General features: G+C 56.6%; 58 protein-coding genes and 1 tRNA gene (1 of these 59 running past the window's edge). 33 read left to right on the forward strand and 26 right to left on the reverse strand.

Annotated elements, in window-relative coordinates; all coding sequences use genetic code 11:
• Both BUA39_RS00005 and BUA39_RS00010 read left to right on the forward strand, forming a co-directional pair.
• Positions 1-363, forward strand: a 363-nt coding sequence (locus tag BUA39_RS00005) for a GFA family protein (protein ID WP_072789143.1), incomplete at its 5' end; no start/stop codon positions are given.
• A 516-nt stretch (positions 364-879) separates the two neighbouring features.
• Complete coding sequence (locus BUA39_RS00010) at positions 880-1,464, forward strand: HNH endonuclease (RefSeq protein ID WP_072789146.1); 585 nt, start codon at positions 880-882, stop codon at positions 1,462-1,464.
• 99 nt (positions 1,465-1,563) lie between these two features.
• Here the strand turns inward: BUA39_RS00010 and BUA39_RS00015 are convergent, their stop codons facing one another.
• Genes BUA39_RS00015 through rocF form a run of 3 tightly spaced genes read right to left on the reverse strand, consistent with a single transcriptional unit; the run spans position 1,564 to position 4,471 of the window.
• Positions 1,564-2,616: an ornithine cyclodeaminase gene (locus tag BUA39_RS00015; protein ID WP_072789149.1), complete on the reverse strand. Its 1,053-nt coding sequence runs from the start codon at positions 2,614-2,616 to the stop codon at positions 1,564-1,566.
• A gap of 11 nt (positions 2,617-2,627) precedes the next feature.
• Positions 2,628-3,548 carry a citrulline utilization hydrolase CtlX gene (gene ctlX / locus BUA39_RS00020; protein ID WP_072789152.1) on the reverse strand — a complete coding sequence of 307 codons (921 nt, stop codon included), beginning with the start codon at positions 3,546-3,548 and terminating at the stop codon, positions 2,628-2,630.
• Complete coding sequence (gene rocF / locus BUA39_RS00025) at positions 3,545-4,471, reverse strand: arginase (RefSeq protein ID WP_072789154.1); 927 nt, start codon at positions 4,469-4,471, stop codon at positions 3,545-3,547. Before rocF ends, ctlX begins: the two co-directional genes overlap by 4 nt.
• A 129-nt stretch (positions 4,472-4,600) precedes the next feature.
• Between rocF and BUA39_RS00030 the strand changes: the two genes are divergently transcribed.
• The gene (locus BUA39_RS00030; protein WP_072791601.1) at positions 4,601-5,026 is read left to right on the forward strand and encodes an Lrp/AsnC family transcriptional regulator; all 426 of its coding nucleotides are present in this window, start codon (positions 4,601-4,603) and stop codon (positions 5,024-5,026) included.
• A gap of 11 nt (positions 5,027-5,037) precedes the next feature.
• Here the strand turns inward: BUA39_RS00030 and BUA39_RS00035 are convergent, their stop codons facing one another.
• The gene (locus tag BUA39_RS00035; protein WP_341349509.1) at positions 5,038-5,508 is read right to left on the reverse strand and encodes a disulfide bond formation protein B; all 471 of its coding nucleotides are present in this window, start codon (positions 5,506-5,508) and stop codon (positions 5,038-5,040) included.
• Positions 5,508-6,086 (reverse strand): YqaA family protein, encoded by a 579-nt coding sequence (locus tag BUA39_RS00040; RefSeq protein ID WP_072789157.1) that lies wholly within the window; start codon positions 6,084-6,086, stop codon positions 5,508-5,510. The genes BUA39_RS00035 and BUA39_RS00040 overlap by 1 nt, the downstream gene beginning before the upstream one ends.
• 469 nt (positions 6,087-6,555) lie before the next feature.
• Here BUA39_RS00040 and BUA39_RS00045 point away from each other — a divergent pair.
• Positions 6,556-6,641, forward strand: a tRNA-Leu gene (locus BUA39_RS00045).
• Positions 6,642-6,680: 39 nt separating this feature from the next.
• Here the strand turns inward: BUA39_RS00045 and BUA39_RS00050 are convergent.
• Positions 6,681-9,212, reverse strand: coding sequence for a Hint domain-containing protein (locus tag BUA39_RS00050; protein ID WP_110721795.1), 2,532 nt, complete (start codon positions 9,210-9,212; stop codon positions 6,681-6,683).
• 274 nt (positions 9,213-9,486) lie between these two features.
• Here BUA39_RS00050 and BUA39_RS00055 point away from each other — a divergent pair, with 274 nt between their 5' ends.
• Positions 9,487-10,293, forward strand: a complete 807-nt coding sequence (locus BUA39_RS00055) for a Hint domain-containing protein (protein WP_072789163.1) — start codon at positions 9,487-9,489, stop codon at positions 10,291-10,293.
• Positions 10,294-10,299: 6 nt separating this feature from the next.
• On the opposite strand, the gene BUA39_RS00060 is transcribed toward BUA39_RS00055, so the two are convergent.
• Entirely contained in the window at positions 10,300-11,622 is a 1,323-nt protein-coding gene (locus BUA39_RS00060) for an HlyC/CorC family transporter (RefSeq protein WP_072789166.1), read from the reverse strand.
• A 69-nt stretch (positions 11,623-11,691) separates the two neighbouring features.
• Between BUA39_RS00060 and BUA39_RS00065 the strand changes: the two genes are divergently transcribed.
• Positions 11,692-12,495: a metallophosphoesterase family protein gene (locus BUA39_RS00065; protein ID WP_072789167.1), complete on the forward strand. Its 804-nt coding sequence runs from the start codon at positions 11,692-11,694 to the stop codon at positions 12,493-12,495.
• A 3-nt stretch (positions 12,496-12,498) separates the two neighbouring features.
• On the opposite strand, the gene BUA39_RS00070 is transcribed toward BUA39_RS00065, so the two are convergent.
• From BUA39_RS00070 to BUA39_RS16720, 3 genes are read right to left on the reverse strand one after another with little or no spacing between them, the layout of a single operon-like run.
• Positions 12,499-13,425, reverse strand: coding sequence for a tyrosine recombinase (locus BUA39_RS00070; RefSeq protein ID WP_072789171.1), 927 nt, complete (start codon positions 13,423-13,425; stop codon positions 12,499-12,501).
• Positions 13,425-14,948: a hypothetical protein gene (locus BUA39_RS00075; protein ID WP_072789173.1), complete on the reverse strand. Its 1,524-nt coding sequence runs from the start codon at positions 14,946-14,948 to the stop codon at positions 13,425-13,427. Before BUA39_RS00075 ends, BUA39_RS00070 begins: the two co-directional genes overlap by 1 nt.
• Entirely contained in the window at positions 14,938-15,087 is a 150-nt protein-coding gene (locus BUA39_RS16720; RefSeq protein WP_165610466.1) for a hypothetical protein, read from the reverse strand. The genes BUA39_RS00075 and BUA39_RS16720 overlap by 11 nt, the downstream gene beginning before the upstream one ends.
• A gap of 135 nt (positions 15,088-15,222) precedes the next feature.
• Between BUA39_RS16720 and BUA39_RS00080 the strand changes: the two genes are divergently transcribed.
• The 3 genes from BUA39_RS00080 to BUA39_RS00090 all read left to right on the forward strand — a co-directional run bounded on the left by BUA39_RS00080 (position 15,223) and on the right by BUA39_RS00090 (position 17,909).
• Positions 15,223-15,759, forward strand: a complete 537-nt coding sequence (locus BUA39_RS00080; protein WP_242648514.1) for a shikimate kinase — start codon at positions 15,223-15,225, stop codon at positions 15,757-15,759.
• 2 nt (positions 15,760-15,761) lie between these two features.
• Complete coding sequence (aroB, locus tag BUA39_RS00085; RefSeq protein WP_072789177.1) at positions 15,762-16,865, forward strand: 3-dehydroquinate synthase; 1,104 nt, start codon at positions 15,762-15,764, stop codon at positions 16,863-16,865.
• 102 nt (positions 16,866-16,967) lie between these two features.
• Positions 16,968-17,909 (forward strand): DMT family transporter, encoded by a 942-nt coding sequence (locus BUA39_RS00090; protein ID WP_165610467.1) that lies wholly within the window; start codon positions 16,968-16,970, stop codon positions 17,907-17,909.
• A 39-nt stretch (positions 17,910-17,948) separates the two neighbouring features.
• On the opposite strand, the gene BUA39_RS00095 is transcribed toward BUA39_RS00090, so the two are convergent.
• The 4 genes from BUA39_RS00095 to BUA39_RS00110 form a co-directional block, all read right to left on the reverse strand.
• Positions 17,949-18,938: a LuxR C-terminal-related transcriptional regulator gene (locus BUA39_RS00095; protein ID WP_072789181.1), complete on the reverse strand. Its 990-nt coding sequence runs from the start codon at positions 18,936-18,938 to the stop codon at positions 17,949-17,951.
• A gap of 2 nt (positions 18,939-18,940) precedes the next feature.
• On the reverse strand, positions 18,941-19,180 hold the full coding sequence (locus BUA39_RS16725) for a hypothetical protein (protein ID WP_072789183.1): 240 nt from the start codon (positions 19,178-19,180) through the stop codon (positions 18,941-18,943).
• Positions 19,181-19,358: 178 nt separating this feature from the next.
• The gene (locus tag BUA39_RS00105; RefSeq protein ID WP_072789185.1) at positions 19,359-19,874 is read right to left on the reverse strand and encodes a GNAT family N-acetyltransferase; all 516 of its coding nucleotides are present in this window, start codon (positions 19,872-19,874) and stop codon (positions 19,359-19,361) included.
• 59 nt (positions 19,875-19,933) lie between these two features.
• Positions 19,934-20,452: a single-stranded DNA-binding protein gene (locus BUA39_RS00110; protein WP_072789189.1), complete on the reverse strand. Its 519-nt coding sequence runs from the start codon at positions 20,450-20,452 to the stop codon at positions 19,934-19,936.
• A 165-nt stretch (positions 20,453-20,617) separates the two neighbouring features.
• On the opposite strand from BUA39_RS00110, the gene BUA39_RS00115 reads away from it, so the two are divergent.
• Positions 20,618-21,205 carry a lytic transglycosylase domain-containing protein gene (locus BUA39_RS00115; RefSeq protein WP_072789192.1) on the forward strand — a complete coding sequence of 196 codons (588 nt, stop codon included), beginning with the start codon at positions 20,618-20,620 and terminating at the stop codon, positions 21,203-21,205.
• On the opposite strand, the gene BUA39_RS00120 is transcribed toward BUA39_RS00115, so the two are convergent.
• Together BUA39_RS00120 and miaA are read right to left on the reverse strand one after the other, a co-directional pair.
• Positions 21,189-22,001, reverse strand: a complete 813-nt coding sequence (locus BUA39_RS00120; protein WP_072789194.1) for a helix-turn-helix transcriptional regulator — start codon at positions 21,999-22,001, stop codon at positions 21,189-21,191. The two genes, BUA39_RS00115 and BUA39_RS00120, sit on opposite strands and share 17 nt — an antisense overlap.
• Positions 22,002-22,107: 106 nt before the next feature.
• On the reverse strand, positions 22,108-22,983 hold the full coding sequence (gene miaA / locus BUA39_RS00125; RefSeq protein ID WP_072789197.1) for a tRNA (adenosine(37)-N6)-dimethylallyltransferase MiaA: 876 nt from the start codon (positions 22,981-22,983) through the stop codon (positions 22,108-22,110).
• Positions 22,984-23,103: 120 nt separating this feature from the next.
• Between miaA and pyrH the strand changes: the two genes are divergently transcribed.
• From pyrH to lpxB, 13 genes are all read left to right on the forward strand, one after another.
• Positions 23,104-23,862 carry a UMP kinase gene (gene pyrH / locus BUA39_RS00130; RefSeq protein WP_072791604.1) on the forward strand — a complete coding sequence of 253 codons (759 nt, stop codon included), beginning with the start codon at positions 23,104-23,106 and terminating at the stop codon, positions 23,860-23,862.
• Between the two features lie 73 nt (positions 23,863-23,935).
• Positions 23,936-24,499, forward strand: coding sequence for a ribosome recycling factor (gene frr / locus BUA39_RS00135; protein WP_072789200.1), 564 nt, complete (start codon positions 23,936-23,938; stop codon positions 24,497-24,499).
• Between the two features lie 16 nt (positions 24,500-24,515).
• The gene (locus BUA39_RS00140; protein WP_072789203.1) at positions 24,516-25,238 is read left to right on the forward strand and encodes an isoprenyl transferase; all 723 of its coding nucleotides are present in this window, start codon (positions 24,516-24,518) and stop codon (positions 25,236-25,238) included.
• Positions 25,235-26,011 carry a phosphatidate cytidylyltransferase gene (locus BUA39_RS00145; RefSeq protein WP_072789207.1) on the forward strand — a complete coding sequence of 259 codons (777 nt, stop codon included), beginning with the start codon at positions 25,235-25,237 and terminating at the stop codon, positions 26,009-26,011. Before BUA39_RS00140 ends, BUA39_RS00145 begins: the two co-directional genes overlap by 4 nt.
• Before the next feature lie 39 nt (positions 26,012-26,050).
• A complete protein-coding gene (dxr, locus tag BUA39_RS00150; protein ID WP_072789210.1) occupies positions 26,051-27,223 on the forward strand; it encodes a 1-deoxy-D-xylulose-5-phosphate reductoisomerase in 1,173 nt (390 codons plus the stop codon).
• Between the two features lie 5 nt (positions 27,224-27,228).
• Positions 27,229-28,575, forward strand: coding sequence for an RIP metalloprotease RseP (rseP, locus tag BUA39_RS00155; protein WP_072789212.1), 1,347 nt, complete (start codon positions 27,229-27,231; stop codon positions 28,573-28,575).
• A gap of 164 nt (positions 28,576-28,739) precedes the next feature.
• Positions 28,740-28,880: a hypothetical protein gene (locus BUA39_RS16730; RefSeq protein WP_165610469.1), complete on the forward strand. Its 141-nt coding sequence runs from the start codon at positions 28,740-28,742 to the stop codon at positions 28,878-28,880.
• Positions 28,881-29,018: 138 nt separating this feature from the next.
• Positions 29,019-31,385, forward strand: a complete 2,367-nt coding sequence (gene bamA, locus BUA39_RS00160; protein WP_072789213.1) for an outer membrane protein assembly factor BamA — start codon at positions 29,019-29,021, stop codon at positions 31,383-31,385.
• Position 31,386: 1 nt separating this feature from the next.
• On the forward strand, positions 31,387-31,962 hold the full coding sequence (locus BUA39_RS00165; RefSeq protein ID WP_242648515.1) for an OmpH/Skp family outer membrane protein: 576 nt from the start codon (positions 31,387-31,389) through the stop codon (positions 31,960-31,962).
• A gap of 82 nt (positions 31,963-32,044) precedes the next feature.
• On the forward strand, positions 32,045-32,509 hold the full coding sequence (fabZ, locus tag BUA39_RS00170) for a 3-hydroxyacyl-ACP dehydratase FabZ (RefSeq protein WP_072789216.1): 465 nt from the start codon (positions 32,045-32,047) through the stop codon (positions 32,507-32,509).
• 5 nt (positions 32,510-32,514) lie between these two features.
• On the forward strand, positions 32,515-33,312 hold the full coding sequence (lpxA, locus tag BUA39_RS00175; protein WP_072789218.1) for an acyl-ACP--UDP-N-acetylglucosamine O-acyltransferase: 798 nt from the start codon (positions 32,515-32,517) through the stop codon (positions 33,310-33,312).
• Positions 33,312-34,112 carry an LpxI family protein gene (locus tag BUA39_RS00180; RefSeq protein WP_072789220.1) on the forward strand — a complete coding sequence of 267 codons (801 nt, stop codon included), beginning with the start codon at positions 33,312-33,314 and terminating at the stop codon, positions 34,110-34,112. Before lpxA ends, BUA39_RS00180 begins: the two co-directional genes overlap by 1 nt.
• Positions 34,113-34,127: 15 nt before the next feature.
• Positions 34,128-35,288: a lipid-A-disaccharide synthase gene (gene lpxB / locus BUA39_RS00185; RefSeq protein WP_072789222.1), complete on the forward strand. Its 1,161-nt coding sequence runs from the start codon at positions 34,128-34,130 to the stop codon at positions 35,286-35,288.
• Positions 35,289-35,349: 61 nt separating this feature from the next.
• Here the strand turns inward: lpxB and mnmA are convergent, their stop codons facing one another.
• Positions 35,350-36,492, reverse strand: coding sequence for a tRNA 2-thiouridine(34) synthase MnmA (gene mnmA / locus BUA39_RS00190; RefSeq protein ID WP_072789224.1), 1,143 nt, complete (start codon positions 36,490-36,492; stop codon positions 35,350-35,352).
• Positions 36,493-36,618: 126 nt separating this feature from the next.
• Between mnmA and sciP the strand changes: the two genes are divergently transcribed.
• The 4 genes from sciP (at position 36,619) to recG (ending at position 42,210) form a co-directional block, all read left to right on the forward strand.
• Positions 36,619-36,897 carry a CtrA inhibitor SciP gene (gene sciP, locus BUA39_RS00195; RefSeq protein ID WP_072789226.1) on the forward strand — a complete coding sequence of 93 codons (279 nt, stop codon included), beginning with the start codon at positions 36,619-36,621 and terminating at the stop codon, positions 36,895-36,897.
• Positions 36,898-36,989: 92 nt separating this feature from the next.
• Positions 36,990-37,709 (forward strand): response regulator transcription factor CtrA, encoded by a 720-nt coding sequence (gene ctrA, locus BUA39_RS00200; RefSeq protein ID WP_072789228.1) that lies wholly within the window; start codon positions 36,990-36,992, stop codon positions 37,707-37,709.
• Between the two features lie 118 nt (positions 37,710-37,827).
• Positions 37,828-40,110, forward strand: a complete 2,283-nt coding sequence (gene ligA, locus BUA39_RS00205; protein ID WP_084604621.1) for an NAD-dependent DNA ligase LigA — start codon at positions 37,828-37,830, stop codon at positions 40,108-40,110.
• A gap of 9 nt (positions 40,111-40,119) precedes the next feature.
• On the forward strand, positions 40,120-42,210 hold the full coding sequence (gene recG / locus BUA39_RS00210; protein ID WP_072789229.1) for an ATP-dependent DNA helicase RecG: 2,091 nt from the start codon (positions 40,120-40,122) through the stop codon (positions 42,208-42,210).
• 475 nt (positions 42,211-42,685) lie between these two features.
• Here the strand turns inward: recG and BUA39_RS00215 are convergent, their stop codons facing one another.
• Positions 42,686-43,138 carry an iron-sulfur cluster assembly scaffold protein gene (locus BUA39_RS00215; RefSeq protein ID WP_072789232.1) on the reverse strand — a complete coding sequence of 151 codons (453 nt, stop codon included), beginning with the start codon at positions 43,136-43,138 and terminating at the stop codon, positions 42,686-42,688.
• 65 nt (positions 43,139-43,203) lie between these two features.
• Here BUA39_RS00215 and hisI point away from each other — a divergent pair, with 65 nt between their 5' ends.
• On the forward strand, positions 43,204-43,563 hold the full coding sequence (hisI, locus tag BUA39_RS00220) for a phosphoribosyl-AMP cyclohydrolase (RefSeq protein ID WP_072789235.1): 360 nt from the start codon (positions 43,204-43,206) through the stop codon (positions 43,561-43,563).
• A 67-nt stretch (positions 43,564-43,630) separates the two neighbouring features.
• Here the strand turns inward: hisI and gluQRS are convergent, their stop codons facing one another.
• The 3 genes from gluQRS to BUA39_RS00240 form a co-directional block, all read right to left on the reverse strand.
• Positions 43,631-44,470: a tRNA glutamyl-Q(34) synthetase GluQRS gene (gene gluQRS, locus BUA39_RS00225; RefSeq protein WP_072791607.1), complete on the reverse strand. Its 840-nt coding sequence runs from the start codon at positions 44,468-44,470 to the stop codon at positions 43,631-43,633.
• A 27-nt stretch (positions 44,471-44,497) separates the two neighbouring features.
• Positions 44,498-45,868, reverse strand: a complete 1,371-nt coding sequence (gene trmFO / locus BUA39_RS00230) for a methylenetetrahydrofolate--tRNA-(uracil(54)-C(5))-methyltransferase (FADH(2)-oxidizing) TrmFO (RefSeq protein WP_072789237.1) — start codon at positions 45,866-45,868, stop codon at positions 44,498-44,500.
• A gap of 429 nt (positions 45,869-46,297) precedes the next feature.
• The gene (locus BUA39_RS00240) at positions 46,298-47,098 is read right to left on the reverse strand and encodes an enoyl-CoA hydratase (RefSeq protein ID WP_072789243.1); all 801 of its coding nucleotides are present in this window, start codon (positions 47,096-47,098) and stop codon (positions 46,298-46,300) included.
• Positions 47,099-47,176: 78 nt separating this feature from the next.
• On the opposite strand from BUA39_RS00240, the gene BUA39_RS00245 reads away from it, so the two are divergent.
• From BUA39_RS00245 to rpsI, 5 genes are all read left to right on the forward strand, one after another.
• Positions 47,177-47,593: a PaaI family thioesterase gene (locus BUA39_RS00245; RefSeq protein WP_072789246.1), complete on the forward strand. Its 417-nt coding sequence runs from the start codon at positions 47,177-47,179 to the stop codon at positions 47,591-47,593.
• A gap of 374 nt (positions 47,594-47,967) precedes the next feature.
• The gene (locus BUA39_RS00255; protein WP_072789252.1) at positions 47,968-49,341 is read left to right on the forward strand and encodes an aminotransferase-like domain-containing protein; all 1,374 of its coding nucleotides are present in this window, start codon (positions 47,968-47,970) and stop codon (positions 49,339-49,341) included.
• Positions 49,342-49,443: 102 nt separating this feature from the next.
• The gene (locus BUA39_RS00260; protein WP_084604623.1) at positions 49,444-50,457 is read left to right on the forward strand and encodes an SLAC1 anion channel family protein; all 1,014 of its coding nucleotides are present in this window, start codon (positions 49,444-49,446) and stop codon (positions 50,455-50,457) included.
• A 176-nt stretch (positions 50,458-50,633) separates the two neighbouring features.
• Positions 50,634-51,095: a 50S ribosomal protein L13 gene (gene rplM, locus BUA39_RS00265; protein ID WP_072789255.1), complete on the forward strand. Its 462-nt coding sequence runs from the start codon at positions 50,634-50,636 to the stop codon at positions 51,093-51,095.
• Positions 51,096-51,097: 2 nt separating this feature from the next.
• Entirely contained in the window at positions 51,098-51,586 is a 489-nt protein-coding gene (rpsI, locus tag BUA39_RS00270; protein WP_072789259.1) for a 30S ribosomal protein S9, read from the forward strand.
• Positions 51,587-51,716: 130 nt separating this feature from the next.
• Here rpsI and BUA39_RS00275 read toward each other — a convergent pair whose 3' ends face one another.
• The 5 genes in view from BUA39_RS00275 to metA are tightly spaced (at most 41 nt apart) and all read right to left on the reverse strand, a layout consistent with a single transcriptional unit that may run on beyond the window.
• Entirely contained in the window at positions 51,717-52,103 is a 387-nt protein-coding gene (locus tag BUA39_RS00275) for a hypothetical protein (protein WP_072789262.1), read from the reverse strand.
• Positions 52,100-52,717, reverse strand: a complete 618-nt coding sequence (locus BUA39_RS00280) for a TetR/AcrR family transcriptional regulator (protein WP_072789265.1) — start codon at positions 52,715-52,717, stop codon at positions 52,100-52,102. Before BUA39_RS00280 ends, BUA39_RS00275 begins: the two co-directional genes overlap by 4 nt.
• Complete coding sequence (ppk2, locus tag BUA39_RS00285) at positions 52,710-53,579, reverse strand: polyphosphate kinase 2 (RefSeq protein WP_072789267.1); 870 nt, start codon at positions 53,577-53,579, stop codon at positions 52,710-52,712. The genes BUA39_RS00280 and ppk2 overlap by 8 nt, the downstream gene beginning before the upstream one ends.
• A 41-nt stretch (positions 53,580-53,620) precedes the next feature.
• Positions 53,621-54,574 carry an alpha/beta fold hydrolase gene (locus BUA39_RS00290; RefSeq protein WP_072789270.1) on the reverse strand — a complete coding sequence of 318 codons (954 nt, stop codon included), beginning with the start codon at positions 54,572-54,574 and terminating at the stop codon, positions 53,621-53,623.
• Positions 54,558-55,382 carry the 3' portion of a homoserine O-acetyltransferase MetA gene (metA, locus tag BUA39_RS00295; protein ID WP_072789273.1) on the reverse strand. It continues 99 nt past the right edge of the window, so 825 of the gene's 924 nt are visible here — the last part of the coding sequence; the start codon falls outside the window, past its right edge; its stop codon occupies positions 54,558-54,560. The genes BUA39_RS00290 and metA overlap by 17 nt, the downstream gene beginning before the upstream one ends.

Consider the following 55,382-nt stretch of genomic DNA (forward strand, 5'->3'; position numbering starts at 1 on the left):
GAAGGAATGGGATATTGCCACTGTGAAAGCTGCCGCTCCTGGTCGGCGTCTCCTGTGAACGGCTTTACGCTCTGGGATCCTCAAAACCTAGAGATCACGGAAGGCGAAGGCCATGTTGGCGAGTACCACAAGACTGAAAACAGCCATCGTAAATTCTGCACGAAATGTGGCGGGCACCTCATGACTGATCATCCGGGAATGGGTTTGGTGGACGTCTTTTCGGCAATGCTCCCAGAACTTGAATTCAAGCCCGGATTACATGTCCACTATGGCGAAAAAGCCCTGTCCGTTCCCGATGGTCTGCCGAAATTTGCCGACCTGCCAAAGGAGCTTGGTGGCTCGGGTGCGCAGCTTGCAGAATGAAACCAATCTGTCTTCAGGGCCGAAGGTTACTGGCAGCGCTTAAACCGAACTGCTTACCGCCAAGATCGACCGCTCGTTGTGCTTGCAGCGGGCGGCTGTTTTCCGCGTTCCCCTTCAGAGCAGCGTGAAGTGATGCACATATTGCCGACATCGGAGCGCATGCAACGAATGCTCACTTCGTCCGCATAATCGATATCAGATTCCATTTTATGGAACCCCTAAGTCTCCACAAATCGTTTGCGCACGAAATCAGCTTGCCACTTCCACGGCCAGAAGTTCACGTTATTCATTCATCTTCTCCCCATCCATCCCACCTCTGCCCAAAAAACAACCATCCACAGTGTAATGTGGATAACTGTCACGCTAACGTTACGGAATCAGCCTAGCCGTTTGTCAAATGCATATATCATGGGGCTTGTCAGAAACTTGCCGCGATATATAGTAGAGATAGAGCAGGGCGGGACGTCCCGCCCGAATGCTGGAAAATCAGGCAGTTGGGCGGAGGGTGAGTCCCAAATGGACGGCGATTTCAGGACAGAGTTTGTGCATCAACCCGGCGGGTTGAAACAGCACCCGGCCTTGGTGCTCAATGCGGATTATCGACCTTTGTCGTACTACCCGCTGTCGCTTTGGCCTTGGCAGGATGCGATCAAGGCGGTCTACATGGACCGGGTTGATATCGTCGCGGAATATGACACCTATGTGCACAGTCCGAGTATCGAGATCAAAATCCCCTCTGTTGTTGTCCTCAGAGATTACGTCAAACCAGTAAAGCGCGTGGCCTTCACGCGCTTTAATCTTTTTTTGCGGGACGAATTTTGTTGCCAATACTGCGGGTCGCGCGGCGATCTGACCTTTGACCACGTGGTGCCGCGTGCGGCGGGCGGGGTGACAAGCTGGGAAAATGTGGTGGCGGCCTGTAGCCCGTGCAATTTGAAAAAAGGTTCCAAAAGCTTGCAGCGCGCCAATATGCATCTGCGCAAACCCCCACGTCAGCCACGCGCAGAGGAATTGCGGAACATGGGCCGGAAATTCCCGCCGAATTTCCTGCACGAAAGCTGGGTCGACTTCTTGTATTGGGACGCGGAACTCGACGCTTAAGATTACTCAAAGGGCTGACCCTGACCGCGGGTGGGGGTGAAGCCCCCGCCCATGGGGGCGGTCGGGGGCTGCCCGACCTATTGGTCGGGCAAAAGGCCTTTAAGCCGCTACTTTGGATCTTTGCAGCATCCCAAACAGATCACGCGGATCATCCGGGTCGGCCAGCATGTCCAGCATATCGGCGAACTCGGTGCCTTTCACACGATCCCGCACATAGCGCAGGGCCGAGAAATCCTCGATCGCAAAGCCAACGCCGTCAAACAGTGTGATCTGCTTGTCATCCCGACGCCCGGTTTTGGCACCAGTGATGACCTCCCACAGTTCGGTGACAGGGAAATCCTCCGCCATCTGCTGAATTTCACCTTCGATGCGGGTTTGTTCCGGGAATTCGACAAACACATCCGCGCGTTCGAGAATACCCGCCGCCAATTCGGTTTTGCCGGGGCAATCCCCACCAATCGCGTTGATGTGCACACCTGCGCCAACCATATTGTCCGACAGGATCGTGGCGTTTTTCTTATCCGCCGTGCAGGTCGTCAGGATCTGCGCGCCATGCATTGCTTCTTCGGGGGTTGCGCATTTCACAACCGACACGCCCATGCCCGCAAGGTTGCGCGCGCATTTCTCCGTCGCGGCCTTATCGGTGTCGTAAAGACGCACTTCGGTAATGCCAACAATCGCCTTCATCGCCAAAGTTTGGAATTCCGACTGCGCGCCATTGCCGATCATCGCCATGGTCGTGGCCCCCTTTGGCGCAAGGTATTTCGCCGCCATGGCAGAGGTCGCCGCCGTCCGCAGCGCGGTCAGCAGGGTCATCTCGGTCAGCAGCACCGGATAGCCGGTGTAAACATCCGCCAACAGGCCAAAGGCCGTCACGGTTTGCAGCCCCTCAGAGGTGTTCTTTGGGTGGCCGTTCACATACTTAAACCCGTAGGCCTCACCATCAGAGGTTGGCATCAGTTCAATCACGCCAACGTCAGAGTGGCTCGCCACACGCGGGGTTTTGTCAAACAGCTCCCAGCGTTTGAAATCATCTTCGATGTATCCGGCGATCTCTATCAGCATTTGTTCAATGCCGATGTGATGCACAAGCCGCATCATATTGTCGACGCTCACAAAAGGGACGAGGGCTTTGTCAGAAGGTTGGGTCATAGTGGGCTCCTTCAGGCGGTTCGGCGGGTGAGGTGGATGCCTGCAATCATGCAGCGCACGGACCCGCCGGCAGTTTCAATGGTGGGAACAGAAAGCGGCAGCGGTTCTGCCGATTTTTCGATGATGGCCAGTTGATCCGGGCGCAGAGATTTCAGCGCGCGGGTCGAAAGGGCCAAGCGGCGCTTGTGGCCGGTCAGTTCGATGGCATTGCCCGCGAATTCACCGATTTGGTCATGGGTCAGGTCGACAACTTCACAGCCGGATTCCTCCAAACGATTGGCAACCGTACGGCGGCGTTCGGCATCCACGATCATATCCAGACAGACCAGCGCATAGTCGGTGCCAATGCCCATCAGCACGTTGGTGTGATAGACATCGCGCCCCTGGGCGTCTTTGGCCTCAAAGGCAATCGGTTCAAAGTTGAAATGGGTGCAGAACCGCTCCAATATCACGGGGTCTGCGCGGTTTGATTTCACGGTGTAGGCAATGCGCCCCATGTGATCCAGAACCATCGCGCCAGTGCCTTCCAGCGCCAGATCGTCGGCTTCCAGACCGGAATAATCAATCACATCCTGCACACGGTATTCGGCTTTCAGCATCTCGATCACGTCATACCGGCGTTCCAAGCGGCGGTTCTTGGCAAACATCGGATAGATCGCCACATGGCCGCCGGCATGGGTCGAGAACCAGTTGTTGGGGAAAACGCTGTCGGGTGTTTCAGTCCCCATGTCGTCAAACACATGCACGCGCACGCCTGCCTCGCGCAGATCGGCAACCGCTTGATCAAACTCGGCCAGCGCCGCCTCTGATGTGGCCGCGGCCTCGCGATTGCTCAGCGTCTGAAACGCGTTGTCATCTCGCGTCTCGGGGTTTGAACAGAAATGGTGTGGACGGATCATCACCACAGATTGTGGTGCTTGGATCGACTTCATAGGTGGCTCCGTGTTGGGCGATCAAAGATTTTGCGACCCAGAGAGGAGGCCGCGAGGTCGACCATCAAAGTCGCCGTGCGCCCGCGCTCATCCAGGAAAGGGTTCAACTCGACAAGGTCCAGAGAGGTCATCAACCCGCTGTCATGCAGCATCTCCATAACCAGATGCGCCTCGCGCACCGTGGCACCACCGGGCACCGTTGTGCCTACGGCTGGCGCGACGCTGGGGTCTAGGAAATCGACATCCAGCGACACATGTAGCAGGCCGTTTGCTTCAGCAACACGCTTCAGGAAGGCCGCTAAGGGTTTCGCGATGCCGCTTTCGTCGATTTCCCGCATGTCGTGACGGTGGATTTGGCTGGCCATCAATGCTTCGCGTTCGGCGGTATCGACCGACCGCAGCCCGATGATGCAAACGTTTTCTTGCGGAATTGGCTGTTTGACCTTCGGAAAGCCCTCAAACCCTTCGCGCCCGGTGAAATAGGCCAACGGCGTGCCGTGCAAATTGCCGGAGTCGGTTGAGGTCGGTGTGTGGTAATCACTATGTGCATCCAGCCAAAGCACAAACTGAGGCCGGTTTTGTGCGTTAGCGTAGCGCGCGACTCCGGTCACCGTCCCAGCAGCCAAGCTGTGGTCACCGCCCAGAAAGATTGGCAGGCCCTTTTGCATTGCGGCTTCGGCCGCATCGGCCAGCGCTTCGGTCCAAGCGATGGTTTCGGACCAATAGTGGATTTTCGCATCCGGCGCGGTCAGGGACTTTTCTGCTCGGGTGACATCGCCTTGATCAATGACCCTATGCCCCAGCTCTTCAAGGCTTTCGACAAGTCCAGCGGTGCGGTAGGCATCCGGCCCCATCAGGCAGCCCCGTCGTTGCTTGCCGGAATCCACCGGCGCCCCAATAAGTATGCATGTCTGTTGTGTCATATCCCGCTCCGGCTGTTCCCATGGTCAGAGTGCTAAGACATGTCTACCAGCCAAAATGGGTTGCATTTTAGCCCTCAAATCGCGCATAACGGACCCAATTTGATCAAAACGGAAGTGTTTTATTCCACTATGGATAGTATGGATCGCAAATTGATTTCAGCCCTGCGGCATGACTCGCGCGCATCTTTATCTGACCTTGCAGCGGCGCTTGGTGTCTCGCGCACGACGGTACGCGGCAGACTGGAACGGCTGAAAGAACGCGGCGACATTGTCGGCTTTAGTGTTGTCCTGAAGGAAGACATTCAAACCGACCCAATCCGGGGCCTGATGCTGATTGGCATCGAAGGACATGGCGCAGAACGTATTATCCGTCAGCTGCGCGGCATGCCGAATGTGAAAACCATCCATTCTACAAATGGTCGGTGGGATTTGATTGTGGAACTGGGCACCGACACATTGGCAGAATTTGACGACGTGTTGGGCCAAATCAGGCGTCTACAGGGGGTCGCAACCAGCGAAACCAACCTGCTGCTGGCGACACGAAAGACCGGCTAGGAATTTCCGGGTCAGTCTTTTTTCAGCGCAACCCAAAGCCATCCCGCGGCGAATGCCAGCGAGGCTAGAGCGTTCAGATTGGCCATGGTAAAGCCAAGCATTTGCCAAGGGATCTCATCACAGCGCACCAGCGGAGCATTCATGATCTGGTTAAACAACTCATCCGTATTCAGCCCGCCGATAGAAGAGGACGTGCAGGATGTCGGCCCTTCCCACAGTTTGCGTTCAACGCCGGAATGGAAGATGCCGATACCTGCTGTCGTCAGCATTGCTACCACGCCAAGCCACGCCAAGGCGCGTGCTTTCAGGGCCAGTGCCAGCCCGCCAATCAAAATGGCCGCGAAATGCGGGTAACGTTGCCAGTAGCACATTTTACACGGTGCATAGCCGCCGATGTACTGAAACCCCCATGCGGCCAAGATCATGCCTAGGGAGGCAAGTGTCAGCAGCAGTGTTGCGCGTTGCCGAGTCATTTCAGACATCACAGAAACCTCACAGCCAAAAAGCCGCCAAAGAGGATGGCGAGAAAGAGGGTGAACATCAACCCAAGCCGTTTTTCGATGAAGTTTCGGATCGGGCTGCCGAACTTCCAAAGCAATGCGGCGACGATAAAGAACCGCAGCCCACGGGCCAGAATGGAGGTCGCAACAAAGGTTGCAATCGGCATGCCCGTCCAGCCCGACATGATCGTGATGACTTTATATGGGAACGGTGTAATGCCCGCGCCCAGCACGGCCCAGAATCCGAAGTCATTAAAGCGGGTGTTGAACTCGGCCATGGCGTCGCCTTTACCCAGACTTTCCAAAATGGGCTGACCAAGTTGCTCAAAAGCAAAGGCCCCGATGGCATAGCCCAGCACACCACCTGCAACAGACGATACCATCGCAACCAGCGCGATCAGCCACGCGCGGTGTGGGGCGGCAAGGATCATTGGGATCATCATAATGTCGGGCGGAATGGGAAAGACAGAGCTTTCGACAAAGCTAACAAGCGCCAGCGCCCAAAGCGCCTGCGGGTGATCCGCAAGGCGCATGGTCCAGTCATAAAGTCGTTTCAGCATAGCCACCTCAACATCGCCGGTGTCTGCCTGCGGTAGTTCGAATTGGAGTGCAAGAGAAAACTCGATCTTTTGGCAGAACTGCGCCGATTTGGAGCGCAAAGAGCAGTATTAGATTAAGTAGAGGTCTAAACAATTTAAAAACAATAAGTTGCGAGGTATTTATGGGCAATACTGAGATAAAGTGTACATTATATATTTGCCGTTACAATTTGAAATAATTCAATTTTCTTGTAATGACTCTGTCAATTGCGTGTTACAGTTAAAGTGCGACGTTAGCCGTTGTAAAATATCTTAATATCCAGTTATCCCTAGATCGAATGTGGATAACCTGTGTAAGCGCGTCGTCATGCAGTGGGAATGCAAAGGCACGCCGTCGGTGGGTCTGCGAAAATCTTTTTTCGCAATTTTTCAAATTTTGCTGTTTTGCCTCTGGACGCCAATTCCCGGCTTCGCTATTTCAGCCGAACGTGCCCAAGTGGCGGAATGGTAGACGCAGGGGATTCAAAATCCCCCGTCCTAGCGGACGTGCCGGTTCGAGTCCGGCCTTGGGTACCATCAAAAAGAGCGGCCTTGGCCGCTCTTTTTTGTTTTGGGTCATTTCAGAAAGAGTTTGGCTTCTTGTCGCGTCGCAATCCTGCGGGCCGTGGGGAAGGCTTGGTCCGGGTGGCTGCGTAACTCTGGGAAGAGGGCGAAAATCTCTTCTTGCTGCGCCGTATCCATACCCGCCAATGCCTGCTGTCCTGGCCGGAAGCTTTCAGTCCAAATGCCGTCGGATTGCACAATTTCATGCTGGTCAAACATGATGTGCACATAGCTGACTGTTGTTGCGGCATCCCGAGAAATACCTTCGCGACCAACAAGGTGCTTGGCTGCGACCAAAACCTCTGCTTCACCAAAAAGCAGGTCCGCGCGCGGGTCGGTAATCATCAATCTGTGGTTTGGGCTAAGTCGCATGTCTTGCGCGGGGCAACCTTGACCGAGCGAGCCTTTGCGGATGCAAATCGCGCGCCAATGGGGGGCTTGCTGCAACTCCAAGGACGTCACATCGCGACGGCCGATCCAGCGGATCGGGCGGAGGCCGTGATCGCGGGTTTTGATCTGGTCGCCAACTTTCAGGGCCTCAACCGCGCGCGGGCCGTCTATGGTTTCGATCAGCGTGCCGGGGGTAAAACAGGGTACGATGGTTTCAATGCCACTGAAATGGGCGGTGCCGGTCACATTGCCGCTGCCATCCAGAAACTGGATTTGTCCAGAGGTCGGATCGGCACCATTGTAGGTGACCGAATAGGGGCCGGCACCCTCCATATTGATCGTGTCCGTGCCATCGCCACCGACAACCGTGTCGCCAGCACCGATGTCGTGGAACTGATCATTTCCGGCACCGCCTTCCATGCTGTCACTGCCGGTGCCCGCATAGAAGACGTCATTGCCGTCTTCGCCGTAAAGGACATTGTCCCCCGATCCGGCGATCAGTGTGTCATCTCCGGTCGCTGCAAAGATCGTGTCATTGCCTGAACCTGCTTCGACAATATCATTACCTGCGCCGGAAAAAACGAGGTCATTGCCGCCCATGGCAAGGATATGATCATCGTCGCCGCTTGCACCGGGGAGGGCTGCGTCGTCGTCATCAATCACGTCCCCATCCGCATCCGTATAGCCTGCGGTCATCACATCATCGCTGTCCGTGCCAGTGATATAGCCATCCGGTGCGGCAGGGATGCCGATCGCCTCGAGCACGGCGGGGTCAGACAGGTCGTCGGCGCTGACGCCAACCAAGGTCAGGCTTTCACCGCCGGGGAAGGTCAGGACAGCATTTCCATCGGCGTCTTCGCTGATGGTTACATCTCGTGTTGTGACGGGTGTACTGCCGTAGTCCGAGGTCATGCCAGAAACATCGAGCATGTCTTGGGCCGTGAAGCTGCCGTCGCCATTGTCAATCGGCAGAGCAAAGTCGATCACGCTATCGCTGCCGGATCCATCGGCCAAAAGCAGCGTGTCCTGCCCAGAGGAGAGCACTATGTTTTCGATGGCATCATACGTAAGCGTATCGGTGCCATCCGTGAGGCTGCCAACGCCTTTGGCCCCGCCGGAAAGGTCGATGGCCAGGTCGCTGGTGACTGCGCTGAGGTCCAGCGTGTCGCCGTCGACTTCGTCTTGGTTTTCGGCGGCGATGGTGTCATTGCCAAAGCCGTCTTCGATGATGAAACGGTCATCGCCATAGCCGCCCCAAAGGTAATCATCGCCGTCGCCGTGACCGCCGGAATAAATCGTGTCGTTGCCATAGCTGCCGCGCAGGAAATCGTTGCCGGTGCCGCCATGCAAAACGTCATCACCCAGATCGCCGTTCACGCTGTCATCGCCTTCACCGCCGATGAACGTATCATTGCCTGCGCCGAGTTCGGCAATGTCATTGCCGTCTCCGCCAGACACATGGTCGTCGCCATCGCCCGTATAAATCGAGTCATCGCCCGCGCCAGCCTCGACCACATCGTCGCCGTCGCTGACCATGTCGCCCTCGGGATCATCGGTGTAATATTGATCGATCTTATCCGCAGCTCCGCCGCCTTCCACAATGCCATCGGGCGCCGCGTCAAAGGTGATATCGGAAATGCCAAGTGCGCCGGTTTGCGCGGCGTCTTCTCCGGGTTCAAAGATGATTTCGAGCGAGAGGATCGGACCAGCAATAGTGGCGGTCACGCTGTCCTCTGCACCGCTGGTGTTGGTGCCGGTGTCGCTGATGCCTTCTGCATCAATCGTATTGCCACTTGTGGTGTGCGAAATTGCCAGATCTGAATAAGAGACCGGGAAGACATTGCCCTCGGCATCGGTTGCAAGGATGGTGATCCGTTCGTCCCAATCGGTGCCATTTTGGTCAAGATCGAAGATTTCGAAGCTGACGTTTTGAACCGGTGCGTCAAAAGTCACTTCGGTGACCACCGCGGAGGTCAGATCATTGACCCAAAGGCCTTCTTCGCTGGGGCTGCCTTGATCAGAAACCGCAGCGCTTTGTGCGTCGCCGTTTGTGGTTGTGGAAATCGTGACGCCCATTGCCGCGTCACCTGAACCAACAGTGTAATTGCCGTTCTCGCTGACGGTGGACCAGTCTATTGTGTTGCTACCGGGCATGTGAATTGACCCTTGTTTTCTTTAAATAATGACAGGCTTGTATATCGCGCGCGCCTCTGCTCGGGCCTGTTGTGCCTTTGAATGGTGATGTCACTGTGAAAGCTTTGCGGCATTCTTTGGTAGATGCGGTGCAAAAATGGGGCAGCGGCTAAGCCTTTGTAAAAACGCAATGGTTTTCCTTTTTTGCCCCAATCGCGCCCTGATCCTTGGCTAGCAAATGCACAGACTGAACGCCTGCAGAAGCGGCCTCATAATACGAAGAACAAGGCTGACCATGAAATTTCGTGTGGTGAACCGTCGTATGACGAAAGCATCTGCGCAGGGCAATCAGGCTGCTGGGCAGGACAATATTTTCCATAAGGTGGCTGGGTCAAATGCGCCGGCTGCCACGGCTTCTGACGTGCGGCCAAGCTGTCCGGTAGAGATTGCGCGACCCGCTGTCTTTTTGCGGGGCAAGGCACGGGCAGAGCGGAACCGGGATGTTCGACAAGCTGCTGATACTGGCGCGATTGCTGGCATTGCGGCGCAGGCGCTGGTGATGACGCTCGACGGCCAGAAACCCGCGGGTCAATTGCGCGCGGGTGATCGCCTGCTGACGCGCGACAGCGGGTATCAACCGCTGTTGTGGCAGAAGCTGTGGCAAGGGGATGCGCAGACCCAGTGCTATCGCTTAAAAGCTACGCACAGCCAGCAAGACACGCACATTCTAGTCACAGCCGGGCAGGGTATCTTGCTGAGTGGACGCGAGGTCTTGGCGCGCTATGGCGCGGGTGAGTTCTTGGTGAAGGCCGCTGATCTGTCTGCGATGACGCGCACCGGATTTGCGGTTGACCGCACGGATCCGATGCCTTTTGTGACATTGCTCTTGGCGCAGCATGAGTTGATCAATGTCGACGGGATCTGGGTAAGTTCGTTGCTGCCGAACGCGGAGCTTCGGTCACGGTTAACCCAGCAGGAGCACGCCGCGCTGGCAGAGATTTTGCCGGCTTTTGATGAGAGCCGCCAAAACGACAACGCGCTGACTTATGCCAGCGCGCGTTCGTTTCTATCCCCTGAGGGGCAAAGCATCCGGCCTCACTAAGCGCGGTTAGCCACGCGACAACGGGCTTTCGAGTGGGCGCATTTTCAGCTTGGTGATGCGGTTGTCTTCGCGGGACACGATTTCAAATCGGAAGCCGTGAAAGGCAAAGACCTGACCGACAACCGGAATGGTCTGTGCCTCGTGGATGACCAGACCGGCAACGGTGTTGGCTTCGTCATCGGGCAGGCTCCAATCGCTGGCGCGGTTCAAATCGCGGATTGTCATCGCCCCGTCGATCAGGAATTGCCCATCTTCGCTTTGGCGAATTGGGTGGTCGGCGGCGGGGTCAAATTCATCGGTGATTTCGCCGACGATTTCTTCCAGAATATCCTCAAGCGTGATCAACCCGCGCAGGGCACCGTATTCGTCCACGACAAGCGCAAAATGGCTGCGGCGTTTGAGAAATTGCCGCATTTGGTCATCAAGCGACGTGGTGTCGGGCACAAAATATGGCGTCTTGGCGACAGCCGAGAGGTTGAACATCCCGATCTCATTTGAATCGCTGCCATCCCCAGAAGAGTGCATCTCGCGCAGCAGGTCTTTGGCGTGGATCACACCGATGATGTTTTCAGGATCATCCTTGTAGACAGGTAGGCGGGTGTAGTTGCTTTCCAGACATTGGCGCACGATGTCATCGGGCACGTCGTCGGCGTTGATCATCTCAATCCCAGAGCGGTGCAGCATGATTTCTTCGACGGTCCGGTCGCCCAGATCAAGCGCGCCAAGGATGCGGTCGCGGTCTTCTTTTTCCACGATCCCCTCGGAGTGGCCCAATTGAATGGCGCCAGCGATTTCCTCGCGCACGGCAAGGATGTGGCTATCCGGGTCGGTGCGCACACCAAAGATGCTGAGGACAATGCGCACCAAAAGGCGCACGGCAGAGACCACGGGTGCAAAAAGCGTCACGACAACCTGAATGATGCCCGCCACGCGGGAGGCGGCTGTTTCAGGAGCTGTGATGGCATATGTTTTGGGCAGGACCTCGGCAAAGATCAGAACCAGCAGGGTCATCACCAACGTCGCCAAGGCAACACCGCTTTCGCCGAACAGGCGCGTGAACAGCGCCGTCGCAAGCGAGGTCGCGAGGATGTTCACAAGGTTGTTGCCCAGAAGGACCGAGCCAATAAGGCGTTCGTTATCCTCGGTGATTTTGAGGGCGCGCATTGCGCCCTTATTGCCTTTGTCTGCTTGGCTGCGCAGTTTGCCTCTGCTGGCGGCCGTCAACGCGGTTTCGCTGCCAGAAAAGAAGGCAGAGAGCATCAGAAGGACTGCAATCGCCCCGGCGGTGATCCAGAAGGCTGTGTCCAATACCAGAATTGTGACTTCCATCAGTCAATTTATCCCTTTAACTCATTGGCGTTATGGGGCGCGACGGGCGCGCATTCAAGGAAAAGCGCGATGAAGGTTTGCGATCTGGGCCAGTTAGACACACCGCTTTTGCTGTTTGGCGGGCCGTATTCCAACCTTCACGCCAGCCGCGCCTTGCTGGATTTTGCGAAAAAGGGCGGTTTTGGGCCGGAACACGTGATCTGCACCGGCGATTTGGTGGCCTATTGCGCGGACCCTGTCGAAACCGCCACGCTGTGGCAGGATTTTGGTGGGCCGATCCTTGCAGGGAATTGCGAAAAGCAGTTGGCCGAGAATGCGATGGATTGTGGCTGCGGGTTTGAGGCGGGCACAACCTGCGATCTGCTGTCGGCAGGCTGGTTTGCCCATGCGGATCGTCTGGTCCGGACAAAGATGCGCGCTTGGTTGGGTGCGCTGCCTGATCTGATGGTGTTTCAGCACCACGGGCAACGGTTTGCCGTCGTTCATGGCGGGCTAACAGATATCAGCCGATTTTTGTGGCCGGTGTCTCCCGAGGCGGCGTTTTTGCAAGAGTTTGACGCCATCGCCGACCAGATTGGACGTGTCGACGGCGTGATCGCGGGGCATTGTGGGATTGCCTTTGAAAAGATGCTTTCAAACGGGCAACGTTGGATCAACACCGGCGCGATTGGCATGCCGCCCAATGATGGGACACCGCAAACCGCCTTTGCTGTGATGACCGCAGGGCAGGTGGCGTTTCACCGGTTGGACTATGACGCCGCATCGGCAAGCAAAGCGATGGAGGCCGTTGGCCTAACGCAGGGCTATCACCGCGCCTTGCTGAATGGGCATTGGCCGTCTGAGGATGTCTTGCCGCCCGATATGCGCCGCTAGCGGCTACTTTTTACGGAGCGGGTGGTTCTCCAGAACCAGTTCTTTCAACCGTTCATCCAGCACGTGGGTGTAAATCTCTGTCGTGGCGACATCGGCATGGCCCAGCAAAGTCTGGATCGAACGGAGATCGGCCCCATTCGCCAACAAATGTGTCGCAAAGGCATGTCGCAGAGTGTGGGGCGTGACCTTAGAGGCGTCTACGCCACCGCTGACCGCGAATTCCTTGATCAATGCATAAAAGCGGTGCCGCGTCAGGTGGCCCAGTTTGCCCCGACTTGGAAATAGAAACTTGGACCCCGATTTGCCATTTCGCAGATTGTCCTCTTCGACAGCGTCGCGAATTTTCAGCCAATCAGCAAGCGCTGTACGGGCCGAAGGGCTGAGCGGGACCATGCGTTCTTTGCCGCCCTTGCCAAGGATCAGCAGCATACGCGGATCGCCGCGTGTCGAGGAAACCGGCAGCGTTACCAGTTCCGAAACACGCATGCCTGTCGCGTAAAGCAGCTCCATCAGGCAGATGTTACGTGTGCGTTCTTGTGCGTTGCGGCCAGAGTTTCGCGCGGCATCGATCAGGCGGTCGACTTCGCTGATATCCAGCGTTTTGGGCAGGCGCTTATCAAGCCCTGGTCCCTTGATTTGAATCGCTGGGTTGGTCTCTCGCCAGCCTTCTTCAAAGGCAAAACGGAACAGTTGTTTGATGGCAGAAAGACGCCGCGCGCGGGTGGATTTTGCCAAACCCTGTGCGTCGCAATAGACCATGTAGTCTTCGACGTCTTCGCGGGCGGTTTCCGCAAAGGTTTGTTCCCGTGCATCCGTCCATTCGGCAAATCCCTTAAGGTCGCGCGCGTAGGCCAGTTGTGTGTTGTTTGAAGCGCCGAGTTCAGCAGCCTGAGCTTCGAGAAATGTGGATATCCATTGCAAATTGTTCATCAATAACCGCGATCTAAAAGTAATATTTGAAGCGCTGCCTGACGTGCGAATTCTTCAAGTCCGACGGCGCGAAATGTAGCCAAAGAATTTGTCAAAGCGCGAAGGTCACCTTCGACGCCCTGTTGAAATGATGTCATCGCCAACAAGATTACCTCACCCAATTGACCGCGTGCAAGTCTGTTTGTCCAGACTTGTGGCACGCCCGCGCCGTGAAATGCATCGGCGATGGCTTGTCGGGTCGGGTCGGCCGCGCGGCGCGGCGGGACGCCTTGTGCAAGACCCGCCAAGAAATCCTGCGGGCCTTCTTTTGCGGCGCTTTCGTAGCTGTCTGACAGCAACAGAATATCGCGTGCGGGCGTTGTCTCTCGGTCTTCCGCCGACAACAGGCCGAGCGCAGCACTGTAATAACGTGCAAAAGGAATGTCCAAGTGGGCTGTGACCATCACGTCCCAGGCTTTGGGAAGCGCTGCGGCCAGCTTTGCTGCGTCTTGCTGCGCGATGGCGGCATCGACCTTTTGCACGGCGGCGACACGATCCCAAACTGCGCCAGAGGCGGCAGGTTTGCCATCCAGATACAGCGCAAAGAGTTTGTTTTCAGGCAAGGCCCCGACACGCGCCAACCGTTCTGCGGCATCCAGCTGGCTTTTCCAGCCCATATTCGGGCGCAGGTCTGCATGGGCAAAGGCGCGTGGCAGTAGGCGGGTGGGCTGTGGCTCTCCGATGGCTTCAAACAGACGGAACTGCAGCATATCGGGCGTTGTTGCGGTGATCAGCAGCGGGTCTTCGGCAAAAAGTTCCGGATCAAGAAAGCGCAGGAGGAGTTCATCTTCGCTGGGGGTGATCAATCGGAGCGAGTTGGCCGTGTTCAGGGTGAGAACAGCCGTTTCCCATTCGCCCGCGCGGGCCAAGCAAAAGATACGGGCTGCAAACCCCGGCGAGAGGTGCGGCGCGGCGTTCAGGCGATCACAAGCGGTCTGTTCTTCGCCGATCAAAAGCGAGACATCAAACCACCGCGCAAACAAGTCGGGCCGGTCCGGGACTGCCCGCAGCAACAAAGCATTGGCCTGTTCAATCGCGCCCAGCGCCATCAGTTTGTCGACCCGCGCCAGCAGGAGCGCATCCTGACCTTCGGCGTCGCGCGGCGGGTTCGCTTCGGCCAGCAGCAGCGTGTACATCAAGGCCTGCAGCGCGGGCAGGGGCTCCTCGGGCATGTCGGCAATCAGGGTCACAAGATCACTGGCCCGGCTGTTCTGCCAGAGGGTGTTTGGCAACCCGGTGATGGTGCCCGGCAAAAGCCCAACCGCGTCACGCCCGGATGCATCAAGTTCTGACACATCGATTGCGGGTGTATCGCCGTCTTCGGCAACGGGGGATTCGGGTTCGATGTGAAGCGTGACCGTCGGGGTTTGCCCCAACCAATCAATGGCCGACAAAGGCTCATTGCCCTCGGCTTGGGACAGTGCTGGCCCCAAAAGGGCCAATGCAACACCAGCCAGACCTGTCAGATGACGCTTATTGCACATCCAATGCGACCGGTTCGCGAATCTCTTGCTGTGGGGCAGAGAAATCCACCCCAAAGATTGGCCCCAGATATGCGTAGACCGTCAGCGCAACGGTTGCGAAGATGATCAGGAAAAACAGTGCTCTGATGAGCTTGCCCATGTGCTTCCCCAGTTTTTTGCCTGTTGTTTTCCACTTTATAACTGGCCTTTTGGACAATATCACGTCATTCAATGCCAAATGGCGGATTTTGGCCGGAAAATCGGCCCGACGCCCCGAATATTTGGGCAGTTGGATATGAAACTGAAGAAAACAGTCGTCATGGTTGGGATGATGGGCGCAGGCAAAACCGCGGTTGGCCGGGCGCTGGCGGCTAAGATCGGGGTACCGTTTCTGGATTCTGATGCGGAAATCGTCAAAGCCGCCAACATGGCCATTGCCGAAATTTTTGAACGCGATGGAGAGGCTTTTTTTCGTCAGAAGGAAACGCAGGTGATCGAACGGCTGCTGGACGAGGAACGCGGCATTCTGTCGACCGGCGGCGGGGCGTTTCTGGCCGAAGCCAACCGCGATTTAATTTCCGATAAAGGCGTGGCTGTTTGGCTGGACGCCGATCTGGATCTTTTGTGGCAGCGGGTGCGCCACAAGGACACGCGCCCCTTGCTGCACACGCCCAATCCGCGTCAGACCTTGAAAGAAATCTATGAGGTTCGGGTGCCCGTCTATGCCAAGGCGGAGCTGTCGGTGAAGGCGGATGCGAAGTATTCAATCGAAGATATGGCGGACCGGGTGCTAGAGGCGCTTTTGACCCGCCCGGACGTGTTGGAGGCATGAGCATGGAAACCGTTCACGTTGGCTTGGGCGACCGCGCCTATGACATCCACATCGGTCAAGGGCTATTGGGCCGCGCCGGGGCGTTGATTGGTCAGATCAGCAACCGCAAACGCATGATGATTGTGACCGAAGAAAACGTCGCCGCCTTGCATTTGCAGACCTTGCAGGATGGTCTGGCTGCCGCCGGTATTGAAAGTGAGGCCTTGGTGTTGCCTGCGGGCGAAAGTACCAAAAGCTGGCCTTATTATGAACAGACGGTTGAATGGTTGTTGGCCCAAAAGGTCGAGCGCAAAGACCTTGTGATTGCCTTTGGTGGCGGTGTGATCGGCGACCTAACCGGCTTTGCGGCTGCCACGATGCGGCGCGGGGTGGGGTTTGTGCAAATCCCGACATCGCTGCTGGCGCAGGTCGACAGTTCCGTGGGCGGCAAAACCGGGATCAACGCACCGCAGGGCAAGAACCTGATCGGGGCGTTCCACCAGCCGTCTTTGGTGCTGGCTGATATCGACGTTCTGGGCACCATGACGTCGCGCGATTTCCTGTCTGGTTATGGCGAAGTCGTCAAATACGGGCTGCTGGGGGATGCAGCTTTTTTTGACTGGCTGGAGGAATACGGCCCCAAGCTGGCGGCGGGGGATGTGTCGGCGCGGATCGCGGCGGTGAAACGCTCTTGTGAGATGAAAGCCGATATTGTCGAGCGGGATGAAACCGAACAGGGTGACCGGGCGCTTTTGAACCTTGGTCATACCTTCTGCCATGCCCTTGAAGCGGCAACGGGATATGGCGATCGGCTATTGCATGGCGAGGGCGTGGCCATCGGCTGTGCCTTGGCGTTTGAACTGTCGTCGCGTTTGGGGATTTGCAGCCAAGAAGACCCCAGCCGCGTGCGCGCGCACCTGAAAGCCATGGGCATGAAGGTCGATCTGACGGATATCGACGGCGATCTGCCCTCGGCCGAGGCGCTGGTGGACCTGATGGGGCAGGACAAGAAGGTTGTTGATGGGCAACTGCGGTTTATTCTGGCGCGTGGCATTGGCGAAGCCTTTGTGACGGCGGATGTGCCGCGGGACGCAGTGGTGCAGGTGCTGAAGGATAACGTCGCCTAAGCTTTCTCTCTTGGTCGTGGTTGGAGGGCCGATTGTCGGTTGCATCGATGCATGGCACAGCCGAATGTGACCTTGTTGGTCCTATCCGACCGTGGAGATTGCGTGAACACTGCAGCCCTTCCTCAGAACATCTTGCGTGGTGTTATCCTAATCATCGCCACTGCGCTGTTGATTTCGATCCAGGATTTGATCTTCAAGCTCTTTAGCGGGACGCTGTCGCTTTGGCAGGTTTTTGCGCTGCGGGGGATAATAACGCTGCCGTTGCTGATGTTGATCGCTTGGCCGCGCGGTCAGTTGCGGTCAATGTTGACAGAGTCCTATTCACCTTGGGCACTCATGCGGACGTTGTTTATGACCTGCGCCTTCGTGATTTTTTATGCTGCGTTGCCATTTGTCAGCCTGTCGACCGCTGGTGCGGGGATCTACCTTGCCCCTATCTTTGTCGCGGTTTTGTCGGCGTTCGTGATCGGGGAACGGGTCAGCCCCTTGGGCTGGATCGGGGTGTTTCTTGGGTTCGCCGGGGTGGTCATTTTGCTGCGACCCGGATCGGATGCCTTTACAATCTTTGCATTGCTGCCCATCGCAAGCGCAGTGTTTTATGCTTTGGCGATCATCACAACGCGCACCCGCTGTCATGGTGTATCTGCGCAAGCGCTGGCCCTGTCGTTTAATGCATCATTGATGATCGCTGGATTTGTGGTGAGCGTCGGGTTGACCTTCTGGACGCCTCGCGCAGACCTGGTCGAGAGTTACCCGTTCATCTTTGACACCTGGTCAAGCGTCGCAGGGCGTGACTGGCTGATACTGTTGGTGTTGGCGGCTTTGGCGGGCCTCATTGGCGTGATGTTGGCCATGGCATATCAAGCTGCGCCACCCGCGACGATTGCCACGTTTGAGTACAGCTACATCGTCTTTGTGGCCCTTTGGGACATCGTCTTCTTTGGCATCGCGCCAACCGTGTTTTCGGTGACCGGAATTGTGATGATTATTGGGGCCGGGGTTCTGGTGATGCGGCGGCGGAAGACCAAGCCGAGCGTCGGGTGAGATTTGTTGGTCAGTTGTTTCTAGAGGGCTGCCTGAAACCTATACCGGCGTGTCAAAACTAATGATCAAGCGCAGCAATTCAATTTGACTTCCGACGCCTGTTTTTTCGTACACGCGCCTCAGGTGTGTGCGGGCTGTGTTTTTGGATATCCCGACATGTTCTGCCGCCTCAGACAGGTCAAATCCGCGGGACAACAGCCGGACCACTTCTGTCTGAGCGTCTGACAGTCCATAGATCAGTTGCACGGTGTCAATTTGGTTGCGCAGGCTTCGTTCCCCACCGAACAATACGTAGACACGGCCATCTGCGACCTTAACCCAACAAAAAAGTGTTCCGCCGTCTTCGTATTCGCCCAGAACAACAGGGAATTTTACATCTCCGCCCAAGGTGGCTTTTGCGCGATTGTATTGACCAAATCCGGTTAGTCTGTGCGCATTGGCAATGGCTTGTTTAAGCCCCTTATCCAAAGATGGTTTAGAGGCACGCAGGGTTGCGTGGCTTGTTAAAAGGCCGCGCACGGTTTTCAATTCCGCTTTCGCTTCATCATTGAGCCAAAGCACATTGCCTTTGGGGTCGACTTCGATGGCAGGAACAGTTGTGTCTTTGATCGGTTCTGCCCAACATCCATGGAATACAATGCGCCAGTCAGACTCATCTCTCTCCAGAATGCGTATGTTGTGAGAATGGCTTGGAGTCGCGAGCGCGCCAGCATTGGGCGTGACGATTTCTTCAAATGTGACCCAAGCGGTATCTCCTTTGACGTTCACACGTAGGTTTTTTAGGCTGAAGTCTGCGTCGACTGGGGTTGGGTCGGCATCCATCGCATCGAAAATATTGCGGCGAAACTCATCGAATGAATGGGCAAACTGCTTTAATCCGCATTCCATGATGCTGACAAAGCGATCCTCTTGAACCCAAGTCTTGAGCCATGACTTTCGATCACGCCGTAGAAAGCTTCGAATGTCATTCTCCAGAACTTGGCGGATCGCGTCGATATCTTCCTCGTTGTATTCGGTGCGCTTCAGCATGATCAGTGTTTGCCACTTAGGTTGGGAAACATTACCCGAATGAGGCTTGAAACAAAATGACGCTGCTGAGCATGCTGCCATTGCACCTTTGCTTGTTTGGCGAAGGCCACAAATTTTCCCAAAAGACCGGGTTCTTCCAATCCAGCGAAGAAGTCGAAATAGGCGTCCTGTTCATTCTTGTGGCGTCCGGCAAAATCGCCGTGTGATTTCATATTGTTAAAGATGTTATTCCAATCACTCATCGGTTCGCTCCTGTGCTTTGGTTTCTAAAGTCAGGTTAGCCGTGAGTGAGAGAGTGTGTTGTCATCCTCACGGACGACAAAGGGCTAGTTTTTTGAAGCAATCGTAAAGAGCGGTTGCAATCTATTCAGCGCGACAAGTGATTGCCCACTCAAGGTTGGCCGGCAACCATTACACGTTTCATAGACGTTCCGTTTGGCCTTGGTCATCATCAAAGGCAGGAGCAAACTTCAACTCACCCTCTGGATCAGGCCCTGCAATCGTTAGGAACTGCACGTAGCCGGTTGGCAAGTTTTGGTAGGTCAGCTTTCCGTTGCTTTTGAACCCCATGGGCGCGTAGACGGCTGGGTTGCCAATGAGCGCGATGCCGGAAATGCCATTGTCTTTGCAGTGTTGCACGGCACGACCAACAAGGGCGCTGCCGATGCCTTGTCGTTGTCGATTTGGGGCGACAGAGATTGGGCCAAGCCCCAGCCAGTTTGTGACACCGGAAATGGTCATAGGTGAGAGAGCCAAATGGCCAATGACCTCACCGTTTTCCTCGGCCACCAAAGATAGCGTTAGATCACCATCGCTGCGCAGTTGGTCGATGATCTGAGGTTCAGATCCATCGCTGAACGCCATGGGTGCGAAGGCGCGTGTTGTGAGCGCGTGAATCGCTGCAAAATCGTTTGGGCTTTCAAATCGTATCAACATAATAGTCTCATAAAAACAAAACCCCGCCGAGGCGGGGTTTGGGGTCTTTCCGACTATCCTTAGAACGGGATTTCGTCGTCCAGGTCGCGGCTTCCGCCGCCGCTTTGTTGGCCGCCGCCGTAGCTGCCGCCGCCTTGGCCACCGCTGTCGTAACCGCCGCCATAGCCGCCGCCTTGACCACCGCCAGCGCCGCCACTGAAGCCGCCGCCACCACCGCCGCCTTCGCCGCGGCCATCCAGCATGGTCAGCGTGGAGCCAAAGCCTTGGAGCACAACTTCGGTGCTGTAGCGGTCTTGGCCGGATTGATCCTGCCATTTGCGGGTTTGCAATTGACCTTCGATATAGACTTTAGAGCCTTTGCGGAGGAACTGTTCGGCCACGCGCACCAGACCTTCGTTGAAGATCGCGACAGAGTGCCATTCGGTTTTCTCGCGGCGCTCACCGGTGTTGCGATCTTTCCATGTTTCAGACGTGGCAATGCGCAGGTTGCAGACTTTGCCGCCGTTCTGAAAGCTGCGCACCTCTGGGTCGCGCCCCAAATTACCAATCAACATGACTTTGTTCAATGATCCGGCCATCAACCTACCCTCTGAATCGAATTTGCTTGCGGGCCAGTTTACACCACCCCTTGGGGGGGAAGGCCAGCAGATATTTGCGCACCGTTGTAGCGCAGAAAACGCGGGAGTCTTTAAATCTTTCTGAATTTCGCTATAAATTGCGCGACAAGATGGGGGACAGATGAAATGAGACTGCTGATTGCTGCCACGATGGCAGGTCTTTTGTCCGTGTCGACGGGTGCCTTTGCCGGGGAGATCATCGGCAGCAAATCCCGCACCAATCTTTTCAAAAGCCAGACCCGTATTTTGGATACGCGCGCGAAGGAGCAATACAACACTGCCATTCGTCTTGCGCCTGACCCTGTCTATACGCCGAGCAAATGGGGCGATGGGCCGTATCGCGGTACGTACCGGGGGCCATACCTAGAGATGGCACGCGCTGCAGCGTTAAAGCATGGGGTGCCGGTGGATTTGTTCCTGAAACTTGTGCAGCAAGAAAGCGGTTGGAATGCGAGGGCGCGATCGCATAAAGGCGCGTTGGGGCTAGCACAGTTGATGCCGCAGACAGCGCGCTATCTGCGGGTTGACCCGAGTGACCCGCAGCAGAACTTGGAAGGCGGCGCGCGCTACCTGGCCGAACAATACCGGCTCTTTCGGTCGTGGCGCTTGGCACTGGCTGCTTATAACGCGGGGCCTGATGCGGTGAAGAAATACGGCGGTGTACCGCCCTATAAAGAAACCCAGAATTACGTGCGCATTATCCTCGGCGGCTAAGGGCCGGTTTCGCCGTGTGCTGTGCAGCTTGCCGCAGTTGCCGTGGGGACTGTCCGCAGTGGTGCTGGATGAACCGCGTGAAATAGGCCGCGCTGTTAAAGCCTAGCTGCGCTGCGATGGCCTTGACCGGTGTCTTTGTGTCCACAAGCAGCTTGCGCGCTTCGTGTAACAATGGCTGGGTTTGAATCTCGGATGCGGTCATTCCCGCTGTATCCCGACAAACGCGTGTCAGATGGGCTGGACTGACCTCTAGCTGCGCGGCGATCTCGGCCATGTTGATCCCTGTGCCAAGGCTGCGCGCGACTTCTGTGGCGTAGCGACGGGCCAGACGTTCTGCGGCGCGGGGTTTCGTTTGCGGTGGCAGCGCTTCGATCTGGCGGCGCAGCCAGATGCCAATGAGGGCCGATTGCGCGGCAAGGGCTTCGCCGACGAAGGGGCGGTCCTGCTGTTGCTCGCGTCGCATGTCCTCGATCAGACCGGTGAGTTCGCTTTGCGCTAAGGCATCCTGAACGCGCAAAAGGCGTTCGGTTTTTGGAAAGTGGTCGGAGAGGTCGCGGGGCAGTGCAACGGCGAGGCCCAATGTCTGGCGGCCGAAATCGACGGCCCAAAGATGATCTGGCGGAATGTAGACCGCATTGTTGGTGCCAAAGCCGCGCCTGACGCCGTGCATATGCAGAACACCCTGACCGCGTGTGACCCAAAGCAATAAGCCGCCCCGCTGAACATGCACAAGGCTGTGGCGCCACGGCTCATATTGCCCGAATTGGGCGAAGGTTTGGACGGTGACGGCGCACATTCTTAGCAAAGGGTCCGTTTTGCGGGTTGCGATTGTGCGATTTTGCTAGCGTCAATGTAGCGGTATGTCACCAAAATATGTGCGAATAGTGCTATTTGGAGGTGATTTAGGGCAAAATAACCGGCTGCCAGGCTTTCATCCGGGATCGGAACCATGTGCGCTGCCGCTTTGCATATTGCCGTGTCGAGATCGTGGCCAATGTGCGCGCCTCATCTAATGTGCATTCGCCGCGCAGGTAAGCAATGAGTTCCGGCGCGCCGATGGCCTTGGAGCTGGGCAGGCTCGCGTCCCAGTCAGGCAGGTTGCTTTCGGCTTCCTCAAGCGCACCTTGCTCAAGCATCAGATCAAAGCGGCGGGCGATGCGATCATTCAGCCAGTCTTTGTCCGCTTGCATCACGAAGGCGGTACAATCTTTAAGGGAAAGAAGGGGCGGGGGTGTTTGATCCTGCCAGTACCAGATGGGTTTGCCAGTTGCGGCCATAACCTCCCAAGCGCGCTGAACGCGCATGGGATTGAGTGTATCGATCCGATTGAGGGTTTCGGCGTCCAATTCATCACGCAGGGCGTCAAACCCTTCGGTCGCAACGCGCGCGTTGGCCTTGTCGCGGAGATCGGCAGGCGTCGCAGGAATATCGGCGAGCCCTTCCGTCAGGGCAGTGAAATAGAGCCCGGTGCCGCCCACGATAATGGGACGCTGATCGCCAGAGAGATAGGGCGTCACGTCCTTGAGCCAGTGCCCAACGGAATAGTCCGCCTCGCGCCCGACATGGCCATATAGCGCATGGGGCGCTTGGGCCTCGTCTTCTATGGAAGGGCGCGCTGACAACACGCGCCAGTTTTCATAGACCTGCAACGCGTCGGCGTTCACAATCACACCGCCCTGAGCCGCCGCGATTTGCAGCGCAAGTGCGCTTTTGCCGCTGGCGGTCGGGCCGGCAATCAGTACCGGCTGTTCAGGTGACAAAGCGCTGAGGTCGATCAATTCCTACATTCCACGTTTTTTCGGCGCGTTCTCTCTAAGAAGTTACTTCTCGGATTGAACATGTGCGCAAATTCAGACATCTTGCGCGAAATTTACATGCCAGCGCAGACGGAGAGCAACATGGCCGAGTCAGCCCAAGAGTCCAGCCCTGAAATCGATCCGATGACACAGACCAAATACAAACGTGTCATGCTGAAAATCTCGGGGGAGGCGCTGATGGGGGACCAAGGCTTTGGCCTGCATCCGCCGACCGTTCAACGCATTGCGCAGGAAATCAAATCTGTGCACGACTTGGGCGTGGAAATCTGCCTTGTCATCGGGGGCGGGAACATCTTCCGCGGCCTTTCGGGGTCTGCCCAAGGGATGGAACGCACAACGGCGGACTATATGGGCATGCTGGCTACCGTGATGAATGCGCTGGGCATGCAGTCTGCGTTGGAAGAAATTGGTGTGTTTACACGTGTGATCTCTGCCATCCGTATGGACGAGGTGGCCGAACCCTACATCCGTCGCCGCGCTGTGCGTCACTTGGAAAAGAAACGGGTTTGCATTTTTGCGGCGGGCACCGGGAACCCCTATTTCACCACCGACACCGCCGCGACCCTGCGCGCGAACGAAATGGCCTGCGAAGCGATCTTTATGGGCAAAAACGGGGTGGATGGTGTCTATGACAAAGACCCGAAAGAACACGCGGATGCCGTGCGCTATGATGAAGTCAGCTATGATGACGTCTTAGCCAAGCGCCTGAAGGTTATGGATGCCTCTGCGATTGCACTGGCGCGGGACAACAACCTGCCTTTGATTGTCTTCGGTTTGGATGAGCCCGGCGGCTTCAAAGGCATCCTTGCGGGCAAGGGGACCTATACAAAGGTGCAGTAACCCCTTTAAAGTGATAAGAAACAATCATTGGGTGCCATGCCCGATAAACCGATAAAAAGAAGAGCAAACCGCCATGTCAGACGATTTTGAACTTGATACCGATGACCTGACCCGCCGTATGGACGGCGCAATGTCTAACCTGCGCACCGAATTCGCCTCTTTGCGCACAGGCCGTGCCTCTGCGTCGATGCTTGAGCCGGTTCAGGTTGATGCTTATGGCTCTATGACCCCGATCAACCAGGTGGGCACCGTGAACGTGCCAGAGCCGCGCATGGTCACGATCAACGTTTGGGACAAGGCGCTGGTGGGCAAGGTCGAAAAAGCAATCCGCGAATCCGGTCTGGGCATTAACCCGCAGCTGAACGGCACCATCATCATGCTGCCGATCCCAGAACTAAACGAAGAACGCCGTCGCGAGTTGGGCAAAGTTGCTGGTCAATACGCCGAACATGCCCGCGTCTCGATCCGCAATGTGCGTCGCGATGGGATGGACCAGATCAAAAAGGCCAAAAACGACGGCATGTCCGAAGACGATCAAAAACTTTGGGAAGCTGAGGTTCAAGAGCTGACGGACTCCTACATCAAGAAGGTCGACGACGCGCTTGAGACGAAGCAAGCCGAGATCATGCAGGTCTGAGGCGGAAGGAACGGTTATGGCCACGGTTGAACCCCAAGAGGGGCCGCGTCATGTGGCCATAATCATGGACGGGAACGGGCGCTGGGCGCAGGCCAAGGGGCGCCCGCGGTTGTTTGGGCATCATGCAGGTGCACGCCGTGTCAAAGAGATCGTCCGCGCCTGTAAGCCTTTGGGGGTGAAGTACCTGACGATCTTTGCGTTCTCGACCGAGAATTGGAAACGCACCCAAAGCGAAGTTTCCGGGCTAATGAGCCTGTTTCGCCAGTATATCCGTAAAGAAATGCGTGGGCTGAAAGCCGAAGGTGTTCGGGTTCGGTTTATTGGCGACCGGGTGAAGCTGGATAAAAAACTGATCGCCTTGATGGACGAACTTGAGGCGGCTACCGCTGGCAATGATGAGGTTCATCTGACCATCGCGTTGAATTACGGCGGCCGCGATGAGGTCGCGCGGGCAACGCAACGCCTTGCGCGTGATGTTGCGAGCGGCAAACTCGCTCCTGATGATGTGGATGAAGAAACACTGCCTAAGTATCTGGATACACGCGTTTTACCAGATCCTGATCTGGTGATCCGCACAAGCGGTGAAGCGCGGATTTCCAACTTCCTTCTCTGGCAGTCGGCTTATGCCGAATATGAATTCATCAACACGCTGTGGCCTGATTTTTCCGAAGATGAGTTCCGCAAAGTGGTCGGCGCTTACGGCAAACGCAAACGCCGGTTCGGGTCTGTCCCTGCATGAGTGCTGCCGGCAAATGGGGGGATCTGCCGGCGCGGGTATTGTCTGCAGCGGTGATGCTGATCGTTGGCTTGCTGTGCCTTTGGCAGGGCGGCGTGGTGTTTCATGTTCTGGTGGCCTTCGCCTGTGCTGGGATGATCTGGGAGTTGACCCGGATGATGCCAGCGAAATCTAGCCGATGGCCCATTCAAGTCGCTGCTTTGGTCCTTTTGGCGTTTTTTGCCGTTCTGTTCTTGCCGCCGGTTTTCATGTTCCCATTGCTGATCGCGCCGGCCTTGGTTGGCGCAAGCGGGCTACGATCTGACCGATTTCGCTATGGGCTTTATGCGGTTGGGCTGATCCTTGCTTGTTTTGGGCTGATCGCGCTGCGCGAGTTTCGCGGCATGGAATGGGTGCTGTGGCTGATATTTGTTGTCATTGCGACAGATGTGGCGGGCTATTTCGCGGGGAAGACCTTTGGCGGGCCGAAATTCTGGCCGTCGCTTAGCCCTAAGAAAACGTGGTCTGGCACCTCTGCTGGCTGGATTGCAGCCTTTTTTGTGGGTCTCGCCTTCGGGGGCGTTGGTCTTGGTGTTGTGTCGATGGTGCTGTCGCTGGCCAGCCAGTTGGGCGACATCTCGGAGAGTGCGTTGAAACGCCGGGCGGGCGTGAAAGACAGCAGCGCATTGATTCCCGGACATGGCGGATTACTTGACAGGTTTGACGGGCTGATGGCGGCGGCGCTTGTGACGCTGGTCATTGCATCAGTTATTGGCTTGCCGCACCAGCCGGGTTAAACGCCTAGGCAAACGCTGGCGAAAGCAAACGGGGTATTTATGAAGCGCGTGTCCATCTTTGGCGCAACCGGGTCTATCGGGCAAAGCACGATTGACCTGATTAAGCGTGATGCGGGAGCCTATGACGTTGTTGCCCTAAGCGGCGGCGCGAATGTTGCGCAACTGGCAGAAGACGCGCGGGCGTTGGCGGCAGATGTCGCGGTGACGGCCTATCCTGATAAGCTGGATGAATTGCGCGCGGCTTTGGCAGGCAGCGGTGTGGTCGCTGCGGCTGGGACTGAGGCGCTGATCGAGGCCGCCGAGCGCCCAGCAGATTGGGTCATGTCCGCCATTGTCGGGGCCGCAGGTCTGACACCGGGCATCAAAGCACTTGAACAAGGAGCGACGCTGGCGCTGGCCAACAAGGAGTCGCTGGTGACGGCTGGGGCCTTGATGCTGGGCACCGCCAAGACACATGGCGCGCAGCTGTTGCCGGTTGACAGCGAACATTCCGCGATCTTTCAAGCACTGCGCGGTGAAGACATCGCGTCTGTCGAAAAGATCACCATCACCGCCAGCGGCGGGGCGTTCCGTGATTGGTCGCTGGAAGACATGGCGCGCGCGACGCCTGAACAAGCGGCAAGTCATCCGAACTGGGATATGGGCCAGCGGATCACAATTGACTCGGCATCTATGTTTAACAAAGCTCTAGAGGTTATTGAGACCAAAGAATTTTTCGGCGTTCTTCCAGCGCAGATAGAGGTTCTGGTGCACCCGGAATCCCTGATCCATGCCTTGGTGGGTTTCAAAGATGGCGCGCAGATGGCGCATGTGGGCGCGCCGGACATGCGGCATGCGATTGGCTACGCGCTGCATTATCCAGAGCGCCGCGATTTGCCGGTCGCGCGGTTGGATTTGGCTAAGGTTGGCCAATTGACCTTCAGCGCGCCTGATCCGCAAAAATACCCCGCGCTGCGGCTGGCTTGGGACGTGATGGAGATGGGCGGCCTGTCAGGCTGCGTCTTCAACGCCGCCAAAGAGATCGCGCTGGATGGGTTTATCGATCACAAGATCGGATTCCTTGAAATGGCCATCATTGTCGAGGACACGCTTACAAAAATGTCAGGTGACACTGCGCTTTTGTATGCCGATATGACATTGGACACAGTCAACGCTGTTGATCAAGAAGCCCGCCGCGTGGCGGCTGCGCTGATCAAGAAGCGAGAAGGATAGAGACGTTGGAATTTACTGGTTTTCTCCCAAGTTTTCAAAGTGGTGTGCTGACCATTATCGCCTTTGTGGTGGCTCTTTCGGTGATCGTGGCGATCCACGAATACGGCCATTACATCGTGGGGCGCTGGTCGGGCATCCATGCCGAGGTGTTCTCGCTTGGGTTCGGGCCGGTGTTGTTCTCTCGCGTGGATCGGCGCGGCACAAAATGGCAGCTTGCTGCGATTCCCATGGGCGGTTTTGTGCGCTTCAAAGGGGATGCCAACGCGGCGTCAGGCGAAGATGGCGAGGTCATTTCGACGCTTAGCGAGGCTGAGTTGCGCCAAACTATGCATGGCGCGCCGCTTTGGGCGCGGACTGCGACGGTTGCAGCGGGGCCGCTGTTTAACTTTGCGCTGTCGATCCTGATTTTTGCTGCTGTTGTGCTCTCGCAAGGGGTGGTTGGCGATAAGCTGATCGTGGGTGAGTTGCGCGATCTGCCGACCACAGGCTTTACGATTCAGGAAGGTGATGAGGTGCTAGAGGTCAATGGCGCGGCTTTCCCGGTGGATGTAGAGCCGGACGTGGCCGACGCCTTTGTTGAAGGCCTGCCTTCGCAAGCGACGCTGGATTACCTCGTGCGTCGAGACGGTGACACGCTTTCCGTCACCGGTCCGCACCTCTATCCACCTTATGTTGCCCGTGTCGCGCCGCAAAGCGCAGCCTTTGCTACGGGGCTGCAGGAAGGGGATGTCATTACAGGCATCAACGAGCAGGAAATATTTGCCTTCCGGCAGCTTAAGGATGCGGTCGAAGGCTCTGACGGGGCGACGCTGCAACTGGATGTGTGGCGCGATGGCGCGACGCAGCCCTTTGATCTGACTCCGAAGCGGGTGGATGAACCGCTGCCCGGTGGCGGGTTTCAAACCCAGTGGCGCATTGGTGTTGGCGGTGGCTTTGCCTTTGCTCCGGCGACCGAAACAGCGGGTATTGGCGAGGCGCTTGGCATCGCGGTGCAAAGCACGGGCAATATCATTCAAGGGTCTATTTCGGGCATCTATCACATGGTCACAGGTGCGATCAGCAGCTGTAACCTGTCGGGTCCCATCGGGATCGCGCAGGTGTCTGGTGCAATGGCAAGTCAAGGCTCGATGGATTTTATCCGCTTTATCGCCGTGCTTTCGACCGCCATCGGCTTGCTGAACCTTTTCCCGATCCCTGTTTTGGATGGCGGGCATTTGGTGTTTTACGCCTATGAGGCCGTGTCTGGCCGCAAGCCCAACGACAAGGTCATGCGCATTATGATGAGCATTGGTCTGGCGCTGATCCTGTCCTTGATGTTGTTCGGGATTAGCAACGATTTGTTCTGCCCGTAAGGGGAAGGGCTGATTTCCCAGTGCCTTAACAGGTTCAGATCGCAGGCAACATTTTGATGGGTGCAACCTAATTGTCACAGGCTTGCCCCATTCTTGCCCAATTCCAAAGAGATAGTCTCCGGTGAGGCAATACGCCCGTGACACACGAGTCAACGGAGAGACAGATGCAAGCGATTCACAATGGATACCGTGCGGTTAACGTTCTTTGGGCCGTGAACTGGGAACGGCTGATGTTCCCGGCGGCTATTCTGCTGTGCCTAGGATTGGGTGCGCAGTTGGGCAGCATGGGGGTTTTCTGGCCTTAAATGACTGAATGACCGACCCGCAAAGCGACAGATTTTAGATGCCACGCGATCTTCTGGATCGCGTGGTTTGTGTTTTTGACATTGCGACATTTACCCGGTACTCACAAACCACTGGGATGTCTGACAGGAATTGGGTTTATGAGCGAGCATTTTGGGGGCGCTGCAAGCCGCCGCGACCTGCGTAAAGGATTGCTGCGTAGAACAGCATTTGCATTTTCAACATTGGTTTCCATCGGTTTGATCGCCTCGCCCGATTTCGCGAATGCCCAAAGTTATCGATTTACCAACCTGTCGATCGAAGGCAACAACCGGATCGAAGACAGCACAATCGCCTCCTACACGGGAATCAGTCGGGGTGAAGTCGTGACCTCTGGGCAGTTGAACGACGCCTATCAGAGCATTTTGGCGACTGGTTTGTTTGAAACCGTGGAGCTGGTCCCGGCAGGCAATCAGCTTGTGATCCGCGTAGCCGAATTCCCAACCATCAACGTGGTGCGTTTTGAAGGCAATCGTCGTCTGAAAGACGATGTGCTTGAAGCCGCTGTCGAATCCCAATCCCGCCGCGTTTTGAACCCAGCCACCGCCGAAAGCGACGCCAATGCCATTGCTGAGGCCTATGTGCAGGCCGGTCGCATCGCCGCACGTGTGACACCTCGGATCATTCGCCGTTCTGACAACCGTGTTGATCTGGTGTTTGAGATTTTCGAAGGTGACCTGGCAGAGATTGAACGGCTGAGTTTTGTCGGCAACCGCGCCTATTCTGACCGCCGCCTGCGCCGCGAGTTGGGCACCAAACAGGCAGGTCTTTTGCGCGCGCTCGTCAAGCGCGACACTCTGGTTGAGGACCGGATCGAGTTTGACAAGCAACTGTTGCGCGATTTCTACCAGTCGCGTGGCTACGTTGACTTCCGCATCACCGGCGTGAACGCCGAATTGGCGCGCGAACGGGATGGCTATTTCCTGACATTTAACGTCGAAGAGGGGCAGCAGTTCACCTTTGGCGAGGTCACCGTCGTCAGCGACCTGCCAGAGGTCGACATTGAAACCTTTGAGCAAACCCTGCGCATCCGCACAGGCGCGACCTATTCGCCGTTGCTGGTGGAAAACGCCATTGCGCGGATGGAGCGGAAAGCCTCGCAAGAGGCACTGGATTTCGTGCGGGTTGAACCGCGCATCACACGCAATGATCGTGACCTGTCTTTGGATGTTGAATTCGCGCTGGTGCGCGGGCCGCGTATTTTTGTGGAACGTATCGATATTGAAGGCAACACCACCACGCTGGATCGTGTGGTACGTCGTCAGTTTAAGACTGCCGAAGGCGACCCGTTCAATCCGCGCGAAATTCGCGAAGCCGCCGAACGCATTCGCGCCCTTGGCTTCTTTGCGACTTCCGAGGTGAACGCCCGCGAAGGCTCACGTCCGGATCAGGTGATCGTGGATGTGGATGTCGAAGAACAACCCACGGGTTCACTCAGCTTTGGCGGCACCTATTCGACTGACACTGGCTTTGGTCTTGTGGCGGGCTTCTCTGAGCGTAACTTTTTGGGCCGTGGTCAGACCCTGTCGGTGAATGTATCGACCTCGCCAGATATCAACGACTATCAGTTGCGGTTTGTAGAGCCTGCTTTCTTGGGGCGCGATGTATCGCTGGGTTTTGGCCTGTCCTATCAGGACAGCGCGCCGGGCAATGCGCGGTTTGAAAACACTACAGGGGAGTTCCAGCCGTTCCTTGGTTTTGACCTTGGCGAACGCAGCAATTTGCAACTGCGCTATACCTATCGCGATGTCGATATGGTCGTGCCCGCTGCCGAAGCCGTGGCTGGTTCGATCATTGATGCCGAAGCAGCGCGTGGCCGTTTGACCTCAAGTGAGTTGGGCTACACCTACCGTTTTGACAGCCGGATTGGCGGATTGAACCCCGATGCGGGGGTTCTTTTTGAGGTCGGGCAAGACTTCGCAGGGCCGGGCAGCGATGTGGAATACGTTAAGACCAGCGCGCGCGCCGTCGCGCAGCGCACTGCGTTCAACGGCGACCTGACGTTGCGGGCGACATTGGAAGGTGGCGCGATCTATGCGCCTGACAATAACACCCGCGTGCACCAGCGCTTTGCATTGGGCAGCCGCCAGTTCCGCGGGTTTGAACCCTTTGGCATTGGTCCACGCGAAGTCTCTTTGGGTGACAGCGGTGCCACGGTGAACGACGGGCTTGGCGGCAAATACTATGCTGTCGCGCGGTTCGAAGCTGAATTCCCGCTGGGCCTGCCAGAGGAATATGGTATCTCAGGCGGTCTTTTCTATGACGTTGGCTCCTTGTGGGGGACAGACGGCGCTGCGGGGGCTGGTACACTCCTGTATGATGACTTCACCCTGCGCCAGACCGTTGGTGTCTCGATCTTCTGGACAACGCCGATTGGGCCTTTGCAGTTCAACTGGTCCAAGGCGCTCGACAAGCAAGAATACGACCGCGATCAAACCTTTAACCTGACCATTCGGACCGAGTTCTAAGGTGACACGACTTTTGCGCCTCTTGTGGGTGGTGATGGGACTGGCGTTCCTTGTGGGCGCTCAGGCGGAAGCGCAATCGCGTCCGTTGCCACCGTCAAGCGTGCTGATCATCGACAGCGAGCGGCTTTATGCCGAGTCCGCATTTGGCAAACGTGTTTTGGCCGAACAGCAGGCCGAAGCCGCCGTTTTGGCGGCCGAATACCGTCGGATTGAGGCCGAACTTAGCGAAGAAGAGCAGATGCTGACCGACAAAAGGTCAGAGATGTCGCCAGAAGATTTTCGCATGGTGGCAGATGCCTTTGACACGCGGGTCGAGGGCATTCGCGAAGCGCAGCAGCAGCGAGAGAACGATCTGATCGCTTTGGGCGACAGCGAGCGCCAAAGGTTCTTTGCGCAGCTTGGACCGGTGCTTGAGGCCGTGCTGCGCGAAAGCGGGGCGTTGGTGGTGCTTGAAAAGCGCACGGTGTTTGCCTCAAGCAGCGCCTTGGATGTGACGGATCGCGTTCTGGAACAGGCTGATCTGATCATCGGCGATGGTGCCGCCGAAAATACTGAAAACGGCAACGGCGAAAACTGACGTCTGGGCTGGTCTCTTGCCCTGACTTGCCCCTATTGTTAGGGACAGACAAACCGCGCAGATACAGCAGGAGCAATCAAAAATGAGCGAGTCATTGAAAACCGCCGACATCCATCTGATCCAACGTCTTATCCCACATCGCTACCCCTTCCTGCTGGTGGACAAGGTGATCGACATTGATGGCTATCAGACGGCAACGGGCATCAAGAATGTCACCATGAACGAACCGCATTTTCAGGGCCATTTTCCGGGCAATCCGATCATGCCGGGCGTGACGATTATTGAAGCCATGGCGCAGACCGCTGCCATCATGGTGGGCACAGAGCTTGGCATGGAAGACAAGAACATGCAGGTCTATTTCATGGCCATCGACAAGTGCAAATTCCGCCGCATGGTAGTGCCGGGCGATGTGTTGGAAATGAAATTGACCACGGTGCGCGGCAAGCCCGGTGGCAAGGTTTGGAAATTCTCTGGCGTGGCCGAGGTCGAAGGCGAGATGGCGGCAGAAGCTGAATTCACCGCCATGATGGAACTGCCAAAGGCCTGACCCGGATGGCAATTTCCCCAAAAGCACAGGTCCATACCTCTGCCGTGATCGAAGACGGTGCAGTCATCGGTGAGGACTGCAAGGTTGGTCCATTCTGTGTTGTCGGCCCGAAGGTCGTTTTGCATGACCGGGTGGAGTTGAAATCCCATGTCGTGGTGACAGGCGACACCGAGGTCGGCGATGACACGGTGATTTTCCCGTTTTCGGTGATCGGAGAGATCCCGCAGGATCTGAAATTCAAAGGCGAGGCCAGCAAGCTGGTCATCGGTAAGCGCAACCGCATCCGCGAGAGCGTGACGATGAACTGCGGCACCGAAGGCGGCGGCGGACTGACTCGCGTGGGCGACGATGGGCTCTTTATGCATGGCTGTCACGTTGCCCATGATGCGCAGATCGGGGATCGGGTGATCCTTGTGAATTCTGTGGCTGTGGCCGGGCATTGCATTCTTGAAGACGACGTGATCGTCGGCGGCTTGTCGGGTGTGCATCAGTTCGTGCGCATTGGCAAAGGCGCCATTATCGGTGCGGTTTGCATGGTCACCAACGACGTCATTCCCTATGGCCTCGTGCAGGGGCCACGCGGGCAGTTGGATGGGCTGAACCTTGTAGGACTGAAACGGCGCGGCGTGCCGCGTGAAGACATTTCCGCCCTGCGCAAAGCCTTTCAGGAGTTGGGCGAGGGCGAAGGGTCATTCCTTGAACGCAGCAAACGCATCGGGGACAGCACGCAAAGCGCCTATGTGAAAGAGATCATCGACTTCGTTCTAGGCGAAAGCGACCGGTCGTTCCTGACCCCGCAATAATGTCTCGGCTCGCCATCATCTCTGCCATGGGTCTGCTGCCGGTTGAACTGGCGCGGGCGGTGCCCTCTGCCTTGGTGGTGACCCTGCAAGGGGTTGGGCATGACCACACGGGGCCAGTGCACGAACACCAGTTGGAACGGCTTGGCGCGCTGTTTGACGACCTGAAGGCCGAAGGCGTGACCGAGGTGGTCTTTGCGGGGGCCATGTCGCGACCGAACCTTGATCCTATGCAGTTTGACGCCTTTATGCAGGCCACTGCGCCGCGTCTGACCGAGGCGTTCGGTCAAGGCGACGATGTGCTTTTGCGGCTTGTGGTCTCTTTGTTTGAGGAAAACGGCTTTGCTGTGCGCGGCGCACATGAGCTGTTGCAAGCGACCGCCAATGGCGGGTTGATTGCAGGCCCGGCGCCCGATGAACGCGCCTTGGCAGATGCCGCGCGCGGGGTCGAAATCTTGCACGTCATGTCGGGGCTGGACCTCGGGCAGGGTGTTGTGGTGGCCGGCGGGCTATGCCTTGGCATCGAAACCCTGCAGGGCACAGACGCGATGCTGGGGTTTGTTGCCCAAACCCCCAAACACCTGCGCCGCGCCAAGGGTGTGTTTGTAAAAGCCCCCAAGGCAGGCCAAGACCTGCGCGTCGACATGCCCGCCATAGGCCCGGACACCATACGCAACGTCGCACAGGCGGGCCTCGCAGGAGTCGCACTGGCGGCTGGCCGGGTTCTGGTGCTGGATCGCGCGGTCACCTTGAAACTCGCCGAAGATTTGGGCGTTTTTATCTATGGGCTTGAAGAAATCTAAGCCAAGAGAGGCAATATGAAAATCTATCTGATCGCCGGTGAACTCTCTGGCGATAAATTGGGTGCATCCCTGATGCAGGGGCTGAAAGCGCTCTATCCCGGCGAAATCGACTTCAACGGGGTTGGCGGGCCACTGATGGAAGCTGAGGGGCTGGACAGCCAATTTCCAATGCAAGAGCTGTCCGTCATGGGGATCGCCGAGGTGCTGCCCAAGTATTTCCACCTTAAGCGTCGTATCCGGGAATGTGCCGAGGCGGTTCAAGCGCTGCAACCGGATGTGCTGATCACCATCGACAGTCCGGATTTCTGCCTGCGTGTCGCCAAGCTGGTGAAAGCTGCAACCAATATCAGAACAGTGCACTATGTGGCGCCCTCTGTCTGGGCCTGGCGTCCGGGGCGGGCCTCTAAGATGGCGAAACATATTGATCAGGTTCTCGCCCTGTTGCCGTTTGAGCCGCCCTATATGGAAGCGGCGGGCATGCGCTGTGATTTTGTGGGGCATCCCGTGGTGTCTGAGCCGGTTGCAAGCAATGTCGAGGCAGAGGAATTCCGCGCTGCACAGGGCCTTGGCGATGCGCCCTTGGCTTTGATCTTGCCGGGCAGCCGTGAAAGCGAGGTCACGCGCCTGTTGCCGATCTTCGTTTCCGCGATGAAAGCCCTGCAAGAGGCGCGGCCTGATCTGCGGTTTGTATTGCCAACGACAACGCCTGTCGCCGAGATGGTGCGCAGCGCTGTTGCAGATATGGCGGAGCCGCCGGTGGTCTTGGACCCGACAGGGCAGAACCTTGACGTCTATGCAGCGCAGAAACGCGCCGCGTTCAAAGCCGCTGATGTGGCGCTGGCGGCCTCTGGGACGGTGTCGCTGGAACTGGCAGCCGCCGAGACGCCTATGGTGATTGCCTATGATGTTAGCCCAATCAGCCGGGTGATTTTCAAACGCATGCTCAAAATCGACACGGTAACCTTGGCCAATTTGATCACCGATACCCGGATTGTTCCTGAACATTTGGCCGAAAACTGCACGGTCGAGAATATCGTTCCGAGCGTGCTGGATGTGCTGGAGAAACCCGAAACACAGCTGCAGGTCGTGCGCGATACGATGGCAAAGCTCGGCAAGGGCGGAGAGGATCCGGGTTTGCGGGCGGCGAAGGCTGTTTTGGATGGGTTGGGCATGTAGGCCGGGCTTTAGCCCGGCAACTTCAGCGACCGGAAAGCCGGGCTAAAGCCCGGCCTACGGGTTACCCCTTCCAGATCCAGCCGCCGCCAAAGATACGGCTGCCTTCAGACGCGTAGAACACGCAGGCCTGGCCCGGTGACACACCTTCTTCCGGCGTAAGCAACTCGACCTCAGCCGTCGTTGGCCCGGTCGGGCGCACGATCGCCTCGCGGGGTGGGCGCGTTGAGCGCACTTTCACCGACAGATGCCATTCCTTTTGGCTCTCAAACGGCTCATCCCCCAGCCAGTTGATCTCGCGCACTGGAACGGTGCGTGTCGCAAGCATGGACTTCGGGCCAACAATCACTTGTTTGTTGTTGACGTCCAGTTTGACCACATAAAGCGGTTCAGACAGGCCACCGATGCCCAAGCCACGACGTTGGCCAATGGTGTAATGCAGAACCCCATTGTGTGTGCCGCGCACATTGCCTTCGTGATCGACGATCTCACCCGGTTCAGCAGCACCCGGACGCAATTTTTCGATCACCGAGGCATAATCGCCATTGGGTACAAAACAAATGTCTTGGCTGTCAGGTTTATCTGCCACCGACAGTCCGTATTCAGCGGCTAAGGCCCGCGTGGCCTCTTTGTTGGGCAGGTGCCCCAAGGGGAACCGCAAATAGTCCAGCTGTTCTGGCGTGGTGGAGAACAGGAAATAGCTTTGGTCCTTGCTGGCATTCTCGGCCGAATGCAGTTCTGGCCCGTGGTCGCCGACCTTCCGCTGGATGTAGTGGCCGGTGGCCATGCAATCGGCCTCTAGGTCCTTGGCGGTCTCCAGAAGGTCTTTGAACTTCACCCGCTCGTTACAACGAATGCAAGGAACGGGAGTAGCACCGGCCAGATAGCTGTCAGCGAATTCATCGATCACGGCGTCCTGAAAGATGTTTTCATAGTCCAGAACGTAATGCGGAAAGCCTTTTTCCTCGGCCACGCGGCGTGCATCGTGGATGTCGATCCCGGCACAGCAGGCACCTTTTTTGGCCAATGCCGCCCCGTGGTCATAAAGCTGCAATGTCACGCCAACCACGTCATAGCCTTCGTCCGCGAGTTTCGCGGCCACAACAGAGCTGTCCACGCCGCCCGACATAGCAACCACCACCCGCGTTTCAGACGGGGGTTTCGCAAATCCAAGCGAGTTCAGTGGATGGGTTTCATCAAGGGCCATTGCAGGTTCCAGACATGCCGGGGAGTGAAAGAAAGGAATATAAGAAAATCCTAAACACTCTCAACCCCTCGTTTCATGTCTCGTTAAGGCAATTGCGGCGATATGGGCGCAGGAAAGGGGATGAGCATGTACTTGAAAAAGGTCGATGGGCAGCGCGCAATCACTTTGGGGGATGGCACCGTGCTATCACAGGCAGACCTGCCGCCTCGGACAACCCGTCGCTGGGTGGCGTCGCGCAAGGCGGCGGTGGTGCGCGGGGTGTTGCATGGGTTGATCAGCCAAGAGGAGGCATTGCAGCGCTATGAGCTTTCAGAAGAGGAATTTCAGGAGTGGCTGCGCGCCATCCATCATTTTGGGGAGGATGGGTTAAAGACCACGTGTTTGCAAAAGTATAGACAACTTTAACTTGTATTGGTAATTTCGGATTAATCTTAATCTTTGCTTAAGACTATGGTGTTCAAGGTTAATTCTGCCTGAGCGATACTCGGAGAAATTGAATGCGTATTCTTTTGATCGAAGATGACCCGGCCACCGCCAAAAGCATCGATATGATGCTGACCCACGCAAACCTGAATGTTTATGCGACTGATCAGGGGGAAGAAGGCGTCGATCTGGCCAAACTATATGATTATGATCTGATCCTTCTGGACCTGGGATTGCCCGACATGCCAGGGCACGACGCCTTGAAACAAATCCGTCAGGCGCGCATTGAAACCCCGATCCTGATCTTGTCTGGGGCGGACGATACGGACAGCAAGTTAAAGGGGTTTGGCTTTGGCGCAGATGATTATCTGACCAAACCTTTTCACCGAGAGGAGTTGGTGGCGCGCATTCATGCGATCATCCGTCGTTCTAAGGGGCATTCGCAGTCGATCATTCGCACGGGCCGAGTCGCCGTGAATCTGGATGCCAAAACCGCTGACGTTGGTGGGACACAGGTGCATTTGACCGGCAAAGAATACCAGATGCTGGAACTGCTTTCCTTGCGCAAAGGCACGACTCTGACAAAAGAGATGTTTCTGAACCACCTTTATGGCGGCATGGATGAGCCAGAGTTGAAGATCATTGATGTCTTTATCTGCAAGCTGCGAAAGAAACTGACCGAAGCGACCGGTGGCGAAAACTACATCGAAACCGTTTGGGGCCGGGGCTATGTGCTGCGCGACCCAGAGCCAATAAGCGAGACCGCGGAAGAAGCCATGGCGCTGCGGGCCTGATGACACGTTTTGGCGGGACGGATGCATCTCTGTCGGTCAGGTCAGGCTGACGCGCACTGCTGACTGGACGAATGGCGCACCCCGATTTATCTACGTGGATAAGCAGGGGGCGCGTCGCATGACCAACGAGAACAAAAGCCTAGACAGCAAAGACTTTGCCAAAGACATTGCGCAGCTCAGCGAAAATGACGCTGAGCAGGAGTTGGCGCAGCTTGCGCAGGTTCTGAATAAGGCGAACAAAGCCTATCACACTGACGACGCCCCAGAAATTTCCGATGCCGACTATGATCGTCTGAAACGCCGCAATGCGGCTATTGAAGCTGCATTTCCAGACTTAAAACGCGCTGACAGCCCCAGTGACCAAATCGGTGCGCCGGTTGCGGATGGCTTTCGCAAGGTGGCCCATGCGGTGCCTATGCTCTCGCTTGGAAACGCCTTTGAAGATGCCGATGTCACAGCTTTTGTGGATCGGGTTCGTAGCTTTCTTGGACTTGGACCAAACGCAGATGTGTCCTTCACGGCAGAGCCGAAGATCGATGGGCTGAGCCTGTCGTTGCGCTATGAAAACGGGCGTTTGGTGCAGGCCGCGACGCGGGGCGACGGCGAGACGGGCGAGAATGTAACGGCGAACGCGCTGACCATCTCTGATATTCCGCAAACCCTCAGCGATGCACCCGAGGTGCTTGAAGTGCGCGGAGAGGTTTATATGAGTCACGCGGACTTCGCGGATCTGAACACGCGGCAGGCGGAAAGCGGCGGTAAAACATTTGCCAACCCGCGCAATGCCGCAGCCGGGTCTTTGCGGCAGTTGGATTCCAATATCACCAAGTCCCGTCCTTTGAAGTTCTTTGCCTATGCCTGGGGCGACCTAAGCACGCCTTTGGCAGAGACGCAGTTTGATGCGATCAAACACCTGAAATCGCTTGGCTTTGTAACGAATCCGCTGACGAAACTCTGCCAATCTGCTGAGGAACTGATCACGCATTATCGACTGATCGAAGCGCAGCGCGCGACGCTGGGCTATGACATTGACGGCGTGGTCTACAAGGTCAATGAACTCGCGATGCAGGCGCGGCTGGGGTTCCGGTCCACCACACCCCGCTGGGCCATAGCGCATAAATTTGCGGCTGAACTGGCTTGGACACGACTTGAGGCGATTGATATTCAGGTTGGCCGCACCGGCGCGCTTTCTCCGGTCGCACGGCTGACACCGGTCACTGTTGGTGGCGTTGTTGTATCCAATGCGACGCTGCACAACGAAGACTATATTCGCGGGGTCGACAGCAAGGGTAGCCCGATCCGAGATGGCAAAGACATTCGCGAAGGTGACTGGGTGCAGGTCTATCGTGCGGGGGACGTGATCCCGAAGGTCGCAGACGTTGACCTCAGCAAGCGCGAGGAAGGCTCCAAACCCTATATCTTCCCAACGCGTTGCCCGGAATGCGACAGCCCTGCGGTGCGCGAAGAAGGCGATTCCGTACGCTTCTGCACGGGCGGCATGATCTGCCCGGCGCAGGCCAAGGAAAAGCTTAAACATTTTGTCGCGCGCAAGGCCTTTGACATCGAAGGGCTGGGTGCCAAACAGATCGAGATGTTCTTTGATGATGAGGCGCTGCCGATCAAAGAACCTGCGGATATTTTTACGCTGTCAAAGCGCGACGCGGCGCAGCTGACCAAGTTGAAAAACCGCATGGGCTGGGGCGAACAAAGTGCCGCCAACCTCTTTGCGGCCATCGACGACCGGCGCAGTATTGCTTTTGCGCGTATGCTGTTTTCGTTGGGCATCCGCCACATCGGTGAAGCGGCGGCCAAGGATCTTGCGCTGCACTACATGGATTGGGCGGCGCTGGTGGAGGCCGCAGATACGGCCCGTGCGGCGGCACTGGCATGGCGCAGCGCCGATGAAGCAGAAGAGGCAGAGCGGATTGCGGCCAGTGCCGAAGGGCGCTCTGCCAAGATCAAGGCCACGCGCGATGCTGCGATGGCCGCATGTAACGTGCCCGACTCCTCCAAAGCAGCTTGGCAAGACTTGACCGGCATTGACGGCATCGGCGCGACAGTCGGCCTATCGCTGACCGATGCCTTCGCCAACCCGGACGAACGCGCCGCAATCGAACGGTTGGTCGCTGAACTAGAGATCATCCCCCCCGAAGCTCCCTCAAAAGAAAGCCCGGTGGCGGGGAAAACGGTGGTCTTTACAGGCAGCCTTGAAAAGATGACCCGCGCAGAGGCCAAAGCCCGCGCAGAGTCGCTTGGGGCCAAGGTGGCGGGCTCGGTCTCTGGCAAAACCGATCTGTTGGTGGCTGGTCCGGGAGCAGGGTCGAAAGCCAAAAAGGCCGCTGATCTTGGCATTGAAATCATTGACGAAGACGCCTGGCTTGCGTTGACAGACGGATTTTAGGGGCAGCCTGTGAGCAGCCGCCCGGAAATCCTATTTCCGCTCTTTGCGGAGATCACCAAGTTGGAGGGTGTCGGCCCCAAAGTGGCGCAGCACCTTTCAACCATTGGGTTAGATAAGCCGCGTGACGTTTTGTTTTCATTGCCGTATTCAGTTGTGGATCGGCGTCGACGAGACACCATACAAGGCGCGGATTTGCCGGGCATTGTGACCGTCTCTGTCACTATTGGTGCCCATAAAGCGCCGCGAAATCGCAGCGGCGCATATCGCGTGACGGTCAACGATGCCGCGACAAGTTTCCAATTGGTTTTCTTTCATGCACGCGGTGACTATTTGCAAAAGCAGCTTCCGGTTGGTGAGGAACGTCTGGTGTCGGGTCGGGTCGAATTGTTCGACGGGATTGCCCAGATGGTGCACCCCGACCACATGCTGCCCGAGGACGAAGCCGGCTCCATTCCTGATTTTGAGCCGGTTTATCACCTGACCTCGGGCGTAACGCTAAAGACCATGACCAAAGCGGCGGCTTCTGCTTTGCGTTTGGCCCCCAACTTGGCCGAATGGATTGATCCTCGCCAAAAGGCACTGGCGCAATGGCCTGATTGGAAAGACGCCATTGAAACGGCGCATCGCCCGGAAGGTTTAAAAGACACCGCGCCCACAGTCCCGGCCAGAGAGCGGCTGGCCTACGATGAATTCTTTGCCCATCAACTGACGCTGGCATTGGCCCGCAGTCAGTTAAAACGTGCGCCGGGGCGGGTGAGCCAGGCGACGGGCAAGCTGCAGGCCAAAGTGCTTGCCGCCTTGCCATACCGCCCGACCGGCGCGCAACAGCGGGCGATTTCTGAAATTGCCGACGACATGGCGACGCCGCATCGGATGAACCGCTTGCTGCAAGGGGATGTTGGCGCGGGCAAAACCCTCGTGGCCTTCATGGCGATGCTGAACGCGGTCGAAGCGGGCGGGCAGGGTGTGATGATGGCCCCTACAGAGATTCTGGCGCGTCAGCACCTGCAAGGCCTGCGTCCCTTGGCGGAACAGGCTGGCGTAGTTGTTGAAATCCTGACCGGGCGCGACAAGGGCAAAGAGCGGCGCGCAAAGCTGGATGCGTTGCAGGCGGGGAACATTCATATCTTGGTGGGCACCCATGCGGTGTTCCAAAAAGACGTAGCGTTTCACGACTTGCGGCTGGCCATCGTGGATGAGCAGCATCGATTTGGCGTGCGGCAACGGTTGGAGCTTGGCAAAAAAGGTGCGCAGGCGGATGTGCTGGTGATGACGGCGACTCCGATCCCACGATCGTTGGCGCTGGCGCAATATGGCGACATGGATGTCTCGGTTCTGGATGAAAAGCCACCGGGGCGGCAGCCGATCACAACCGTCATGGTCTCTGATGCGCGCACGGATGAAGTGGTGGATCGCCTGCGGCGCGCTGTGGCCGAAGGTAAACAGGCCTATTGGGTCTGTCCGCTGGTCGAAGAAAGCGAAGTGATGGACCTGACCGCCGCCGAGGATCGGTTCAAAATGCTGCGCGCGGCATTGGGCGAGGGGATCTGCGGGCTTGTGCACGGCCAGATGCCACCGCCCGAAAAAGACGCTGCCATGGCCGATTTCGCCGCGGGCAAAACCAAGGTTTTGGTGGCCACAACCGTGATCGAAGTTGGGGTTGATGTGCCCAATGCAACGATCATGGTGATCGAACGCGCCGAAAGCTTTGGCCTTGCGCAGTTGCACCAATTGCGGGGCCGCGTGGGGCGGGGCGATCAGGCCTCGACCTGTTTGTTGCTGTATCAAGCGCCGCTGTCTGAAAACGGGCTAAAGCGGCTAAAGGTCATGCGCGACACCAATGATGGCTTCAAGATTTCCGAAACCGATCTAGAAATGCGCGGAGCGGGCGATTTGATCGGAACCGCACAGTCGGGTTTGCCGCGATTCCGTATCGCTGACATCGAATCGCAGGCGGCGCTGATGGCGATTGCCCAAAGTGACGCGCGAAAACTGCTGAATGATGATCCGACGCTGAAAACGGACCGCGGCAAGGCCGCGCGTGTTCTTTTGTGGCTGATGGAGCAGGATCAGGCCATCCGTTTGATTTCAGTGGGTTAGACGCGATCTGACTATGAATTCGCTAAATGTTCTCAAATGTTCTCATAAAGTTCTTGCATTCGGCTGCGGAAAATGAGAACAAAGAGGCAACAAAGAACTGAGCGCAGGAGCAACACCATGATGTCCCAGATCAAAACAGCGATCCGCAATTCGCAATCTACCCTTGTGCAGGATGCCATTGGCGCAGCTGCTTTGGTGGTGATGATGATTGTTGCCCTGCATATCCCCGGACTTGCCTAAAGGAATTTGATGAACCTCTGACTGCCTGGCGTTCCGGCAAGGGCTGATCCCGACGCACCTGTCCCCAATTTGTGCGTGTTTACTGATACTGCCTGTCCCTTAGTCCTCAGTAATGTCTCTTTATGGGTCTGCCTCACAACATCCCATTTGGACCATCCCTTGCAAAGAGAACGCAACCTTCGCCGCCTTCCTCCCCGGGAAGTGCGGCGATTTTTTTATTGGGCGAAAGGGATTGTCAGGCGCATGCAGATTGCTCGGCTTGATCGAAGGCTTCGAGTGTGGCTTCAAGCGCCAGTAGGATGGAGGCGTGGCGATTGCGATAGTCCTGCGCGGGGCGCAAAACCTCAAGCCCGTCAAACGGGGCGGGTGGTGTTGGGCCGCCGTCTTTTAGCATGGCCTTTAGGGCGTCGCGCCCGGCTTCAACCTGCGCTTTTGTGCAGCCAATGATGTTCTTGCCGACAACCGACGCCGCTGCTTGCCCCAAGGCGCAGGCTTTCACGTCTTGGCCATAGGCGGTGATTTTGCCGTCCTTGATCTCTACATCCACGGTGATGGTCGATCCGCAAAGCGGTGCGCGCTTTTTCACGGTGGCATCCGGGTCAGGCAACCGATCCGTATGCGGCATGTCCGATGCCAGGGCCAGAATCTGCCCCGAATAGAGTTTGATCAGGTCGGTTTCACCGGACATGGTTATTTCCTTTTGTCTGCGTTTCCTAGATAGAGGGCCAGACCAGAGATGCAAAGGGTTTCGACATGACATTTGATCCAAAGGCGCTGACCTTCAACGATGCGGGCCTTATTCCGGTGATCGCGCAAGACGCAGAGTCGCTTGAGGTCTTGATGATGGCATGGATGAATGCGGAAGCTATTGAAAAGACGCTGGAAAGTGGAAAGGTGACCTATTGGTCGCGCTCACGGCAAGCGTTCTGGATCAAGGGCGAAACCAGCGGGCACACGCAGGAATTGGTCGATTTGCGCTACGACTGTGATCAGGATTGTATCTTGGTTTTGGTGCGGCAAACCGGCGCTGCGTGCCACACAATGCGCAGAACGTGCTTTTATCGCGCTGTGCGCGATGGCGAAAGCATCGAACTGATGAAGCCAATGGTGTAAGGGGCGTTGCCCCTCGGCCTGCGGCCTTACCCCAGAGTATTTTTGCAATGATGAAAAGGGATGGGCGTTAGAGGCCGATCATGACGCGAATGTCTGCGGGCGTGGCCCCTTCAGCGCGAAACTTTGAAATGGCACGCGCGTCATCCCGTTTGGCGAGACGTTTGCCGTTTTCATCCCTGATCAGACCGTGGTGGTGATAGGTCGGGATTGGCATGTCGAGCAGCGCCAATAAGATCACCTGAATCTGCGTGAATTCAAACAAATCCTCGCCGCGCACCACATGCGTTATGCCCTGCGCGACGTCATCCAATGCTGAGGCAAGGAAATAGGCAACAATTTCTTCGCCCTTGCGCGAGAGGACGATGTCGCCAATTTCGTCTAGGGCTTGTTTCGGATCAATGTGGTGCGTGCCTTCATAGCGCGGTCCTGTTTCGCGGAACACAACATCGCGATCAGACAAGAGATCCAGCGCGCGCTCCAGATGGATGCGCAGGGCATCGCCCGGTTTGCGATCTGACATGGGGCGATGTTTGCAGGTGCCGGGATAGACCTCATGGGCGACGCCTTCTTGCGGGGCGGCAAGAGCGGCGCGAATGTCGGCGCGGCTGCAGGAACAGGGGTAGAGCAGATCGCGTGCAGCAAGCTTTTTAAGCGCTGGATCATAGGCGGTGAGTTGTTCCGATTGGCGCAAGACCGGTTCGTCCCAGCGCAGCCCGAGCCAAGTCAGATCATCAATGATCTGCGCGTCCCATTCGGGTTTGCAGCGCTGCAGATCGGTGTCTTCCATCCGCAGCAAAAACGCTCCGTTCTGCGAACGCGCCATGTCATGCGCCACAATCGCTGAATAGGCGTGACCCAAGTGCAGAGGGCCGGTTGGTGATGGAGCAAAGCGAGTACGAAAGGCCAATTTTTTCAATCCCTTGTCAGGTGAAGTTCAGACCTTAATAGAACTTTCATTTGTGGCCAACCACGCCGTCCAATCGGCCTTTGCACGGTCGGTGTAAGCCTTATAGCGGTCCTTGCGTCCGCGCCGACCACCTTTCAAACCATCGACCGGCTGAAAGAGGCCGAAGTTCACGTTCATGGGTTGAAACGTCTTTGCCTCTGCCCCTCCGGTGATGTGATGCACAAGCGCGCCCATGGCCGTGTTCAAAGGTGCCGTTTCCATGGGTTGGCCAAGGATTTCAGCCGCCGCAAGACGCCCTGCCAACAGACCCATGGCGGCACTTTCAACATAGCCCTCGACACCGGTGATTTGCCCGGCAAAGCGGATATGTGGTTTGGCTTTCATCCGCATTTGGTTGTCGAGCAGTGTCGGGGAATTGATAAAGGTATTGCGGTGAATGCCCCCAAGCCGCGCGAAAGACGCGTTTTCAAGGCCCGGGATCATTTTGAAGACCTCGGTCTGCGCGCCGTATTTCATTTTGGTTTGAAAGCCGACGATATTCATTAACGTGCCCAACGAATTGTCGTGGCGCAGCTGCACCACCGCATGGGGGCGGTTGTCGGGATCATGGGGGTTGGTCAGACCGACGGGTTTCATCGGCCCAAAACGCAGGGTTTCGCGACCGCGTTCAGCCATCACTTCGATGGGTAGGCATCCGTCGAAATAGCCGGCGGTTTCGCCTTCGTGGAATTCGGTTTTGTCCGCGGCAAGAAGCGCAACGATGAACGCCTCATATTGGGCTTCGGTCATCGGGCAGTTCAGGTAGGCTTTTTGTTCGGCCTCCGTTTCGCCCTTGTCATAACGGGATTGAAACCAAGCAACGTCCATATTGACGGACTCGGTATAAACAATCGGCGCGATGGCATCAAAGAAGGCGAGGGAATCGGCACCCGTTTCCGCCTGAATCGCCGCGCCCAATCCGGCCGAGGTCAGGGGGCCTGTGGCGATGATCCAGTGGCCATCAGAGGGGAGTTCGGTGATTTCTCCGTAGTCCACCGTCACATTTGGGTGCGACTTCAAGGCGGCGGTCACGCTTTCGGCAAAGGGATCACGGTCAACCGCCAAAGCGCCGCCAGCGGGCAGGCGGTGTTTGTCGGCGGTCTGCATGATCAGACCATTGGCCGCGCGCATTTCCCAATGCAGCAGGCCAACGGCATTCTGTTCGTCATCATCAGACCGGAAGGAGTTTGAACACACCATCTCCCCCAGATTGCCGGTCTGGTGGGCAAAGGTTGCAACCTTTGGGCGCATCTCGTGGATCACCACTTGGACGCCCATATTGGCAGCTTGCCAAGCGGCTTCGGAGCCTGCCATGCCGCCGCCGACAATATGTAATGTGTTTGATGTGTTCTGTGTCATGTGCGCGACATAAGGCAGATCGCGCGTTTTGGAAAGGGGATCAGAGATAGGGGATGAGACGAAACATTTGGGTCGCTGCGGCGGTCCTGTCGAGGTCTGAGAGAGAGTTGACCCTGGAGGGACCGACCACCTTTCAGCGACCCAATGGTTCTTGGTACATCTGGGAAAGTCCATCTGGGAAAGACGGCTTGCCTGAAATGGTTATCGCACGGGGGCTTCGCGGCGACCAGCGTCAATTGGGAACAAATGTGGCACGAATTGGGAAACAATCACCTTGGTCGAAACTGATGTTGATTTAAGTTATTATTTTCAGTGGCTTGCTAAGTGTGTCGCCGTGAGCGTTTGCTGGGGTTTGACACAGTTTTACCATAATAAAAGCGGTTGATTTACCCCGTTATGTAATCTCGTGTGCCACATCACCCGTTGTCGCTACTGCGACCAGTTGGGCGCGCGTTTGTCCAAGAAGGCTTGAATACCTTCCTCGGTGTCTTGAAACAGCATGTTTTGCACCATGACGTCTGCCGCATAGTCATAGGCTTGTTCGGTTGGCATCGTGGCTTGTTTGTAGAAGGCTTCTTTGCCAATTTTCACGACACTGCCGAGCTTGCCGGCGACCGTTTCGGCCAGCTTCAGCGTTTCTTGATCCAGCAACTCCGGCGTGACAACCCGATTTACCAAACCGGCGGCTTCGGCTTCGGTTGCGGTCAGAAATTGACCGGTGGTCAACATTTCAAACGCTTTCTTGCGAGGGATATTGCGCGAAAGGGCCACCATCGGAGTTGAGCAGAACAGTCCAATATTGATCCCGTTGACACCAAAGCGGGTGCCTTCGGCCGCAATCGCCATATCGCAGGTCGCGACAAGCTGACAGCCCGCAGCGGTGGCAATCCCGTGGACCTGCGCAATAACGGGTTGGGGCAGGGACTGAATCGTCAGCATCAAATTGCTGCAACGTTGAAACAGATCGGCGAAATAGCTACGTCCTTTGTCGTCCGACGTGCGGCCTGCGGTCATTTGTTTCAGGTCATGGCCCGCACAAAAGGCTTTGCCTGCTCCGGCCAAAGTGACGACGCGGATCTTTGGGTCCGCTGCGATCTGGTCGAGTTCTGATTGCAGCGCCGCAAGCATCTCATCGGACAGGCAGTTTAGCCTCTCTGGCGCATTCATTGTCAGCTGTGCAATCGCGCCCGTGTCGCAACGTTCCAGAATTGCCATCTTGTCCTCCCTCATCTTTGCGGCAAGCCTAGGGGCCAGGAGCAGGATTGCAAAGTGGTGGCGGTACGAACGTCGCGGCATATTGGAGGATTGATGGAACTGACGATATCCGAGGTAGAAACCTATCTGGCGGAGGTGTTTCCCCAGATGCGCGGGGAGTTTCAGATTGATGCCTTGAATGAAGAGCAAACACTGATGCGCCTGACACCGGAAGAGCGGCACCTCAGACCCGGAGGGACAATCTCGGGGCCAACGATGTTTGCGCTGGCAGATGTTGCTGCCTACGTGGCGATCTTGGCCAAGATCGGGCGTGTCGCGCTGGCAGTGACGACGCATTGCTCCATTGATTTTATGCGCAAGCCACAGCCCGGCGTGGATCTGATTGCAGAAGGCACGATCCTAAAACTGGGGCGCAGTCTGGCGGTTGTCGATGTGAAGCTGCGTTCAGAAGGGCAGGCGGATGTGGTTGCCGCCGCAAGTCTGACCTATTCCATTCCGCCCAAGCGGTAGCAGAAAAAAAAGGCCGGGGACAAGCCCCGGCATAAGTCAGATCTGGCGTCCGACGGGGTTTGCGTCCGCCAGAAGGGTGTGGTTGCCCAGTGCAACCGCGAAATCGGGAGTGACACCGAGATCGCCAAACGCCATTGCATCCGTAGGACAAAGCACGGAAATGCGCCGGCGCATATCCACGGTTTGATGGCCTGCGCAGTTCAAAATGCCCTGTGCGATCCGGAAGAGGTGGTGGATCGCTGGCGGGCGGAACTGTGGGTCGCAAAACGCACGTTTGCCGCGGAAACCCTCTGAATTGTATTGATACAAAGCTTCAGGTGTATTACGGATGTTGGGTACAATGCGGAAATTGTTCGGTCTAGGAAAACATTGTAATGGGTACAAATTGGCAGCCGTTGTTAGCGGAAACCGGACGCGCGAAATACCGCGCTTTGGCCGACAGCATCACCAAAGGCATCGCTGAGGGCACGCTTGACCCGGGCCAAAAGCTACCACCTGTGCGTGAACTCGCCTATCGGTTGGACATCACGCCGGGCACCGTTGCGCGGGCCTATTCGATCCTTGTGGAGGAGGGCGCGCTGGTCGCGGGAGTCGGGCGTGGCACCTATGTGGCAGACAGCCAGCCAAAGCTGCAGGATGAAGACGCCGGCGCGATGATCGACTTTTTCAGCCCGCGTATACCCAACCTTGGACAAGAGGATTTGCTGCGCGATGCACTGCGCAAAGTAAGTTCAGAATTATCCTCTAATGCCTTGATGCAATATCCAAAAAGGGAAACGAACCTGCCTGCTCGCAATGCGTTTATGGCCTGGATGCAGGACGCGCCGATAGGGCACTACGGGTTGGATGACATCGTGATCACCCATGGCGGGCAGAACGCGATTTTGCACGTCATGCAAGCGGTGCTGCGCGGGCACGATCCGGTGGTTCTGGTAGACGAAGTCACTTTTTCAGGCTTTCGTAAGGCCGCCGAACTTTGCCGCGCCAAGGTTGTCGGCGTGCCCTGGGACGGCGAAGGACCCGACCCGCGCGCGCTGGAAGAATTGGTACAATCCACGGGGGCAACGCTCTATTGTACCTCTGCCGAAGTGAATAATCCGACCACACGCGCAACAACGGCCCGGCGCAGACGCGAGATCGCCTCAGTGGCGCTGCGACACGGGCTGCATGTGCTGGACGATGATTGTTATCATACTGGCTCCCATAGCGCCGAAAGCTATCGTGCGCTGTTGCCGGATCTGGGGTGGTACATCAGTTCGCCATCAAAGCTGGTTTCGCCCAGTCTTCGGATCGGCTTTACAGTACCGCCACGTGGCTGGGTCGGAGAAATGTTGCGCAGCGTGCAGTTCAGCCACTTCGGCGTCTCAAGCGTGCTGACAGAAACATTCGCCCATCTGATGACCAGCCCGAAGCTGCCCGCAATCATCGACAAGGTGCAGGCCAAGATCAACGCGGATTTGCGCTATGTCGTGAATCAGTTGGGCGGCTATCCGATCCGCTGGCGCAGCAATGTGCCGCTCGTTTGGGTCGAATTGCCGGTGGGATGGCGCGCACCCGCCTTTGCCCAAGCGGCAGAGGCGCGCGGGGTTGAAATGAAATCGGCGGATGAATTCACCCTGCGCGAAGGGCGCGCAGTACATGCGGTGCGCATCGCGCTCAATGGGCAAATGGCGCAGGCGCGGTTTGAAGAGGGTATTCGTATTATTCGTATGCTGCTTGATAATCCGCCGCGCAGTTTCACGACATAGGGTCTTGGCTGCAAAACAGGTGCGCATCGGTCGCATGGATAATACATTCAAATATCAATATGTGAAACCGACAGCTCACAGAAAACCGCCCCGGAGAACGCAATGACCAAAGCTGCCTCGACCGACAATCGCGACGCCAACACAGCGGATGCTCCGACAGAGCTGTCGATCGGGCTGCAGCATTTTCCTGTTGCGTTCTTTGCCGTTTCGATGGGCCTATGGGGATGGGCGCTTGCCATGTGGGCGGGGGCAGCACATATCGAAACCTTGATGCCGGTGGCGGTTGGTCTGCGGGCCATTGCCACCATCGCTTTCATCGCAATCCTAGGCACATATGGGTTAAAGGCGCTCCGTAACTTCGCAGCCTGCCGAGCTGAATGGGCGGTGCCGCCGCGTCTCGCCTTTTTTCCAGCGATTTCTATTTCGGTTCTGCTTGTGTCCATGGGCTTTCTGCCAAGCCACCCTGATATCGCGGCCATTCTCTGGCCGGTGGGCGCTGCATTGCAGGGGGTGCTGACGCTCGCCGTGATCTCCAGCTGGATCAGCCACCGAGCGTTTGAAACGGGTCAACTAAGTCCAGCATGGTTTATCCCGGCCGTTGGGAACGTGATTGTGCCAATTGCCGGGGCACCGCTTGGCTATATTGACCTGTCTTGGTTGTTTCTTTCGGGCGGGTTGATCTTTTGGATCGTGCTGCTGACGCTGGTCATGAACCGGCTGATGTTTCACAACCCCATGCCTGGCAAGCTGCTTCCGACGCTTGTCATCTTGATTGCGCCGCCCGCCTTGGCGTTTCAGGCCTATGTCGCGCTGGTCGGCACGCTCGACCCATTTGCGCGCATTCTTGTCAGCGCAGCCTATGTGTTTGCGCTGTTGGTCCTGATCCAATTGCCGCGATTTCGGCATTTGCCCTTCGCGCTGAGTTGGTGGGCATTAAGTTTCCCATTGGCAGCATTGGCGACCGCATCCTTCAAGATGGCGGAGGTGGCGGGCAAGCCGATCTACAACAGTATTGGCTTTCTTGTACTTGCTGTGCTTTCGGTCGCAGTCGTAGCACTTTGTGTGAAAACGTTGCGCGGCCTCCTAAATGGGGTCTTTTGGCGGCCAGAGGTGTGAGTTTTATTGGGGTAAAATAATACCTATTTTTTATCGTGTTGTTTTCAAACAGTTATTTTGACTTAGACGCGCTTGACTGTGTTATCCACACCTTTATAACCCGCCCATCGCATTCAGGCAGGTCGATTCACTTTGGTGAGGGGGCCTGTCCGTCAACCAAACTTAGGTAGACCATTATGAAAACCTTCTCTGCTACTCCGGCAGACATCGAGAAGAAATGGATCATCATCGACGCCGAGGGCGTCGTGCTGGGCCGTCTTGCTTCGATCGTTGCCATGCGCCTGCGCGGCAAGCACAAGCCGTCTTTCACGCCACACATGGATTGCGGCGACAACGTTATTGTCATCAACGCTGATAAAATTCAGCTGACCGGCAAGAAACGCACTGATAAAAACGTATACTGGCACACAGGCCACCCAGGCGGCATCAAGTCCCGCACTGTGGGTCAGATCCTGGAAGGCCAGTTTCCAGAGCGTGTGGTAACCCAAGCGGTTAAGCGCATGCTGCCAGGCAACCGCCTGTCCCGCCAAATCATGACCAACCTGCGCGTTTACGCTGGTGCAGAGCACCCACATGAAGCGCAAGCGCCAGAAGTTCTGGACGTTGCGTCCAAGAACTCTAAGAACACGCGGAGCTAATCATGACTGATCAAATCAACTCCCTTGAAGAGCTGTCCGCAGTTGCAGGCGAAACCGCTGTTGTTGCAGACGTTGCCGCACCTCGTGAACCCGTTCGTGACGAACTGGGCCGTTCCTACGCAACTGGCAAGCGTAAAGACGCTGTTGCCCGCGTTTGGATCAAACCAGGGTCCGGCAAAGTCGAAGTTAACGGCAAGCCCATGAACGAATATTTCGCACGTCCGGTTCTGCAAATGATCCTGGCGCAGCCGTTCTCTGTTGCAGGCGTTGAAGGTGAATTCGACGTTTACGCAACCGTGAAAGGTGGCGGTCTGTCCGGTCAAGCGGGCGCGGTCAAGCACGGTATCTCTAAAGCGCTGCAGCTTTATGAACCATCCCTGCGTGGCGCGTTGAAAGCCGCTGGCTTCCTGACCCGCGACAGCCGTGTTGTTGAACGTAAGAAGTTCGGTAAGCGCAAAGCGCGTCGTTCCTTCCAGTTCTCCAAGCGCTAATCGCTGGCTGGCATATGTTTACGTAAAGGGCTGCCTTCGGGTGGCCCTTTTCGTTTATGTGATGCGGTACATGTTTTTAGGGACAAACCTCAGATCTTATTAGAAAAAAGGGTAGATTATTAATGTTGCTTTAGTTCGAGGTGCACTTGTTTCGATGAACCCAGCGATATCGCTTTATATTGTTCTGAAGTAAGCGTTCTTCAACACAGATACTATTTACTGCATCTGACGCAATCACTAGAGACGTCGTGGATGCAAAGCCGAATTCTCCATCCGGCAGTTCTATTCGGGCCGTGACCGAGAACCCGCTTTCATCACTCATATCCTGAATCGAAAGTACATCGGCATAAGTATATCCCAAGACTTCGTAGGGCCGTGGATGAAATGCAAAGTAGAAAATCAAGCAAGCTGCAATGAGCCCAAATACCGAGTTGAGTGCCTTCGGATGTTCGATAAAGTATATTTTTAGATTAATGTATTGTTTTTCTGAAAGAATTTTTCTGAGAATAAATTTCATGAATCCGGCTTAATCAATCCCAAACCGCGCAAATATACCCCAATCCCGGTTTCCAGCAAATCTTCTGGCGGAAACGGGCTTTGGCTACCAGGGGAATTTCTTGCAAAAAGTTCGACGACTCCGTGACTCATTGCCCAGATATGTGCCGAAAACATGCTGGCTGGGGGGCGTTTTTCGGGGGGGATGTGTTCTGATAAGTCCGCAGCGGCGCGTTCCATGACCTCTCGAGCGCGGGCGGCTTGGGCCGCGAGTTCTGGCGTGCGGTTTACGGAGACGCCGCTTTCAAACATCGCAATGTAATGGCCCGGGTATTTGCGGGCAAAAGCAAGGTAAGCGCGGCCAGTGGCCTCAAAACTAGCCAAGGCAGAAGGTTGCCCCTTGTCATAGGCGAATTTCATCAGGTCAGCGAAGATTTCATAGCCCTGTAGCGCTGCCTCGGCGATCAGGTCTTCGCGGCCTTCGAAGTGGCGATAGACTGCTGCCGGGGTCACACCCGCTTGTTTGGCGGCCTCAGACAGGGTGAAGCCGGTCGGGCCTTTGGCCTCAATCAAGGTCAACGCGGCCTCGACCAAGGCTTGGCGCAGGTTGCCGTGGTGATAGCCGCGCTTAGGCATGCCAAATGTCCTTGCCGCCGCAGATCAATTCATCACATGCCCCAATCGCGCGCGCATCTTTGCGGGCGTAGTCGATGCGCGTCAACACATGGCGGATCGCACTTAGACGTGCGCGGCGCTTGTCATCGCTGCGTACCACCGCCCAAGGCGCTTCTGGAATATCGGTGCGTTCAAGCGTTTCGCGGATGGCAGCGCTATAGGCGTCCCATTTCTTAAGGCCCTCTACATCAATCCAGCTGAGCTTCCACTGTTTCAGCGGGTCACGCTCGCGCTTTAAAAAGCGGCGTAGCTGTTCGGCGCGGCCAACGTTGAGCCAAAACTTGAAGAGGATCACGCCGTCTTCGACCAGCATACGCTCAAAGTCCGGGACCTGCGCAAAGAAGTGTTCGCGCTGCGCATCAGTGCAGAAACCAAAAACCTTCTCGACCACGCCGCGATTGTACCAACTGCGGTCAAAGAACACGATTTCGCCCGCTGCTGGCATGTGCTGCACATAGCGTTGGAAATACCATTGGCTTTGTTCTGTATCCGATGGTTTGGAAAGCGCCACAACGCGGGCCCCGCGCGGGTTCAGGTTTTCCCGAAAGCGTTTGATGGTGCCGCCTTTGCCCGCTGCGTCGCGACCTTCAAATAAAATGGCAATACGCGCGCCGCTTTCTTTGGCCCAGGCTTGCAGTTTGACCATTTCGATTTGCAGCGCCGCCATGTCGCGTTCATAGGCTTTGCGGTTCAGACGTTCGGAATAGGGGTAAGAGGCGTCAATGATGTCCCCCTTATCGGCAAGCTGGATGGCATTGCGAATGGGGTCCGGTGCTTCGGATTCGTAAAAACTGCTGATCGCGCCGTCAAAGGGTAGCTCCATCGGGCCTCTCCATTTTTTCTTAATATGGCAATGGGATGGCGTCAGTGCAATGCAGCGCGGCGCGCCGCGCGATCAACCGCTGCAATGATGTCATCCTCGGCAACATGATGGGGCATGTGGCCAATGCCGCGCAGCACGGTCAGATTGGCGATGTCCAACTGTTCATTCAGAGGGCGCGAATGGATCTCCAAACCAACAGTTGTATCGGCATCACCATGCACCAGTTCGGTGGGCACTGTGATGGCATCATAGCTTTTTGAGAGCGCTTGGATCTCACCCAGCAGGTCCGCGCGTTGCTGCGCATTGGCAAGCAGGCTTTGGCGGCGCAGGGTCAGGCCGGGGCCAAAGTGTTCGGCGTAGCCTTCGGGTGCGGATTGGGGGGCAAAGACGCTTTCAACCTCATGTGTCACACGCTCGTTACTGACCCAGGCGGTCAGAACCGGCGCAACTAAGGGGCCGAGCACAGGGTGGGACATGATCTTGTAAAAAGTCGAGAGGTCAGAGGTCCAAGGGATCGACGGTGTCGAAAGCGCCACTAAGGCAGAAAGCGTTTCGGGGTGGTTGACCGCCCAAGCCAGAGCGACAGAGCCGCCATAGCTTTGGCCCAGCACAATCGGTTTCTCCGCGCCAAGCTGCGCTGCCGCATTCTGGAGCAGCGCGGCTTGACGGTCGATTGTGGGGGTGTCGATCACATCCGTATAGCCCAATCCGGGACGGTCAAAGGCAATAACACGATAGCTTTGCGCCAGCCCGTCCATCAGAGAGAAGGTGAAATCTCGGGTGCTGCCAGAGGCCCCGTGGATCAGGACCAGATCAGGCCCTGCGCCACGCACAACCGCGTGAACCGCGATGCCGTCGACCGTAAGCATCTGGCCTTCTGGCGGATAGGCCGCTTCGGCACGCGCCTCATTGCTGCGCGCCTTCCAAAGGGTGAGCACAGCAAAGGCCACGGCCACAATCAGAAGCAAAATGAACAGTTTAGCTGCCAATTTCATTCATATCGTAGAATGTGGTTTCGTAAACTTCGGTGATCCAGTTCCCATAAAGCAAATGCGCATGGCTGCGCCAACGGTTCTGCGGCGGACGCGAGGGATCGTCGTCGGGGTAGTAGTTGATCGGCACGTTGATTGGCGTACCTTCGGCCACGTCGCGATCATATTCCTGCTTTAGCGTGTCGCTGTCATACTCAAAATGATTGAAAATATAGAGCGCACGGTGCTTGCTGTCTTCGACCAGACAGGGGCCAGTGTCGTCGCTGCCAAGTAAGGTTTTCAGGGCAGGGGTCGCGTCAATCTCTGACTGTTTCATCTCTGTCCAGCGGCTGACAGGGATCACGCAATCATCTGAGAAACCACGCAAATAATGGCTCGACGGATCGAGGTTCTTGTGCCGAAAACAGCCAAAGGCCTTTGCGTCCAAGATGTGTTTTTTCACACCATGGAAATAGTTGATCATCGCCATGCCACCCCAGCACACGCCAAAGGTGGAATGCACATGGGTCTGCGTCCAGTCAAAAACCTCGCAAAGTTCGTCCCAATAGGTGACATTCTCAAAAGGCAGGTGTTCAATCGGCGCGCCGGTGATGATCAGACCGTCAAACTTTTCACCGCTGGCTTTGACTTCGGCAAAGGAGCGGTAAAATTCTGCCATATGTTCGGCAGCTGTATTCTTGGTCTGATGCTCGCTCATGCGGATAAGCGTCAGTTCGATCTGCAAGGCGGTGGCCCCGATCAGACGTGCGAATTGGTTTTCGGTCTGGATCTTCTTGGGCATCAGGTTCAACAGCCCGATGCGCAGGGGGCG

The organism is Cognatishimia maritima (assembly GCF_900129685.1).
In the GTDB taxonomy this organism is placed as follows: domain Bacteria; phylum Pseudomonadota; class Alphaproteobacteria; order Rhodobacterales; family Rhodobacteraceae; genus Cognatishimia; species Cognatishimia maritima.

Coding starts and splice junctions, on each gene's coding strand:
- BUA39_RS00010 (WP_072789146.1), top strand. CDS start 880: ATGGACGGCGATTTCAGGACAGAGTTTGTGCATCAACCCGGCGGGTTG.
- BUA39_RS00015 (WP_072789149.1), bottom strand. CDS start 2,616: ATGACCCAACCTTCTGACAAAGCCCTCGTCCCTTTTGTGAGCGTCGAC.
- ctlX (WP_072789152.1), bottom strand. CDS start 3,548: ATGAAGTCGATCCAAGCACCACAATCTGTGGTGATGATCCGTCCACAC.
- rocF (WP_072789154.1), bottom strand. CDS start 4,471: ATGACACAACAGACATGCATACTTATTGGGGCGCCGGTGGATTCCGGC.
- BUA39_RS00030 (WP_072791601.1), top strand. CDS start 4,601: ATGGATAGTATGGATCGCAAATTGATTTCAGCCCTGCGGCATGACTCG.
- BUA39_RS00035 (WP_341349509.1), bottom strand. CDS start 5,508: ATGTCTGAAATGACTCGGCAACGCGCAACACTGCTGCTGACACTTGCC.
- BUA39_RS00040 (WP_072789157.1), bottom strand. CDS start 6,086: ATGCTGAAACGACTTTATGACTGGACCATGCGCCTTGCGGATCACCCG.
- BUA39_RS00050 (WP_110721795.1), bottom strand. CDS start 9,212: ATGCCCGGTAGCAACACAATAGACTGGTCCACCGTCAGCGAGAACGGC.
- BUA39_RS00055 (WP_072789163.1), top strand. CDS start 9,487: ATGAAATTTCGTGTGGTGAACCGTCGTATGACGAAAGCATCTGCGCAG.
- BUA39_RS00060 (WP_072789166.1), bottom strand. CDS start 11,622: ATGGAAGTCACAATTCTGGTATTGGACACAGCCTTCTGGATCACCGCC.
- BUA39_RS00065 (WP_072789167.1), top strand. CDS start 11,692: ATGAAGGTTTGCGATCTGGGCCAGTTAGACACACCGCTTTTGCTGTTT.
- BUA39_RS00070 (WP_072789171.1), bottom strand. CDS start 13,425: ATGAACAATTTGCAATGGATATCCACATTTCTCGAAGCTCAGGCTGCT.
- BUA39_RS00075 (WP_072789173.1), bottom strand. CDS start 14,948: ATGTGCAATAAGCGTCATCTGACAGGTCTGGCTGGTGTTGCATTGGCC.
- BUA39_RS16720 (WP_165610466.1), bottom strand. CDS start 15,087: ATGGGCAAGCTCATCAGAGCACTGTTTTTCCTGATCATCTTCGCAACC.
- BUA39_RS00080 (WP_242648514.1), top strand. CDS start 15,223: ATGAAACTGAAGAAAACAGTCGTCATGGTTGGGATGATGGGCGCAGGC.
- aroB (WP_072789177.1), top strand. CDS start 15,762: ATGGAAACCGTTCACGTTGGCTTGGGCGACCGCGCCTATGACATCCAC.
- BUA39_RS00095 (WP_072789181.1), bottom strand. CDS start 18,938: ATGCTGAAGCGCACCGAATACAACGAGGAAGATATCGACGCGATCCGC.
- BUA39_RS16725 (WP_072789183.1), bottom strand. CDS start 19,180: ATGAGTGATTGGAATAACATCTTTAACAATATGAAATCACACGGCGAT.
- BUA39_RS00105 (WP_072789185.1), bottom strand. CDS start 19,874: ATGTTGATACGATTTGAAAGCCCAAACGATTTTGCAGCGATTCACGCG.
- BUA39_RS00110 (WP_072789189.1), bottom strand. CDS start 20,452: ATGGCCGGATCATTGAACAAAGTCATGTTGATTGGTAATTTGGGGCGC.
- BUA39_RS00115 (WP_072789192.1), top strand. CDS start 20,618: ATGAGACTGCTGATTGCTGCCACGATGGCAGGTCTTTTGTCCGTGTCG.
- BUA39_RS00120 (WP_072789194.1), bottom strand. CDS start 22,001: ATGTGCGCCGTCACCGTCCAAACCTTCGCCCAATTCGGGCAATATGAG.
- pyrH (WP_072791604.1), top strand. CDS start 23,104: ATGGCCGAGTCAGCCCAAGAGTCCAGCCCTGAAATCGATCCGATGACA.
- frr (WP_072789200.1), top strand. CDS start 23,936: ATGTCAGACGATTTTGAACTTGATACCGATGACCTGACCCGCCGTATG.
- BUA39_RS00140 (WP_072789203.1), top strand. CDS start 24,516: ATGGCCACGGTTGAACCCCAAGAGGGGCCGCGTCATGTGGCCATAATC.
- BUA39_RS00145 (WP_072789207.1), top strand. CDS start 25,235: ATGAGTGCTGCCGGCAAATGGGGGGATCTGCCGGCGCGGGTATTGTCT.
- dxr (WP_072789210.1), top strand. CDS start 26,051: ATGAAGCGCGTGTCCATCTTTGGCGCAACCGGGTCTATCGGGCAAAGC.
- BUA39_RS16730 (WP_165610469.1), top strand. CDS start 28,740: ATGCAAGCGATTCACAATGGATACCGTGCGGTTAACGTTCTTTGGGCC.
- bamA (WP_072789213.1), top strand. CDS start 29,019: ATGAGCGAGCATTTTGGGGGCGCTGCAAGCCGCCGCGACCTGCGTAAA.
- fabZ (WP_072789216.1), top strand. CDS start 32,045: ATGAGCGAGTCATTGAAAACCGCCGACATCCATCTGATCCAACGTCTT.
- lpxA (WP_072789218.1), top strand. CDS start 32,515: ATGGCAATTTCCCCAAAAGCACAGGTCCATACCTCTGCCGTGATCGAA.
- BUA39_RS00180 (WP_072789220.1), top strand. CDS start 33,312: ATGTCTCGGCTCGCCATCATCTCTGCCATGGGTCTGCTGCCGGTTGAA.
- lpxB (WP_072789222.1), top strand. CDS start 34,128: ATGAAAATCTATCTGATCGCCGGTGAACTCTCTGGCGATAAATTGGGT.
- mnmA (WP_072789224.1), bottom strand. CDS start 36,492: ATGGCCCTTGATGAAACCCATCCACTGAACTCGCTTGGATTTGCGAAA.
- sciP (WP_072789226.1), top strand. CDS start 36,619: ATGTACTTGAAAAAGGTCGATGGGCAGCGCGCAATCACTTTGGGGGAT.
- ctrA (WP_072789228.1), top strand. CDS start 36,990: ATGCGTATTCTTTTGATCGAAGATGACCCGGCCACCGCCAAAAGCATC.
- ligA (WP_084604621.1), top strand. CDS start 37,828: ATGACCAACGAGAACAAAAGCCTAGACAGCAAAGACTTTGCCAAAGAC.
- BUA39_RS00215 (WP_072789232.1), bottom strand. CDS start 43,138: ATGTCCGGTGAAACCGACCTGATCAAACTCTATTCGGGGCAGATTCTG.
- hisI (WP_072789235.1), top strand. CDS start 43,204: ATGACATTTGATCCAAAGGCGCTGACCTTCAACGATGCGGGCCTTATT.
- trmFO (WP_072789237.1), bottom strand. CDS start 45,868: ATGACACAGAACACATCAAACACATTACATATTGTCGGCGGCGGCATG.
- BUA39_RS00240 (WP_072789243.1), bottom strand. CDS start 47,098: ATGAGGGAGGACAAGATGGCAATTCTGGAACGTTGCGACACGGGCGCG.
- BUA39_RS00245 (WP_072789246.1), top strand. CDS start 47,177: ATGGAACTGACGATATCCGAGGTAGAAACCTATCTGGCGGAGGTGTTT.
- BUA39_RS00255 (WP_072789252.1), top strand. CDS start 47,968: ATGGGTACAAATTGGCAGCCGTTGTTAGCGGAAACCGGACGCGCGAAA.
- BUA39_RS00260 (WP_084604623.1), top strand. CDS start 49,444: ATGACCAAAGCTGCCTCGACCGACAATCGCGACGCCAACACAGCGGAT.
- rplM (WP_072789255.1), top strand. CDS start 50,634: ATGAAAACCTTCTCTGCTACTCCGGCAGACATCGAGAAGAAATGGATC.
- rpsI (WP_072789259.1), top strand. CDS start 51,098: ATGACTGATCAAATCAACTCCCTTGAAGAGCTGTCCGCAGTTGCAGGC.
- BUA39_RS00275 (WP_072789262.1), bottom strand. CDS start 52,103: ATGAAATTTATTCTCAGAAAAATTCTTTCAGAAAAACAATACATTAAT.
- BUA39_RS00280 (WP_072789265.1), bottom strand. CDS start 52,717: ATGCCTAAGCGCGGCTATCACCACGGCAACCTGCGCCAAGCCTTGGTC.
- ppk2 (WP_072789267.1), bottom strand. CDS start 53,579: ATGGAGCTACCCTTTGACGGCGCGATCAGCAGTTTTTACGAATCCGAA.
- BUA39_RS00290 (WP_072789270.1), bottom strand. CDS start 54,574: ATGAAATTGGCAGCTAAACTGTTCATTTTGCTTCTGATTGTGGCCGTG.